56 protein-coding genes and 1 pseudogene (1 of these 57 running past the window's edge) are annotated in these 56,549 nt (G+C 68.3%); 37 read left to right on the top strand and 20 right to left on the bottom strand.

Annotated elements, in window-relative coordinates:
* The 10 genes from ACJH6J_RS15480 to ACJH6J_RS15435 all read right to left on the bottom strand — a co-directional run.
* Window positions 1–289, bottom strand: the beginning of a protein-coding gene (locus ACJH6J_RS15480) for an SDR family NAD(P)-dependent oxidoreductase (protein WP_406804171.1). The gene continues 656 nt to the left of window position 1, outside the view; the window shows 289 of its 945 coding nt (coding positions 1–289); the start codon lies at window positions 287–289; its stop codon lies beyond the left edge, outside the window.
* Window positions 289–1,035, bottom strand: a complete 747-nt coding sequence (locus tag ACJH6J_RS15475) for an anti-sigma factor domain-containing protein (protein WP_406801398.1) — start codon at window positions 1,033–1,035, stop codon at window positions 289–291. The genes ACJH6J_RS15480 and ACJH6J_RS15475 overlap by 1 nt, the downstream gene beginning before the upstream one ends.
* Window positions 1,028–1,666, bottom strand: coding sequence for an ECF RNA polymerase sigma factor SigK (gene sigK / locus ACJH6J_RS15470; RefSeq protein ID WP_318986427.1), 639 nt, complete (start codon window positions 1,664–1,666; stop codon window positions 1,028–1,030). Before sigK ends, ACJH6J_RS15475 begins: the two co-directional genes overlap by 8 nt.
* Window positions 1,663–2,955, bottom strand: coding sequence for a cyclopropane-fatty-acyl-phospholipid synthase family protein (locus ACJH6J_RS15465; protein WP_318986428.1), 1,293 nt, complete (start codon window positions 2,953–2,955; stop codon window positions 1,663–1,665). Before ACJH6J_RS15465 ends, sigK begins: the two co-directional genes overlap by 4 nt.
* Window positions 2,952–3,674: a DUF1365 domain-containing protein gene (locus tag ACJH6J_RS15460; protein WP_318986429.1), complete on the bottom strand. Its 723-nt coding sequence runs from the start codon at window positions 3,672–3,674 to the stop codon at window positions 2,952–2,954. The genes ACJH6J_RS15465 and ACJH6J_RS15460 overlap by 4 nt, the downstream gene beginning before the upstream one ends.
* Window positions 3,671–4,975 carry an FAD-dependent oxidoreductase gene (locus ACJH6J_RS15455; RefSeq protein WP_318986451.1) on the bottom strand — a complete coding sequence of 435 codons (1,305 nt, stop codon included), beginning with the start codon at window positions 4,973–4,975 and terminating at the stop codon, window positions 3,671–3,673. The genes ACJH6J_RS15460 and ACJH6J_RS15455 overlap by 4 nt, the downstream gene beginning before the upstream one ends.
* A gap of 83 nt (window positions 4,976–5,058) precedes the next feature.
* The gene (locus tag ACJH6J_RS15450) at window positions 5,059–5,697 is read right to left on the bottom strand and encodes a Maf family protein (RefSeq protein WP_406801399.1); all 639 of its coding nucleotides are present in this window, start codon (window positions 5,695–5,697) and stop codon (window positions 5,059–5,061) included.
* Entirely contained in the window at window positions 5,694–5,948 is a 255-nt protein-coding gene (locus tag ACJH6J_RS15445) for an acyl-CoA carboxylase subunit epsilon (RefSeq protein WP_318986431.1), read from the bottom strand. The genes ACJH6J_RS15450 and ACJH6J_RS15445 overlap by 4 nt, the downstream gene beginning before the upstream one ends.
* Window positions 5,945–7,573 (bottom strand): acyl-CoA carboxylase subunit beta, encoded by a 1,629-nt coding sequence (locus ACJH6J_RS15440; RefSeq protein WP_318986432.1) that lies wholly within the window; start codon window positions 7,571–7,573, stop codon window positions 5,945–5,947. The genes ACJH6J_RS15445 and ACJH6J_RS15440 overlap by 4 nt, the downstream gene beginning before the upstream one ends.
* 59 nt (window positions 7,574–7,632) lie before the next feature.
* The gene (locus ACJH6J_RS15435; RefSeq protein WP_406804170.1) at window positions 7,633–8,361 is read right to left on the bottom strand and encodes a class I SAM-dependent methyltransferase; all 729 of its coding nucleotides are present in this window, start codon (window positions 8,359–8,361) and stop codon (window positions 7,633–7,635) included.
* 444 nt (window positions 8,362–8,805) lie between these two features.
* Between ACJH6J_RS15435 and ACJH6J_RS15430 the strand changes: the two genes are divergently transcribed.
* Genes ACJH6J_RS15430 through ACJH6J_RS15405 form a run of 6 tightly spaced genes read left to right on the top strand, consistent with a single transcriptional unit; the run spans window position 8,806 to window position 15,265 of the window.
* On the top strand, window positions 8,806–9,954 hold the full coding sequence (locus tag ACJH6J_RS15430) for a glycosyltransferase (RefSeq protein WP_244872810.1): 1,149 nt from the start codon (window positions 8,806–8,808) through the stop codon (window positions 9,952–9,954).
* Window positions 9,954–11,099, top strand: coding sequence for a glycosyltransferase family 4 protein (locus tag ACJH6J_RS15425; protein WP_212806619.1), 1,146 nt, complete (start codon window positions 9,954–9,956; stop codon window positions 11,097–11,099). Before ACJH6J_RS15430 ends, ACJH6J_RS15425 begins: the two co-directional genes overlap by 1 nt.
* A 54-nt stretch (window positions 11,100–11,153) precedes the next feature.
* On the top strand, window positions 11,154–11,831 hold the full coding sequence (locus ACJH6J_RS15420) for an acyltransferase (protein ID WP_318986434.1): 678 nt from the start codon (window positions 11,154–11,156) through the stop codon (window positions 11,829–11,831).
* On the top strand, window positions 11,831–12,958 hold the full coding sequence (locus ACJH6J_RS15415; RefSeq protein ID WP_406801400.1) for a glycosyltransferase family 4 protein: 1,128 nt from the start codon (window positions 11,831–11,833) through the stop codon (window positions 12,956–12,958). Before ACJH6J_RS15420 ends, ACJH6J_RS15415 begins: the two co-directional genes overlap by 1 nt.
* 31 nt (window positions 12,959–12,989) lie before the next feature.
* Complete coding sequence (locus ACJH6J_RS15410) at window positions 12,990–14,126, top strand: hypothetical protein (protein ID WP_212806617.1); 1,137 nt, start codon at window positions 12,990–12,992, stop codon at window positions 14,124–14,126.
* Window positions 14,123–15,265 (top strand): glycosyltransferase family 4 protein, encoded by a 1,143-nt coding sequence (locus ACJH6J_RS15405; RefSeq protein WP_212806616.1) that lies wholly within the window; start codon window positions 14,123–14,125, stop codon window positions 15,263–15,265. The genes ACJH6J_RS15410 and ACJH6J_RS15405 overlap by 4 nt, the downstream gene beginning before the upstream one ends.
* Here ACJH6J_RS15405 and ACJH6J_RS15400 read toward each other — a convergent pair.
* Entirely contained in the window at window positions 15,256–16,752 is a 1,497-nt protein-coding gene (locus tag ACJH6J_RS15400) for a cellulase family glycosylhydrolase (RefSeq protein ID WP_346416995.1), read from the bottom strand. The genes ACJH6J_RS15405 and ACJH6J_RS15400 overlap by 10 nt on opposite strands.
* Window positions 16,753–16,848: 96 nt before the next feature.
* Window positions 16,849–18,264: an O-antigen ligase family protein gene (locus ACJH6J_RS15395; RefSeq protein WP_406804169.1), complete on the bottom strand. Its 1,416-nt coding sequence runs from the start codon at window positions 18,262–18,264 to the stop codon at window positions 16,849–16,851.
* Between the two features lie 132 nt (window positions 18,265–18,396).
* Here ACJH6J_RS15395 and ACJH6J_RS15390 point away from each other — a divergent pair, with 132 nt between their 5' ends.
* The 12 genes from ACJH6J_RS15390 (at window position 18,397) to ACJH6J_RS15335 (ending at window position 31,201) form a co-directional block, all read left to right on the top strand.
* Complete coding sequence (locus ACJH6J_RS15390) at window positions 18,397–19,872, top strand: polysaccharide biosynthesis tyrosine autokinase (protein WP_212806614.1); 1,476 nt, start codon at window positions 18,397–18,399, stop codon at window positions 19,870–19,872.
* Window positions 19,872–21,155 (top strand): lipase family protein, encoded by a 1,284-nt coding sequence (locus ACJH6J_RS15385; protein ID WP_212806613.1) that lies wholly within the window; start codon window positions 19,872–19,874, stop codon window positions 21,153–21,155. The genes ACJH6J_RS15390 and ACJH6J_RS15385 overlap by 1 nt, the downstream gene beginning before the upstream one ends.
* On the top strand, window positions 21,152–21,820 hold the full coding sequence (locus tag ACJH6J_RS15380; RefSeq protein WP_406804168.1) for a YveK family protein: 669 nt from the start codon (window positions 21,152–21,154) through the stop codon (window positions 21,818–21,820). The genes ACJH6J_RS15385 and ACJH6J_RS15380 overlap by 4 nt, the downstream gene beginning before the upstream one ends.
* Complete coding sequence (locus tag ACJH6J_RS15375) at window positions 21,817–23,070, top strand: alpha/beta fold hydrolase (RefSeq protein WP_406801402.1); 1,254 nt, start codon at window positions 21,817–21,819, stop codon at window positions 23,068–23,070. The genes ACJH6J_RS15380 and ACJH6J_RS15375 overlap by 4 nt, the downstream gene beginning before the upstream one ends.
* A complete protein-coding gene (locus tag ACJH6J_RS15370; protein ID WP_212806610.1) occupies window positions 23,067–24,296 on the top strand; it encodes an acyltransferase in 1,230 nt (409 codons plus the stop codon). Before ACJH6J_RS15375 ends, ACJH6J_RS15370 begins: the two co-directional genes overlap by 4 nt.
* Window positions 24,297–25,535 carry a lipase family protein gene (locus ACJH6J_RS15365; RefSeq protein ID WP_212806609.1) on the top strand — a complete coding sequence of 413 codons (1,239 nt, stop codon included), beginning with the start codon at window positions 24,297–24,299 and terminating at the stop codon, window positions 25,533–25,535.
* Window positions 25,507–26,403, top strand: coding sequence for a sialate O-acetylesterase (locus ACJH6J_RS15360; RefSeq protein ID WP_212806608.1), 897 nt, complete (start codon window positions 25,507–25,509; stop codon window positions 26,401–26,403). The genes ACJH6J_RS15365 and ACJH6J_RS15360 overlap by 29 nt, the downstream gene beginning before the upstream one ends.
* The gene (locus tag ACJH6J_RS15355) at window positions 26,390–26,965 is read left to right on the top strand and encodes a YdcF family protein (protein WP_406804167.1); all 576 of its coding nucleotides are present in this window, start codon (window positions 26,390–26,392) and stop codon (window positions 26,963–26,965) included. The genes ACJH6J_RS15360 and ACJH6J_RS15355 overlap by 14 nt, the downstream gene beginning before the upstream one ends.
* Window positions 26,966–27,078: 113 nt before the next feature.
* A complete protein-coding gene (locus ACJH6J_RS15350) occupies window positions 27,079–28,602 on the top strand; it encodes a sugar transferase (RefSeq protein ID WP_406804166.1) in 1,524 nt (507 codons plus the stop codon).
* 37 nt (window positions 28,603–28,639) lie between these two features.
* Window positions 28,640–29,869, top strand: a complete 1,230-nt coding sequence (locus ACJH6J_RS15345) for a lipase family protein (RefSeq protein ID WP_406804165.1) — start codon at window positions 28,640–28,642, stop codon at window positions 29,867–29,869.
* Window positions 29,859–30,662: a biotin--[acetyl-CoA-carboxylase] ligase gene (locus ACJH6J_RS15340; protein ID WP_406804164.1), complete on the top strand. Its 804-nt coding sequence runs from the start codon at window positions 29,859–29,861 to the stop codon at window positions 30,660–30,662. Before ACJH6J_RS15345 ends, ACJH6J_RS15340 begins: the two co-directional genes overlap by 11 nt.
* Before the next feature lie 20 nt (window positions 30,663–30,682).
* Complete coding sequence (locus tag ACJH6J_RS15335; RefSeq protein ID WP_406804163.1) at window positions 30,683–31,201, top strand: PH domain-containing protein; 519 nt, start codon at window positions 30,683–30,685, stop codon at window positions 31,199–31,201.
* Here the strand turns inward: ACJH6J_RS15335 and ACJH6J_RS15330 are convergent.
* The gene (locus tag ACJH6J_RS15330; protein ID WP_020102898.1) at window positions 31,156–31,770 is read right to left on the bottom strand and encodes a GtrA family protein; all 615 of its coding nucleotides are present in this window, start codon (window positions 31,768–31,770) and stop codon (window positions 31,156–31,158) included. The two genes, ACJH6J_RS15335 and ACJH6J_RS15330, sit on opposite strands and share 46 nt — an antisense overlap.
* Before the next feature lie 117 nt (window positions 31,771–31,887).
* Between ACJH6J_RS15330 and ACJH6J_RS15325 the strand changes: the two genes are divergently transcribed.
* The 4 genes from ACJH6J_RS15325 to ACJH6J_RS15310 are packed head-to-tail and all read left to right on the top strand — an operon-like array spanning window position 31,888 to window position 35,666.
* Window positions 31,888–33,105, top strand: coding sequence for a 5-(carboxyamino)imidazole ribonucleotide synthase (locus ACJH6J_RS15325; RefSeq protein ID WP_406804162.1), 1,218 nt, complete (start codon window positions 31,888–31,890; stop codon window positions 33,103–33,105).
* Entirely contained in the window at window positions 33,098–33,613 is a 516-nt protein-coding gene (gene purE / locus ACJH6J_RS15320) for a 5-(carboxyamino)imidazole ribonucleotide mutase (protein WP_346416986.1), read from the top strand. Before ACJH6J_RS15325 ends, purE begins: the two co-directional genes overlap by 8 nt.
* Before the next feature lie 11 nt (window positions 33,614–33,624).
* Window positions 33,625–34,449 (top strand): class I SAM-dependent methyltransferase, encoded by an 825-nt coding sequence (locus ACJH6J_RS15315; RefSeq protein ID WP_346416985.1) that lies wholly within the window; start codon window positions 33,625–33,627, stop codon window positions 34,447–34,449.
* Between the two features lie 56 nt (window positions 34,450–34,505).
* Window positions 34,506–35,666, top strand: a complete 1,161-nt coding sequence (locus ACJH6J_RS15310; protein WP_406804161.1) for an acyl-CoA dehydrogenase — start codon at window positions 34,506–34,508, stop codon at window positions 35,664–35,666.
* 9 nt (window positions 35,667–35,675) lie between these two features.
* Here ACJH6J_RS15310 and ACJH6J_RS15305 read toward each other — a convergent pair whose 3' ends face one another.
* Window positions 35,676–36,392, bottom strand: coding sequence for a TIGR03089 family protein (locus ACJH6J_RS15305; protein ID WP_406804160.1), 717 nt, complete (start codon window positions 36,390–36,392; stop codon window positions 35,676–35,678).
* 2 nt (window positions 36,393–36,394) lie between these two features.
* Window positions 36,395–37,831 (bottom strand): LCP family protein, encoded by a 1,437-nt coding sequence (locus tag ACJH6J_RS15300; protein WP_406804198.1) that lies wholly within the window; start codon window positions 37,829–37,831, stop codon window positions 36,395–36,397.
* Window positions 37,832–37,966: 135 nt separating this feature from the next.
* On the opposite strand from ACJH6J_RS15300, the gene ACJH6J_RS15295 reads away from it, so the two are divergent.
* Entirely contained in the window at window positions 37,967–38,884 is a 918-nt protein-coding gene (locus ACJH6J_RS15295; protein WP_346416981.1) for a glycosyltransferase family 2 protein, read from the top strand.
* A gap of 50 nt (window positions 38,885–38,934) precedes the next feature.
* A complete protein-coding gene (locus tag ACJH6J_RS15290) occupies window positions 38,935–40,011 on the top strand; it encodes a sugar phosphate nucleotidyltransferase (RefSeq protein ID WP_061000748.1) in 1,077 nt (358 codons plus the stop codon).
* On the opposite strand, the gene ACJH6J_RS15285 is transcribed toward ACJH6J_RS15290, so the two are convergent.
* Genes ACJH6J_RS15285 through cofD form a run of 3 tightly spaced genes read right to left on the bottom strand, consistent with a single transcriptional unit; the run spans window position 39,993 to window position 42,873 of the window.
* Window positions 39,993–40,538, bottom strand: a complete 546-nt coding sequence (locus ACJH6J_RS15285; protein WP_212806602.1) for an NUDIX hydrolase — start codon at window positions 40,536–40,538, stop codon at window positions 39,993–39,995. The genes ACJH6J_RS15290 and ACJH6J_RS15285 overlap by 19 nt on opposite strands.
* Window positions 40,535–41,884, bottom strand: coding sequence for a coenzyme F420-0:L-glutamate ligase (locus ACJH6J_RS15280; RefSeq protein ID WP_212806601.1), 1,350 nt, complete (start codon window positions 41,882–41,884; stop codon window positions 40,535–40,537). Before ACJH6J_RS15280 ends, ACJH6J_RS15285 begins: the two co-directional genes overlap by 4 nt.
* Complete coding sequence (cofD, locus tag ACJH6J_RS15275; RefSeq protein ID WP_212806600.1) at window positions 41,881–42,873, bottom strand: 2-phospho-L-lactate transferase; 993 nt, start codon at window positions 42,871–42,873, stop codon at window positions 41,881–41,883. Before cofD ends, ACJH6J_RS15280 begins: the two co-directional genes overlap by 4 nt.
* Window positions 42,874–43,409: 536 nt before the next feature.
* Between cofD and ACJH6J_RS15270 the strand changes: the two genes are divergently transcribed.
* Window positions 43,410–43,673 (top strand): WhiB family transcriptional regulator, encoded by a 264-nt coding sequence (locus ACJH6J_RS15270; RefSeq protein ID WP_205848855.1) that lies wholly within the window; start codon window positions 43,410–43,412, stop codon window positions 43,671–43,673.
* A 23-nt stretch (window positions 43,674–43,696) separates the two neighbouring features.
* Here ACJH6J_RS15270 and ACJH6J_RS15265 read toward each other — a convergent pair whose 3' ends face one another.
* Window positions 43,697–44,119 (bottom strand): metallopeptidase family protein, encoded by a 423-nt coding sequence (locus ACJH6J_RS15265; protein ID WP_029105556.1) that lies wholly within the window; start codon window positions 44,117–44,119, stop codon window positions 43,697–43,699.
* 119 nt (window positions 44,120–44,238) lie between these two features.
* Between ACJH6J_RS15265 and ACJH6J_RS15260 the strand changes: the two genes are divergently transcribed.
* The 12 genes and pseudogenes from ACJH6J_RS15260 (at window position 44,239) to ACJH6J_RS15205 (ending at window position 56,087) form a co-directional block, all read left to right on the top strand.
* Window positions 44,239–44,658, top strand: coding sequence for a DUF3499 domain-containing protein (locus ACJH6J_RS15260; protein WP_406804159.1), 420 nt, complete (start codon window positions 44,239–44,241; stop codon window positions 44,656–44,658).
* Window positions 44,659–44,776: 118 nt separating this feature from the next.
* Complete coding sequence (locus ACJH6J_RS15255) at window positions 44,777–46,177, top strand: phosphomannomutase/phosphoglucomutase (RefSeq protein WP_406804158.1); 1,401 nt, start codon at window positions 44,777–44,779, stop codon at window positions 46,175–46,177.
* Complete coding sequence (locus tag ACJH6J_RS15250) at window positions 46,174–47,265, top strand: TobH protein (RefSeq protein WP_406804157.1); 1,092 nt, start codon at window positions 46,174–46,176, stop codon at window positions 47,263–47,265. The genes ACJH6J_RS15255 and ACJH6J_RS15250 overlap by 4 nt, the downstream gene beginning before the upstream one ends.
* A 5-nt stretch (window positions 47,266–47,270) precedes the next feature.
* Entirely contained in the window at window positions 47,271–48,497 is a 1,227-nt protein-coding gene (gene manA, locus ACJH6J_RS15245; protein WP_406804156.1) for a mannose-6-phosphate isomerase, class I, read from the top strand.
* 24 nt (window positions 48,498–48,521) lie between these two features.
* Window positions 48,522–49,433 carry a cation diffusion facilitator family transporter gene (locus ACJH6J_RS15240; protein ID WP_212806596.1) on the top strand — a complete coding sequence of 304 codons (912 nt, stop codon included), beginning with the start codon at window positions 48,522–48,524 and terminating at the stop codon, window positions 49,431–49,433.
* A gap of 142 nt (window positions 49,434–49,575) precedes the next feature.
* Entirely contained in the window at window positions 49,576–50,802 is a 1,227-nt protein-coding gene (locus tag ACJH6J_RS15235) for an alkane 1-monooxygenase (protein ID WP_212806595.1), read from the top strand.
* A 2-nt stretch (window positions 50,803–50,804) separates the two neighbouring features.
* Window positions 50,805–50,966: pseudogene (locus tag ACJH6J_RS15230) on the top strand (rubredoxin); the annotation flags it as partial.
* Window positions 50,967–51,037: 71 nt separating this feature from the next.
* Window positions 51,038–51,223 carry a rubredoxin gene (locus ACJH6J_RS15225; RefSeq protein WP_020102918.1) on the top strand — a complete coding sequence of 62 codons (186 nt, stop codon included), beginning with the start codon at window positions 51,038–51,040 and terminating at the stop codon, window positions 51,221–51,223.
* A complete protein-coding gene (locus tag ACJH6J_RS15220) occupies window positions 51,220–51,876 on the top strand; it encodes a TetR family transcriptional regulator (protein WP_212806593.1) in 657 nt (218 codons plus the stop codon). The genes ACJH6J_RS15225 and ACJH6J_RS15220 overlap by 4 nt, the downstream gene beginning before the upstream one ends.
* Window positions 51,877–51,974: 98 nt before the next feature.
* Window positions 51,975–53,435 carry an adenosylhomocysteinase gene (gene ahcY, locus ACJH6J_RS15215; RefSeq protein WP_346416976.1) on the top strand — a complete coding sequence of 487 codons (1,461 nt, stop codon included), beginning with the start codon at window positions 51,975–51,977 and terminating at the stop codon, window positions 53,433–53,435.
* A 268-nt stretch (window positions 53,436–53,703) separates the two neighbouring features.
* Window positions 53,704–54,225 (top strand): hypothetical protein, encoded by a 522-nt coding sequence (locus ACJH6J_RS15210; protein WP_406801408.1) that lies wholly within the window; start codon window positions 53,704–53,706, stop codon window positions 54,223–54,225.
* A 17-nt stretch (window positions 54,226–54,242) separates the two neighbouring features.
* Window positions 54,243–56,087 carry a CocE/NonD family hydrolase gene (locus tag ACJH6J_RS15205; RefSeq protein ID WP_212806590.1) on the top strand — a complete coding sequence of 615 codons (1,845 nt, stop codon included), beginning with the start codon at window positions 54,243–54,245 and terminating at the stop codon, window positions 56,085–56,087.
* A 6-nt stretch (window positions 56,088–56,093) separates the two neighbouring features.
* On the opposite strand, the gene ACJH6J_RS15200 is transcribed toward ACJH6J_RS15205, so the two are convergent.
* Window positions 56,094–56,393 carry a hypothetical protein gene (locus tag ACJH6J_RS15200; RefSeq protein ID WP_212806589.1) on the bottom strand — a complete coding sequence of 100 codons (300 nt, stop codon included), beginning with the start codon at window positions 56,391–56,393 and terminating at the stop codon, window positions 56,094–56,096.
* Between the last annotated feature and the right edge of the window lie 156 nt (window positions 56,394–56,549).

Raw genomic sequence — 56,549 nt, 5'->3', positions numbered from 1 at the left:
CGTCGGCGGCCGGCGCGACGGTGAGCACATGGTGTCGCGCGGCTTCGCCGCGGGCCCGGTCGCGCACCGTCATCAACACCGTCGCCCCGAGCATCGCGAGTTCGGTGGCGATGGCCTTGCCGATACCCGAATTCGCGCCGGTGACCAGCACGGTGCGGCCGGCGAGTGCCTCGGCCGGCAGCGCGGGCGTCTGCCAGAACTGTTGCCGCACAGCCAGACCCACGCGGGAGTAGCCGAGCACGACGGTGCTGTCCAGCAGATCGTCGAAGAAGGCGCCGACCATGGTCATCAGGTCAGGGAGACGACGACGACCGGATTGCTCGTCGGCTGGCTGGACCCGGAGCCCGGCTCGACCGTCACGGCCACCTTGGCGGCCGCGTCCAGTGCCGGTATCACCTCGCCGCCGGGCGGTGGCATGGTGTCCGCGCTCATGGTGCCGGCGGACCGCGGCGCACCCGACGCCGGGATGAACCACATCTGGTAGACGTGGCCCGCCGGTGGCGCAGGCACATTCGCCATGGCCACCACCACGGCATTCGCCTGCTGCGACGCACTGAGCGTGATGGTGCCCCCGGCGACCGGCGCGGAATACGTGCGGATGTCCGGGTTGGCCAGCACCTGCGACACCGTCGGCTGTCCCGGGTGCTCGGTGAAGCGGTTGGCGACCACCGTCGTGCCGATGACGATCGCGCAGATCACCGCGGCCGCCGCCGCGAGCCGGACGATCATTCGGCGTCGCCGGGTTCGCCTGAGCGCCAACTCATCCGAAGTGCGCTCGGCCGACTGGATGCCGATGGCCTGCAGGATGCGCGCGCGCAGTTCGGCCGGCGGCGTCAGGGTGTCTCCCGCGGTCAGCAGTGCCATGGTCTCCTGGGTGTCGCCGACGATCCGGGCGAATGCCTGCGCGGTGTGCGGCGCGGCGACGCCGAGGCGGCCGGCGATGTCCGAGCGTTCGGCCTCGGACACCGCATCGAGTGCGTATACGTACGCCAGGTCGAGCAGTTGCTGTTCGTCGTCGGTGTAGCTGTCAGGCATCGGTGCCCACCCCCAAGCAGTTCTTCAGGCGGATCAGGCCGTCCCGGATACGGGCCTTGATGGTGGGGAGGGTGACGGCGAGGTGCTCGGCGACCTCCCGATAGGTGTGGCCGCTGTAGTACGCCAGGCCGATGGCTTCGCGCTGGACGGCGGTCAGTCCGTCGAGGCAGTCGGTGACCTCCTGCTCGTCGAGTCGCTGTCCCACCTCGTCGGCGACGGTGTCGTGCTCGCGGCCGAGGTTCGAGGCGCCGTACGCGTGGTTGCGGTCGGCCGCGGACTGTTCGGAGCGGACCCGGTCGATACTGCGGCGGTGGGTCAATGTCATGAGCCAGCCGATCGGACTGGCCAGCGCCGGGTCGTATTGCCGTGCCGCCGAGGACCACACCTGGAGGAACACCTCCTGCACGACGTCCTCGGCCAGGGTCCGGTCCCGCACGACGCGATAGGCGAGGCCGAACACCCGTGGCGAGGTCAGATCGTAGAACTCGGCGAACGCCGCCCTGTCGCCGTCGGCGATCGCGGTGAGCAGAGCTGCGCGGTCCGGCTCGCCCTCCATGCGGGAATCGTCGCACGGCGGCGCGGGAACCGGGGCGATCTGGCGCAACCCGTCGGGTCCGGGCGGCGTGCTCACGATCGAGCCTTCGGACGCAGGACCAGTTGGTGCAGGTCCAGGTAGCCCGAGGCGAAGCCCGCCTCGGAGTAAGCGAGGTAGAAGCGCCACATCCGCCGGAAGATGCGGTCGAATCCCAGGGCATCGGCGCCGGCGCTGTTCGCGGTGAAGCGTTGCAGCCACAGTCGCAGGGTGTGGGCGTAATGCGGTCCGAACGAATGCCGGTCGGTGATACGCAGTGCGGTGTGCGCGCTGATCGACTTCTCGACGAGCTTGACCGACGGCAGGAATCCGCCCGGGAAGATGTACTTGTGCACCCAGGTGTAGGTGTCGCGGGACGCCAGCATGCGCTTGTGCGGCATGGTGATCAGCTGCAGTCCGACCCGGCCGTCGACATCGAGGAGGCGCTCCAGCGTGCGTAGATAGGCCGGCAGGTAGCGATACCCGACGGCCTCGATCATCTCGACGGAGATGATCGCGTCGTACTTCCCGGTGATGTCGCGGTAGTCGCACAGCTCGACGGTGATGCGGTCGGCCAGCCCGGCGGCGGCGATGCGCTCGCGCGCCAGCAGCTGCTGCTCGCGCGACAGGGTGACGGTGTGGACGTGCGCGCCGCGCTGCGCGGCACGGATGGCCAATTCGCCCCAGCCGGTGCCGATTTCGAGCAGCCGCGTGCCGGCGCCGACGCCGGTGGCATCCAGCAGCCGGTCGATCTTGCGGTGCTGCGCGGCCGCCAGGTCGCGCCATGACGGCGGCGGATCGAGCGTGTCGAACAGCGCGCACGAATAGGTCAGCGTCGGATCGAGGAACATGCTGAAGAACTCGTTCGACAGGTCGTAGTGATGGGCGATGTTCGCACGCGTATCCGCTTGCGCCCCATGGTGGTTGCGTGGTGTGCGCGGCAGGAGCACGGAACGCAGTCCCTGGAAGGCCGCCGGCACGATCGTGTCGATGCGCGATGCCAGCGCGGTCAGCACGGCGGTGAGCTCGGGCGCGGACCAGTCACCGACCATGTACGCCTCCCCGAAGCCGATCAGGCCACTGTTCGCGACGCGGCCGAAGAAATCGTCGGGGCGGTGCAACAACATTCGCGGTGCGGCCGGATCATCGGCGCCGGCCGCGCCCTGGACGGTGCCGTCCGGATACTCCACCCGCACCGGCAGGTCCCGTACCGCGGCCCGGAACAAGGCCCGCGTGACGGGCGTACCCAGCCGGGTACGCAGACTGCTTGGCACCTGCGCGATTTCGGTCCACCTGGCCGGCAGGAACGGATCGTACGCGGCGGCACCGTCATGGAGTTGATTCGTCATAGGGCGGCCTCCTGGGGGCGGGGGTGCAGTTGCAGGCCGCGCGCCCAGAGGCGCACGCCCTGCCAGCGGATGCGTGCGAGAACCAGCAGCGGCGCCAGCGGCGCTGCCAGTGCGGTGGTCAAAACGGTTGCGGGACGGGCGGGGTGGACGGATCCGGTCCAGGTGGCGGTCATGACCACCCCGCCGGACGCGTCGAGCAGGGTGACCGCCACGTTGAGCCGGCCCCGCGCCGGTTCCGGGATGCGCAGCACGTATCGGCCACTGACCGGGTTGAACGGCGAGACGTAGAACACCTTCGGCACGACCACCGTGCCGCGATGATCGGTGTGCAGCAGGTAGCGGTGGCGTCCGCCGTAGGTGTTGTGCACCTCGGCGATGGCACAGACCAGTGCGCCGGCGGCGTCATGGCACCAGTAGACGGTCAAGGGGTTGAACACGAAGCCGAAGACCCTGGCATTGGCCAGCATTCGGATGGCACCGCCACCGAGGTCGATGCCGTGTTCGCCGAGATAGGCGTCGATGTTCTCGCGCAGCGTGCGCCGCGGATCGCCGGCATGGTCGGCGGCGTGGAAGCCGGCCAGCGGCCGCAGCAGGCGGGGAAACTCGGGCACGGCGTCGAGGTCGACCAGCCAGCTGTAGCTGCGGTAGGTGAACGCGTGCGGCACCGGAACGGTCCGCCTGTGGTGGATGCTGGTTCGCACGATCTGTGGTGGGCTCATGCCACGTTCCCCGCCGGGCGCAGCAGGGGCGGCACGGGACCGCTCCAGCTGCCACCGAGACGTTCCGCCGCGGCGACGCCGGACACCGCACCGTCTTCGTGAAAGCCCCAGCCGTGATACGCGCCGGCGAACGCCAACCGGTGATCGCCGAGCGTGTGCAGCCGCTGTTGCGCGGCGCGGAACTCGGGGGAGTACTGCGGATGGTCGTAGAGCATGGTCGCGATGACCTGGCCCGGGTCGACCCGACCGCCGCCGCCCAGCGTCACCACGAACCGCCGGTCGGTGCTCGCGTCGAGTCGCTGTAGCCGGTTGAGGTCGTAACTGACCAGGACGTCGCCGGCTTGGACGGTGCACGACGGCATCCGGTAGTTCCACGATGCACGGGCGCCCCGGCGACGCGGCAGCAGCGACGTATCGGTGTGCAGCACAGTGTGATTGATCGAGTACCGCAGGGCGCCGAGGATGTCGACCTCGTCGGCCGACGGCCGGTCCAGGATCGAGAGGGCCTGATTCGGATGCGTCGCGATGACCGCCGCGTCGAACGGTTCGACCCGGTCCGCGTCGTCACGCACCAGCACCCCGTCGGTGGTCCGGGTGACGGTGCGGACGGGTACGCCGGCGCGTACCGACGGCAGGCGCGTGGTGATCGCCTCGACGTACCGTGCCGAGCCCCCGGTCACCGTCCGCCACGTCGGTGACCCGAACACCGTCAGCATCCCGTGGTGGTCGAGGAACGCCAGCAGGTAGCCGACGGGGTAGTCGAGCGCGACGTCCGGCGGGCACGACCAGACCGCAGCGACCAGCGGGACCATGAAATGCGCGACGAAGTAGCGGGAAAACCCTGCGGCCCCGAGGAATTCGCCGAGGGTTCGGCCGTCTGCCACGTCGCGCGCCAGTTCGGCGCGGGCGAGCCGGTGGAAGCGCGTCACCTCGGCGAGCAGGCGCAGATAGCGCGGTGAGAGCACCGCGCCCGGCGTGGCGAACAGGCCTGTCAGCCCCTTCGCGCCGGCGTACTCCAGGCCGCACCCTTCGCAGCAGACCGACATCGACATGTCGGATTCCTGGGTCCGGACACCGAGTTCGGCGAACAGCCGCAGCAGCGTGGGATAGGTGCGGTCGTTGTGCACGATGAAGCCGGAGTCGACGCCGACGACATCGGTGCTGCCGCGACGGGCCGCCAGTTCATGGGTGTGGGCGTGGCCACCGCATCGCGGTTGCGCCTCGAAGAGGGTGACTTCCGCGTCGCGGGCGAGCACCCACGCCGCGGTGAGCCCCGATATGCCGCTGCCGACCACTGCTATCCGCCGCACCGTGCCGTCCTTCCTGGTTTGTCACCAGGAGTTCGGTGCGGGATGCGGTGCGGATAGGTGGATTCGGGAAAAACCTACTGGGGCCGGTTGGCGGCCCACAGGTCCGCGACGGACACGCCGAGGCGGGCCAGCATACGGCGGAGCAGGGGCAGGCTCAGGCCGATGACGTTGGAGGGGTCGCCCTCGATGCCGTCGATGAACCAGCTGCCCAGGCCGTCGAGGGTGAAAGCGCCTGCCACCCAGAGGGGTTCGCCGGTGCCGATGTAGGCATCCAGGTCGGTGGTGCCGGGCTCGCCGAAACGCACTGTGGTGGAGCCGAGTTCGCTGACCTGAGCGGTGACGGCGCCGTCGCTCAGGCGCAGGACGCTGTGGCCGGTGTGCAGGACGGCGCTGCGGCCGGCCATCGAGAGCCATTGCCGCCGGGCCACCTCGGGGGCGCCCGGCTTGCCGGTCAGCCGGCCGTCGAACTCGAGCATCGAATCACAGCCGATGACAACGCAATCCGATGACAGGGTCGCGTCGAGTGATTCGGCGACCCGCTGCGCCTTGGCTGTCGCCAGGGCACGTACGACGTCGCCGGGGCCGGCGTCGCCGAGAGACGCGATGATCGCGTCCTCGTCGACGTCGGATACCAGCACGACCGGTTCCACACCGGCCTTGCGCAGCACACTGAGCCGGCCCGCGGAGGCCGAGCCCAGGACCACCCGGGTCATCGCCGGATGAAGGTGCGCTCCACCAGGGTCACCAGCTGCCAGCTGGTGTACGCGTACCGCAGCTTGGAGACGGGGTGGCCCCAGTCGTTGCGGTCACCGGCCTCGGGGGCACCGCCGCCGCCCGAGGCGCCGGCCAGCACCGTCACCAGCGCAGCGAGCTCCTCGTCGGACGGGTTGCCTTTGACGACCTGGAACAGCGGAGCCACCGGGGCCTGCGTCTCGGTCTCGTCGACCACAGATTCGGCGCTCACAGGGGGATGTTCCCGTGCTTCTTCGGCGGCGTCTGGACGATCTTGCGCTCCAGCAGCCGCAGCGAGTTGGCGATGTAGCCGCGGGTGTGCGACGGCGGGATGACGGCGTCGACGTAACCGCGCTCGGCGGCGACGTACGGGTTCACCAGGGTGTCCTCGTACTCCTGCTGCAGCTGCAGGCGCAGGGCGTCGACGTCCTCGCCCTTGGCCTCGGCGGCCTTGAGCTCCTGGCGGTAGACGAAGCCGACCGCACCCGAGGCACCCATGACGGCGATCTGGGCCGTCGGCCAGGCCAGGTTGACGTCGCAACCCATGTCCTTGGAGCCCATGACGCAGTAGGCGCCGCCGTAGGCCTTGCGGGTGATGACGGTGATCTTGGCGACGGTGGCCTCACCGTAGGCGTACAGCAGCTTGGCGCCGCGGCGGATGATGCCGTTGTACTCCTGCTCGGTGCCCGGCAGGAAGCCCGGGACGTCCACCAGCATGATGATCGGGATGTTGAAGGCGTCGCAGGTGCGGACGAACCGCGCGGCCTTCTCCGAGGCGTTGATGTCCAGGCAGCCGGCGAACTGCGTCGGCTGGTTGGCCACGACGCCGACGGGGCGACCGTCGATGCGGCCGAAGCCGATCACGATGTTCTGCGCGTAGCCGGGCTGGATCTCTAGGAACTCGTCGTCGTCGAGGATGCGCGAGATGACCTCGTGCATGTCGTACGGCTGGTTCGGCGAATCCGGGATCAGCGTGTCGAGCTCGAGGTCCTCTTCGGTGAGGTTGTCCTCGACGGCGCCCGGGTGCGGCGGCGCCGGGTAGCGCGGCGGCTCGGCGTAGTTGTTCGGGGGCAGGTAGCTCAGCAGGTCGCGGACGTAGTCCAGGGCGTCCTGCTCGCCCGAGGCGACGTAGTGCACGGTGCCGGACTTGGCCTCATGGGTGTGGGCGCCGCCCAGTTCCTCCATGGTGACCTCTTCACCGGTGACGGTCTTGATGACGTCCGGACCGGTGATGAACATCTGGCTGGTCTGGTCGACCATGATGATGAAGTCGGTGAGCGCGGGCGAGTACACGTGGCCACCGGCCGCGGCACCCATGATGAGCGAAATCTGGGGGATGACACCCGACGCCAGGATGTTGTTGCGGAAGATGCGGCTGTACAGGCCGAGCGAGACCACACCCTCCTGGATGCGGGCGCCGGCGCCGTCGTTGATGCCGATCAGCGGGCGGCCGGTCTTGATGGCCAGCTCCTGGACCTTGACGATCTTCTCGCCGTAGACCTCACCAAGGCTGCCGCCGAAGACGGTGGCGTCCTGGCTGAAGATGCAGACCTCGCGGCCGTCGATGGTGCCGTAGCCGGTCACCACACCGTCGCCGAGCGGGTGCTTGTCGGCCAGGCCGAAGTTGGTGCTGCGGTGTTTGGCCAGCGCGTCGAGTTCGACGAACGAGCCCTCGTCCAGCAGCGCCAGGATGCGCTCGCGGGCGGTGAGCTTGCCCTTCTGGTGGACCTTCTCCACAGCGGCCTCGCCGACGGGGTGCAGGGTCTCTTCGGTACGCCTACGCAGGTCTTCCAGCTTGCCCGCGGTGGTGTGGATGTCGATCGCCTTGTCCACCGGTGGCTCGGTCACGCTCGTCATGGCGACGATGTTAACGGTTCTCTAAGAAAGTTGTGAAGGTGGGGTGCCCACTCGGCGGGTCACGCCGGTTTGCGCAGGACCACAGCCGCGAAACTCGTGAGCGCCGGCACCGGGTGCTTAAGAAGGAAACGGCTCTTCGCGCGCTCGAGGGCGTCGAGCGGGGGGAGCACACGGTAGTAGCCGTGGCCGTAGGAGCCCGACCAGGATTCGACCTGGAAACCCACGCTCTCGTAGCGCTTGATGGCCTTCTTGGTGGGTCCGGTGGTCCAGCGGTAGTAGGCCGGGAACTTCTCGTGGTGCGGGTTCTGCAACCGGCCGGGCTGCAGCTTGCTGATGACGGTGCGCGCCGCCTGCTCCGGGATGAGCAGGTTCACCACGAACGGGAACGCGAACAGCGTCGGGAAGAAGTGCACCGAAAGTCCGCCCGGGCGAAGGAGTTTGAAGCAGTTCTCGTGGAACGTGCGGGCGTCGGGCAGGTGCTCGCAGAGCATCTTGGAGAACACCAGGTCGTATGCATTGAGCTCGGTGTCGATCGGCTTGCACAGATCGGCGACGCGGGTGTGCACGCGGCTGTTGGCCTTGGCCAGTTCGGTGGCCGAGATGTCGATGACGACGCGCTCGTCGGCGAAGCTCCAGTCGTCACCGCCGATGATCGGGTTGGCGCCGCCCCCGAGTTCGGCGACGGCCTTGACGCCTTCGCGCTCGGCCAAGCTGCGGACAGACTCGTCGTAGCCCTGCCAGAGGGTGTCGAGGTCCTTGTAATGGACGTCCACGTGTGTACCGCTCATTTGCGCACCGTTCATAGATTCTTCCGCCCCCGCGGCTTGCACGTCCTGCGTCAGCAGTTTGCTGGTAAGTCAATATACACTTCCCGCGCTGGTCCCGCCCATGACTCGCGTTGAACACCGTTCAGGCTGGGGGATTTGCTGAGCGGGCATTGAGCGCGACGGCGCCGGGTCTCGCGGGCGCAGGGGTGAATTGCCTGGTCGCAATGGCGCAGACCAGGCGTTACGGCCCGGTCGTGCGACCGTCGCGGCCAGATCTCCGGTGGTGAAATCCACTTAGCTGAGCCGGTGCGTGCGCACTGCCGCGGGCGCGTCCTGCGCAGGCGCGATGCATTTAGCTTGTCAATTGCGTAAGTTTGCGGTTCGATATGCGTGCCCGGCATTTGCGGGCAGCTGACTTCACGGCCGCGAGACGATCACCAGATCGGCGCAGGGGGATACTCAACAGTGCATTCGACGCGCAAGTACGACGGAGTGGACGGGCCCAAGGTGGCCATCGCCCACGACTATCTGACCCAGTTCGGCGGCGCGGAAAAGGTTGTCCTCTCGATGACGAAGGCGTTCCCGGACGCCCCGCTGTACACGATGCTGTACGACCCCGAGCTGACCTACCCGGAGTTTGCCGACCTCGACATCCGGGTGTCCGCGCTCAACAAGGTGGGTCTGGCCCGCAAGTACCACCGGGCCGCCCTGCCGATCTATCCGCGCGTGGCCGAGTCCATGTTCGTCGACGCCGACATCGTGCTGGCGAGCTGCAGTGGCTGGTCGCACGGCTTCCGGACCAACGGCAAGAAGCTCATCTACTGCTACAACCCGGCGCGCTGGCTCTACCAGACCGAGGCCTACCTCGGGGACCACGCGAACCCGATCAAGCGCCTGGGCCTCAAGCTCACCAAGAAGCGCCTGCTCGACTGGGACCGCCGGCAGGCGCTCGCGGCCGACAAGTACCTCGCGATCTCGACCATGATCAGCGGATACGTCAAGAAGGCCTACGACATCGACGCCGAGGTGATGTTCGCGCCGGTGGCGATGTCGCGGTCGTACGCCGTCGAACCCGTCGAGGAACTCGAGGACAAGGTCGATCTGAGCGATCCGGACGGCAGCTTCTACCTCGTCGTGTGCCGGCTGCTGCCGTACAAGAACGTCGACGTCATCGTGCGGGCGTTCGCGGGTAGTGACCGGCAGCTCGTGGTGGTCGGCAACGGGCCCGAAGCCGAGCGCCTGCGGTCGATGAAGACCGACAATGTCACCATGCTGCACAACCTCACCGACGGGCAGATGGCCTGGCTCTACAAGAACTGCCGGGCGCTGATGTCGTCGAGTTTCGAGGACTACGGTCTGACCCCGATCGAAGCGGGCGTGTGGGGCCGGCCGAGCGTCGCGCTGCGGTTCGGCGGCTTCCTCGACACCATCGACGAGGGCACCACCGGCCTGTATTTCGATGAACCGCAACCGGATTCGGTGCGCGAGGCGCTGGACCGATTCGAGTCGGCGACGTGGGACCAGGAGAAGATCAAACACCACGTCTCCCAGTTCACCGAGGACGCGTTCAGCGCTCGGCTGCATGAGGCAGTCGACAAGCTGGCCGGGTACTGATGGCGCCAGAAGCGGCGCCGGTCGCCACGCTGAAGGACTACCGCCTGGTGTACGTCGGTCCGGCGGACCACGAGACGGCGGTGGGTGACTACGCCGAGAACCTCACGCGGGCGCTGCGGCCCCATGTCGGCGAACTGGTCGAGCACCGCACGCTGGGACCGGGTTCCGACAGCGCGCGGGAAATCCTGGGGCACCGGCGCGCGGTCGCCGAGCTGGTGGCCGGCGGGAAGCCGGGCCGGGTGCTGGTGCATGCGGAGCTGGCGGCCGGTGCGGTGTCGGCGTTCTGGTCCATCGCGGGGTTGCGCGGCGTGCCGGTGACGGCGACGGTGCACGATCCGCCGCAGGGCATCTGGTGGCCGGGGCGCACGAAGTTCGTGGCGCGGCACAAGCTGGTGATGCACGGCCTGCACTACCCGCTGCGTCCGGTGTCGCGGATGCTCGAGGGCATGGTCAACGGGGACCGGACGTTGTTCGCCCTCAGCCAGATCGGCGCGCAGTCCATTCGCGATGTGTACCCGAACACCGATGTGGCGTATGCCCCTTACCTCGTGTGCGAGCGGCCCCGGGTGCGCCCGGTGATCGAGCGGCCGAAGGCCGTGGGTTTCTTCGGGCATGTGTACCGGGGCAAGGGATTCGAGCAGATCGCGCGCATTCGCCGGGAGCTGCCCGACGACATCGTGATCCGGGTGGCGGGCCGGGGGACCGAAGCGCTGCCCGGTGGCCCGGGGGTGGAGATCGTGGGCGCCGTCGACGGTGATGCCGAGGATGCGTTCTTCGATTCGGTGCGCGCCGTGGTGATTCCGTACGGCAAGCGCCACTTCTACGCCGAGACCTATCCCGCCTCGTCGGTCGCGGCCCACGCCATGGCCTACCGCACCCCGGTGGTGTGCACCGACTACGGCTCTCTGGCCGAGTTCGGCACCGAGACCGGCGCGGTCGTCGTGCCCATGGACTCCGACGACCCCAAGGCACTGCCGGCCGGGTTCTCGGCGGCCATCGCGGCCTTGCTCAACGACGAGACGCGGCTCAAGGAACTCGAGGCGAATGCCGACCGGACGCGCCAGGAGCGGTCGCCGGAGAACGTCGCCGCCGCCTACGCCGCAAAGTGGTCGGAGATGCTGACGCGCCAGGGCCGGCTGCACTGACGAGGCCGAAACACTGTGGTTAACTCGGAATCCGGGACGACGGGAGCGAAGAACGTGATTGGCGAGCCGGCAACGGCAGACCCGGCAGATGTGGCACGCAAGAAGGCGGCCGCACCGACTTTGAAATTGCCGCCGGATCCGGAATGGAAACTCGGCGAGGACGGCCGCGTCACCTACTACAAGATGCAGAGCATGGGCGTCGCCCGCAAGGCGCGCAACCGAATTGGCGAACTGCTGTTCAACATGTTCATCACGCACATCCCGTCGCACACCATCCGCCAGGGCTTCCTGCGGCTGTTCGGCGCGACCATCGGTGAGTGGTCGACCATCATGCGCGGCACCACGATCCTGGACATCGAATTCCTGACGATCGGCAACGGCACCACCATCGGCTTCCGCTGCCTGCTCGATGCGCGCGCCGGCCTGTGGATCGGCGACAACGTGACCATCGCCAGCGACGTCCACCTGCTCGGCGGTGGGCACGACATCAACCACCCGGACTTCCTGCCGATCCCGATCCCGACGGTGATCGAGGACTACGTCTGGATCGCGAGCCGGGCCATGGTGTTGCCCGCCCTGATCGGCCGCGGCGCCGTCGTCGCCGCGCAGGCGCTCGTGGTCAAGGACGTGGCCCCGCTCGACGTGGTCGGTGGCAACCCCGCCAAAGTGTTCGCCAAGCGTAATCCGGATGCATTGGGCTACAGCGCAAAGTACCGGCCGTTGTTCTGCTGATGCCGGTCGATCTACGCGAATACCGGTTGGTCTACATCGGTCCGGCCGAAGGCCAGACCGCGGTGGGCGACTACGCCGAGAACTTCGTCAACGCCGTGCGGCCGCTGTTCGGTGAGGTCGTGCAACGCCGCACCCTCGGCCCGGGGGCCGAGACGGTGGCCCAGGTACGAGGCCACCGGCGCGCGGTCGCCGAGCTGGTGGCCTCCGGCAAGCCGGGCCGGGTCTTGGTGCATGCCGAGCTGGCGGCCGGTGCGGTGTCGGCGTTCTGGTCCATCGCGGGGTTGCGCGGCGTGCCGGTGACGGCGACGGTGCACGATCCGCCGCAGGGCATCTGGTGGCCGGCGCGGACCCGGTTCGTGGCGCAGCACCGGCTCGTCATGCACGGCCTGCACTACCCGCTGCGCCCGCTGTCGCGGCGAATCGAGGGCATCGTCAACGGAGACCGGACGATGGTCGCGCTGAGCCGGATCGGCGCGGACTCCATCAAGGCCATCTACCCCGGCACCACGGTCGCCGCCGTGCCGCACATCATCTCCGAACGACCGCGGCTGCGCCCGCTCACCGAGCGGCCCAAGGCCGTCGGTTTCTTCGGACATGTATACCGCGGCAAGGGTTTCGAGCAGATCGCCCGCATTCGCCGGGAGCTGCCCGACGACATCGTCATCCGGGTGGCGGGCCGGGGAACCGAGGCACTGACCGGTGGCCCGGGCGTGGAGATCGTCGGCCCCGTCGACGGGCCGGCCGAGGACGCGTTCTTCGATTCGGTACGGGCCGTGGTGATTCCGTACGGCAAGCGCCACTTCTACGCCGAGACCTACCCGGCGTCCGGTTCGGTCGCCCACGCGATGGCGTACCGCACCCCCGTCGTCTGCACCGACTACGGCGCCCTGGCCGAACTGGACGAGCGCGCCGGCGCACTCGTCGTCCGCATCGGCGACCAGAACCCCGAACAGGTGGCGTCGTCGTTGGCGAAGGCCATCGTGTCCCTCGTCGACGACGATGAGCGACTGGCCGAGTTCGGCCGGCACGTCGAGGCCTACCGCGAGGCCTGCTCCGGGCCGCGGACGGCCGAGGCGTTCGGCCGCGTGTGGACCGACATGTTGGCCCGAGCATCTGTGAGCGTGTGACCTGACTGCCCCCGAAGCGCCCACCCGCAATGTGGCGAAGACGCTCATCTCGCTGATCTGGATCTACGGCGGTCGCGGGGTCGGCCTGCTGTGGACGCTGATCCTCGTGCAGCGCCTCGGCGTCTCCGAATACGGCCTGTACGCCATGGCGACGGTGCTCAACGGCATCGTCGGCAACACCGTCGACAACTCCTTCGCGGTCCGGGCCATCCGGGAATCCGAGGAGCACTTCCTGCGTGAGCGCACCATGCGCTATCTCGTCGCAGTGGGGCTGGTCGCCACCGGCGCGGTCACGTTCGACGTCAACTACGTCATCGGCTTCGGTCTGATGGTGGCCGGCGGCGAGATCGCCCTCAACGTCGTCAAGAGTCAGTCCGCGCGAGATGGCCACCCGGACAAGGTGTATCGGCTCGACACCGCGCGGCAGTTCTCCAGCGCCGGCATCGGCGCGGTGTACCTGTACACCTCGGCGCACCCGACGCTCACCCACGCCTCGCTGCTGTACTGCACGCCCTACGTGCTGATCCTGCTGGTCGGGGCCAAGCTGGCCATCGGCCACCGGCCCGCACCACCCGGGCCGCCGCGGTTGATCGCGGCGCTGACCGGCGAAATGCTCGGCACCACGCTGTATCTCGGCGGTGACGTGCTGCTGCTCGGCACCCTGGTGGACACCACGGCAGCGGGCTACTACCAGCTCGCGTGGGTCGTCGCGGCCGCGGTGGCGGCCGCCGGCCAGTCCTTCGGCATGACCTATCACGAGCCGCTGCGGGAGAGCGGCGGTGACCTGTCCGCCGCCCCACCGCTGCGCAACATCCTGCGGATGGCGGCACTCGGCGGCTCGCTGCTGCTGATCATCGGTGGCTGCCTGTTCGCCTTCGGGGCACCGACCCAGCTCGCCACGACCATGATGATCATGGGCGGCTTCGCCGCGCTGCGTATCTGCATCTTCGTGCTGCAGGTGATCCTCTACACCCAGCGGCGCGACGTCTTCCGGCTCACCATCGCCGTCGGCCTGGTGCCGGTGAAACTCGGCATGGTCGCCGCCCTCGCGACACTGACACCGCTCGGCGCGGTGGGCGCGGCCATCGCGGCCACCGTCGCCGACGCGATCATGCTCGCCGGGTTCACGTGGGCGGTCTACCGGCCGCGCGAGGTGGTGGAGTCATGACCACACCGAAGACCGCGTTCATCCTGTCGAAAGACCCGGTGCTCGAACACACCGGTGACGTCGCACTGGCCCGCATGCTCATGCAGCTGGCCGCCGACTCGTCCGAGGTGTCGGCCATCGCGCTGTCGCCCCAACCGGGCACCGTCACCGCCGACCTGATCCCCGGTGGCCTGCCGCTGGAGCGGGTCCACAAGCCGGCCGTGCGTCCGCACCGGCTGCTCATCGACTCCCTGCGGCGCCGGCGCAGCCTGGTGCATGTCCGATTCGACACCGACGAACTGGTCCGTGCCATCGACCGCAGCGACGCCGACGTGTTCGTCGCCGAACACAGCTACATGGCCGAATCGTTCTTCCGCAGCAAGCATTTCGGGAAGAAGCGGTTCGTCGTCAACACGAACGTGAGCGAGTCGCTGGTCTGGCGGGCGTCGCGCGGCGCGCTCGGCCGCGTCGAGGAACCGCGGCTGGTCCGCGACGAGCTGCGCGTCGCGCGCGCGGCCGACGCCGTCAGTACCTACGACGCCGAGGAAGCCGAGTACTACCGCGACAACGGTGTCCGGGACGCCCGGTTCATGGACATCACGATGCCGCCCGGTACCCAGGTCGACGTCGCGGCCTCCCCGCCGCGGCTGGTGTTCATGGGTACCCGCGACTGGCCACCCAACCAGGAGGGGTTCCTGCGGGCCCTCGAACTGTGGCCGCGGATCTCCGCCGGGATCGCCGGCGCCGAACTGTGCATCATCGGGGCCAAGAAACCCGGTGCGGCCGACCCGGTCTATCCCGACGGGGTCCGCGACCTCGGATTCGTCGACGACCTCGGGGCGTTCCTGGCCACGTGCCGGGCCCTGATCGCGCCGATCCGCACCGGCGGAGGAGTCCGGGTCAAGCTGCTCGACACCATCCGGATCGGGCTGCCTGCCGTCGCCACCACGGCGGCCATCGGATCACTCGGGCCGATCTTCGGGCTGCGTGCCCTGGACGAGGACGCGGCGTTCATCGCCGAGTGCCGGCGGCTGCTCACCGACGTGCCGGCCGCCGTCGATCTGGGCAACCAGCTGTACGAGATCAACCGGCAGCGGTGGCAGGACCGGTTGCCGCACAAGGCGGTTGCCGACCTGCTGCGCGGCGATGGTCAGGTGTAGTAGACCTTCACGCCGACCCACGGTGCCCAGACCATGTAACCGTGCTGGAAGTCGACGCGGTTGGAGCCGTTGACGTAGCGCTCGTCGCTGGTGGCCAACCCCAGCTGCGGTTTCCAGGCCTGCGCGAAAGCGCTCGAGGCCCAGTGGGCGCCGGTCTCGGGTGACCACCACACCCGGAACGCCTGGCCACCCGTGAAGTCCTGTTGGCCGTTGGCGAACACGCTCGCGGGCACCGAGTTCCGCTGCATCGCGATGTCGGCCACCGGGCGCGGCGACGACACGTAGCCGCTCGGCAGCTCGTAGATGGTGTTGACCGTGCGGACCTGCGCCCACACCGTCTTGGTGGCCTTGAACACCGGGCTCAGGACCGAGCCGTGCGCCGGGTCGGTGATCTGCGAAAAGCGTAGGAACTCCGGCGATTTCGGTACCCCGGCGGCGATGGTCGCCGCCAGTTCGGCGGCCGCGGGCTTCGGTGTCCAGTCGCTGCGGTAGAGCCCGACGGTGGCGTCGGCCTGGTTGCTTCCGGTCTTGCGGTCACGCGTGGTGTAGACCATGAGCGGGCCGGTGTACGGCATCTCCTGCCACTTGGTGTAGATGTCCTTGAGGTACGCGGCCTGCGTGGTCTCGTTGACCACCGAGGTGGGCTCGCCGTACTCGGTGGCCCAGATCCGCTTGCCCTCGTCGCCGTTGTCGATCATCACCTGGCGCATCTGAACCAGTTGCAGGACAGGCGAATTCGCGATCAGCATGCCGTCGGAGAACTTCAGGTTGTAGTTGTACGGGTGGAACGACAGCGCGTCGAAGTTCCCCTTGGCGCCGGCGGCGTACATCCCGGCGATGAAGCGCACCGGGTTGATCGACCACGAACCGAAGTCCACCACGGCGCCGACGACGCCGCCGATCACCGTCGCGTCCGGGTCGACGGCCTTGATGCGCGGATAGGCCGACTTCAGCAGATCGGTATAGCCCGCGGGATCCGGTGCGGGACTGTAGAAGAACACCGCGTTCGGCTCGTTCCAGATCTCGTATGCGGAGATCTTCCCCTTGTAGCGGGTGGCCACCTTCGTCATGAAATTGCCGTAGGCGTCCGGATCCGACGGCCGGCTGCTCAGCGGCAGGCCGCCCTGCGACATGGCCCAGGGAGGGGTGGCATTGACGAATGCGATGATCGACATGTTCATGGCGGCCGCGGCATTCACCGTCTTGTCGACCAGGCTCCAGTCGAGCTGGCCGAGGATCGGCTCGACGCCGGCCCACGGGATCATCAACCTGATGGTGTTCACGCGGTTGTTGGCCATCAATGCCAGCGTCCGGTTCACGTCATCGGGCGACAGTCCGTAGATGTCGGAGTCGGCGAAGCCGATGGTGGTCGGCAGGTTGACGACATTGGCCCGCTCGGCGATCCTGACCCGCTCAGGGGTGTCCCCTGGGATGCCGGTCAAGACGATGAGGGCGCAGACCATGCTGCCGGCGATCGCCGATGCCACGCTCGAGAAACGGCGGGCGGATCGTCGGGGGCGCTTCCCGGGCATCGTGCAACCGCCCTTCACCTATGAAGTGCGTCGCGAGGCGCAAACGCGCACTCAGTGTGCAGCAGCAATGGGCATTTGCTGTGAATCTGCTTGGGCGTGTCGCCGTATCTGATCTCGGCGTTCTCGGTCTATATGCACCAGGAATGCCAGCAAAATGGAGAATTTGAGCGTGGCCGGCGGGATACCGACCACCGGGTGATCGAGTTGCAGCGCGACAACGCAGAATCCGATGAAGATGCCGCCGTACACCGCCCACGGAAATGAATTGGAACGGATGGCGCGGTAGCTCATGACGCAACCGATCAGCATGATCGCAAAGAACGCCAGACCGGTGAAGATGCCGCCGCGGTAAATCGTCAGCAATGGCGCGTTCGACACGTGGTTGAGCACGAACGCATAGTTGCCGTCCCGGAATTCGAGCCGGTTCCAGCCCTTTCCGAACAGCCAGTAACCGGCCATGGTGTCGGGGAATTCGCGGATGGCATCAATTCGTGACGTGGAACCGACGTCGTCACTGCTGAACGAGTGCGCGAATCTGGTGCGCACCTCGGGTATCGCGGCCGCGAGGCCAACGGCGGCGATCATGGCGGCGATGGCCAGCCCACGGTCCCGCGCCCGCATGGTGTGGAAGGCCAGCACCAGCAGCGCCCCGGCGACGACGGTGAACATGCCGGCCCGACTCAGCGTGAGCAGCAGCGCGACCGCGAAGATGCCGGTCACCACGATGCGCTGCCAACCGGCCAGGACGACCAGGGCGACGGCGATCGAGACCACCAGCGCGATGCCTTCGGCGTTGGGGTCGACCGAGGTGCCGCCGAGGCGCATGGAACGCGCCATGCCGCCGTCGGTGAAGGCGAAGCGGGTGGCGGTGTACTCCGCGGCATAACCGAAGACCCGCAGGTATTTGAACGACGTCTGGTTGGGGTCGAAAGCCACGATGTACAAGCCGAATACGGCGTTGAACAACGTCGCGTAGACGAATATGCGGCCGAATTTCTCCAGATGCTCGGACGTCAGGCTGCTCAGTGCGATCGCGACGAGCGTCACGACCGACCACCGGACGATCTGGATGATGTCGCCCATGCCGACGCCGGTTACCGCGACCGACGCGATCGAGGTGATCACGAGCGCGATGATCGACCATTCCATCGGATGAATCGGGCGGGCCAGTCGCGGATGTACGAACAACGCGACCACCGCACCGAATGCGAACGGCAGATATAAGGGGACGTGAACACCCGGGAAATATCCGAAAGGCAGGGCGCCGGTGACGACCGCCAATCCGTACAAGAACCACAGCGGATGCCGTAATCCGACATAGATGCCGACAACCAGTGCGGCAATAGCGACAATGCCCAACAAAGTGAGCTGGCCGAAAGACGTCGCCAACCAGACCAAGCCCACGATCCCGGCCAGAATCCCGGCCGATGATTTAAGATTGCCGAGTTGACCCAAACGGGCGTTCATGCCGACTATGTTCTCAGCTCGACCAGCTAAGCTCAAGCAGGTTGCCCGGACCCGTGGCGCGTCTGAATGGTCGGTCCGGTTCCCAGCCGTTAATCTGTGAGCCGTCGCATTGCTGAAATAAGGGGCACGACCTTGGAGATCAAAGAGTACCTGCGGATATTCGGCCGGTACTGGTGGGCGATCGTGGCGCTGGCGGTTGTCGGGGGTGTCGCGGGCTGGGCGTGGTGGGAATTCGGTGATCGCGAATACCAGTCCAGCGCGACGCTTTTCGTGGCGACCCAGAACGGCACCTCGGTCACCGAGGCCTACCAGAACAACCTGTTCTCCCAGGACCGCGTGAACTCCTACGCCACCCTCGCCATGAGCGAGCAGGTGGCCGCCCGCGCGGTGGACCAGCTGAAGGCGACCATCTCGGCGGGCGAACTGCGGTCCAAGGTCACTGCCGTCCCGCTGCCCAAGACCGTGTTGCTGCAGGTCTCGGTCACCGACAAGGACCCGGGCCAGGCGCAGACCTACGCCAGCGCGGTGGCCGATCAGCTCGCCGGCCTGGTGGGGGAGCTGGAGACGTCCCGCCGTGGCGGCAGCCCCGCCGCGGGCGCCATCGTGGTGGACGAGGCCGGCTATCCGACCAAGCCCCTGGGCTATTCGATGGTCACCCGCATCGGGATGGGACTGGCCGGTGGCCTCGTTCTCGGCCTGCTGGCGGCCATCGTGCTCGGCATCATCGACCGCCGCGTGCGCGGCCGCGACCGCGTGGCCGACGCCAGTGGTTCGCTGCTCATGGGTGCGCTGCCCGCGGACTCGGCCCGGAGCCATGCGCCGGTGGTCGACCTGACCGCCGAAGGTGCCTATCCGGAGGCGCTGCGCGAGCTCCGCAACAATTTGCGGTTCACCGTGCCGGCAAATCGCAATGAGGCCGCTCGCGTGATCGCGGTGGCCAGTCCGTCGCCGTCCGACGGGCGGACGACGGTGGCCATCGATCTGGCCACCGTGCTGGCCGAGACCGGCCGAAGTGTGGTGCTGGTGGACGGTGACCTGCGCAACCCGGCGGTGGCACAGCGCCTGGACCTGACCCCGGCGGCCCGTCAAGGGGCAGCCGACCGCGGCCTGAGCACCGTGCTGGTCGGCGAGAACACCGTCGCCGAGAGCCTGATCCCCGAGGTCTCCGTCGGTCAGCACCGGATCGCGGTGTTGCCCGCGGGCCCCGCCACCACACGTCCCGGCGAGTTGTGGGCCGGCGACCACACCGAGAGCCTGTTCGCCGACCTGTCCGGCCAGTTCGACTACGTCGTCGTGGACACGCCGCCGCTGGGTAAGTACAACGACGGTGCCGTCGCCGCCGCGCTGTCGGACGGGGCGCTGCTGGTCGGCCGCATCCGGCACACCACGAGCAATGCGCTCACCCGTGCCGTGCAGACCCTGAAGTCCGCCAACGCGGTGCTGATCGGTTCGGTCGCCACCGACGAACCGGTCGAGTTCAAGCTCCACATCGGCGGGTCCGACGGCCCCAAGTCCGGTGGCGACAAGAGCAAGAAGGCGGCGTCGAAGGCCGCCCCCAAGGCTGCACCGCAGCCCGAGGCCAAGACGGCGGCGCACCAGAAGCCGTGATGCGTCAGGTTGAGTTGCGGCGCACGGTACTGGCACTGGCTGCAGTGCTGGTCACCGTGGCTGCGTGCGGCCAGTCGGGCCCGGTGCCGCCGCGACCGGGTGACGACGTGCGTCCCACCCGGGACCTCACCCCGATGTTCCCGGGGGCCGAGGCGTTGCCGCCGCCCGATCTCACCGACGACGGCCCGGGTTCCCTTGTCGAGCTGAAGCCCGTCAAAGGCGACCGCAGCTTCGACGAGGCCGGCGCCACCGCGGCGCGCATCGTGTACCGGTCCACCAGCGGCGTGGACGGCCGTCCCATCCAGGTCAGCGCGCTGATCGCGGTGCCCCCGGGCCCCGCGCCCAAGGGCGGCTGGCCCATCATCTCGTTCGGGCACGACACCACCGGGCTGCTGCCGAAGTGCGCGCCGACCCTCGCGCCGCAGTTCTGGGGCTACTCGACCGGCATGACGGTGTATCTGCGGCGCGGCTTCGCCATCGCCCTGTCCGACTACCAGGGGCTGGGCATCGACCCCGGTTCCAGCGCCCGGCAGCACTCCATCCTGGACGCGAACAGCCTGGGCAACAGCATCATCGACGCCGCTCGCGCGATCCATCGTGCCGCTCCGTCGACCAGCACCAACTGGGGTGCGCTGGGCGCCGGTGAAGGCGGCCTGGCCGCGTGGGCCGCGGCCGAACGCAACGGCACCTACGGCGCCGGCATGAACATGGTCGGCGCGGTGGCGGTCAACCCGATCGCCGATCTGGCGCCGCTCGCCGACCCGGACCGCACCGCCGCGCTGGCGACCGCCGATCAGTACCGGCTGCAGATCCGGGCGCTGCAGAGCCTGGAAACCATGCAGCCCGACTTCGACCTCGACGCGCACCGCTCGGCGAAACTCAAGGACCAGTGGGACCTGTTGGTCGACTGTGCGCCGCGCGACGTCGCGGCCGCCCAGCTGGCGCTGAATCAGTTGACTCCCAACGACTTCCAGGCCAAGGACGCGGCCGCCGCCGCTGACCTCAAGCGGCGCCTCGGTGCCGTCGCGCTGCCCAGTCCCGTTGCGGGCCCGAACGATCCGCCGGTGTTGGTGGCGTTCGGTACGGCCGACACCGTCAACCCGGCGGCCGGCGTGCTGACGGCCACCGCGGCCGCGTGTGCCCGCGGCCAGCAGATCGTGCTGATGCGCGGCGTCGGCGACACCGGCGTGATCAACGACCAGACGATGCAGAACGCGCTGGCGTGGCTGCAGGCGCGGTTCGACGGCGAGCGCGTGGCCGACGTCTGTGTGGGGGCGACGTGATCACCCCGGCCGGAGTGCCGCGGGTGCGCGACTACGTGCTGTTCGTCAAGAACAGCTGGGTGCTGGTGCTCGTCACCACCATCGCGAGCGCGCTGATGGGCTGGGTGGGCTGGGAGTACGCCAAGCCGGAGTACCGGTCGACCGCATCGGTTTTCGTCCGGACCGAGGGCAGCGCATCGCCGCTCGACGCCTACTACGGCGACGCCGGCATGCTCGGCCTGATGGAGACCTACCGGAACCTGGCCACCAGCTCCCAGATCACCGCACCCATCATCCAGAAGCTGGGCCTCATCGAGTCCGACAAGGAACTCGCGGCCCGGATCGTCATATTGCCCAGTGCCACAGCGATGTTGAACGTCACGGTCACCGGCGGTGATGCCGACCAGACCACGCAGATCGCGCACGAGGTCGTCAACGACCTCGTCGCGGTGGGCAACCGGCTGGCTCTGGTCGCCGGTACCAGCGCGACGCTCGTCGTCATCGACGACGCCAGTCCCGCCCAGCGGGTGGGCGGCGTGTGGTCCTACGTGATGACCGGGACGGTCCTGGGTTTCGCACTGTGCGTCATCGCGGTCATCGCGCGGGCGCTGATCTTCGACCGGGTACAGAGTCGCCGCCACCTCGAGCGGGTGATCGGTGACGCGAGCGCCGGGACCTCGGGATGAACTCGCCGTGGCTGCGGCGCGTCGCCGCGGCGGCGCTGCTGGCCGCGGTGTGCCTGACCGCGCCGGCCTGCCAGAGTGACTCGGCACCGAAAAAGGCCGGGCCACCAACGGCTCCGGGGATCGATCTCAAACCTGACACCACCGGCGCCGGCGAGGTGCCCGGGGCGCTGGTGTCGGCCTCGACGTTCCCCACGCTGGACCTGCGGCTGAAATCGGCGGTCTCGCTGGCCGCGCGCATCGCCTACACGTCGACGTCGGGGATCACCGGCGAGCACACCGAGGTATCGGGTTCGGTGTTCGTGCCGAACGGGACACCGCCGCCGGGCGGCTGGCCGGTCATCGTCTTCGGCCACGCGACGTCCGGCATGCAACGCGACTGCGGACCGTCGGGCTCGTCGACGTTGCAGGGGCTGTCCCAGCCGATCACCACGCTGGTCAAGGCCGGCTACGTGGTGAGCCTGCCGGACTATCAGGGCCTCGGTCCGGGGACCGTCGGCCATCCGTACGCCGATGCCACGACGGTGGGCTACAACGTCATCGACTCCGTGCGCGCGGCGCACAAGCTGGTGCCGCAGTCGTCGGACCGGTGGCTGGCCGTCGGGGTGTCCCAGGGTGGCCAAGCCGCTTGGGCCGCAAACGAACTCGCCGCCCGATACGGCACCGGGCTCAACCTCGTCGGCACCGTCAGCCTCTCACCGGCCACCGATCTCACCGGTCTGGCCGCCGGAGCGGCGGCCGGCAGCCTGTCGAAGGAGCAGGGCGCCATCCTGCAGCTGATCCTGGCGTCCCTGGCGACGGAGAACCCGTCGCTGAACCTCGCGGACTATCGCCACGGCGAGATCGTCGAGCACTGGGACATCCTGGCCTCGTGCCGCACGGGGGACGCCGCGGCGCGGACCGCGGCGATCGACAAGATCACGCCCGACGACCTACGGCCGGCGAACCCGCAGGCCGAAGCGACGCTGCAGGACCTGCTGGCCAAGCGGAGCCTGCCCAAGGAGCCGGCGTCCGCGCCGATGCTCGTGCTGTACGGCGGCCAGGACACGCTGCTGCCGCCGGACTGGACGAACAAGGCGCTCGCCGCCGCGTGCCGCCTCGGCGACGTCATCGACATCATGTTCCAGCCGACCAAGGGGCACGCCGACATCGACGTGGCCGTGTCCTACGACTGGATCAAGGACCGCTTCGACGGCGTCCCCGCCCCGAACAGTTGTCCGTCATTCAATTCCACGCAGGGAGCAGGACAGTGAACGCGCCGACCTCGGCACCGGTCCGGACCCGGGCCCGCATCATCGGGCTGGACGGCGCCCGCGGGCTGTCGTGCCTCGGCGTCGCCGTCATGCACGTCACCGGGCACTACTCGCCGCAGACGGCCTACCACTGGAAGACGAACCTGGTCGGGCTGTCGCTGATCTTCTTCTACGCGCTCAGCGGGTTCCTGCTGTTCCTGCCCTACGTGCGCAACCTGATCGAGCAGCGCGAACTGCCCAGCACCGCGAACTTCGCCGTCCACCGCATCGCCCGCATCCTGCCCGGCTACCTGGTCATCTTCCTGCTGTGCAACTACCTGCTGCAGATCGTCTACATCGAGAACGCGTCACTGCAGCCGACGCGCACCGAAGACGGCACCGGCATGATCACCGACCCGTGGCAGCTGATCGCCAACCTGACCCTGATGCAGTCGTACATCCCGAAGTACTTCCAGACCGGCCTGAACCCGTCGTGGTCGCTGACGCTGGAATACGCCTTCTACCTTTCGATCCCGCTGCTGGGCATGCTGCTGTTCGCCCTCGCCCGGCGATCGAACCTGCGGCCGTGGGTCATCGTGTCCCTCGGCCCGGCACTGCTGATCGCGCTGGGCTTCATCGGCCGGGCCTTCGTGCCGTGGATGATCTCGGCACTGCACCTGACCGATCCGACGGAGATCAACTGGGGCGCCAACTGGGTCGCGGTCTACACCAAGACCTTCCTGACCAACTCCGACACCTTCGCGTTCGGCATGGCCGCCGCGGTGCTGGTCGTGGCCATGGAGCACAACGCGATTCGCGAGAAGCTCAGCCGGCGCGTCCGGCTGTACAGCTTCCTGGCGATGTTCCCGGCGGGCATCGTCATGCTCGGGTTGATCGCCCTGGCCAACCCGTACGCGACATCGGCCCTGGCGGTGCTGTGCGCGCTGGGCATCCTCGTCATCGTCGCGCCGCTGTTCCGCGGGGAGCGGTCCGGGCTGGCCGAGCTGCTGGACACCGCGCCCTTCCGGTTCGTCGGGAAGGTCTCGTTGTCGGCCTACCTCTGGCATTTCCCCCTCATGCTGTTGCTGGGACGCTGGGGCCTGATGGCCGGCGACACCGTGCCCGGCATGCTGCGCAACGTGGCGCTCGTCCTGGCGGTGACACTCGTGGTCTCGGCCGTCACGTACTACGCAGTGGAAGAACCCGTCATGAAATTCGCCAAGCGGTACCGCACCAGGTGGTCCTGAATGCGTCGTGCGATCCAGTGGGGCGCCGCGCTCGCGGCAGTGCTCCTGATCGCGGCGTCGTTGCCGGTGATGTGGCAGGTCGGTAGCTGGGCCCTGGACAAGCTGCGGCACGGCGACGCCGGTGACCCGGTGCCGATCCGCACCGCCGACCTCACCGGCTCGGGGCCAGGCAGCCTGATCAGCGCCATGACGATGCCGGCGCTGACCAACTCGGTGGAAGGCAAGGATCTGCAGGCCGCCCGCGTGGTCTACCGATCCACCTCGGGTGACACCGATGCGCCGACGGTGGTGTCGGGATCGGTGTTCACGCCCCGCGGCCAGGCGCCCGACGGCGGCTGGCCGGTGATCGCGCTGGCCCACGGCACCACCGGCATCGACCAGCCCTGTGCGCCGTCGCTGTCGGCGAATCTCCTCGGCAACGTGGTGTTCGTGCAGGGCTTCGTCAACCTCGGTTTCGCCGTGGCCCTCGCCGATTACCAGGGGCTGGGTGCCCCCGGTGTCCATCCGTACACCGACAGCCGCACCGCGGGCCGCAACGTCATCGACTCCGTCCGCGCCCTGCGCCACACCTTCCGCGACATCTCGAACCGCTGGGCCGTGTTCGGCGGCTCGCAGGGCGGCGGCGCGGCGTGGGCCGCAGACGAACAGGCGCGCACCTACGCGCCCGAACTCGACCTGATCGGGGCGGCCGCCAGCGTGCCGTCGGCCGACGTGGCGGGCATCGTCGACAAAGCCGTCGCGGGCACCATGACCAAAGATCAGGAAGCGGCGTTCCAGGCGATCGTCGAGTCGCTGGCCCGGCTGCATCCGGACCTGAACCGCGACGACTACCGCAGGGGCGCGGCGGCCCGGTACTGGAAGGTGCTGTCGGCGTGCTCGGGGCCCGACGTCGCCTACCGCGCCACCGCCATCGACGCGATCGGACCGACCGACCTGGCGCCCGTCGACGCGGCGGCCGCCGACCGGCTCCGTCGCCTGCTGCAGGACTGGGCGCTGCCGCAGCAGCCGCTGTCGGCTCCCATGTCGGTGGTCTACGGCGGCAAGGACACCTTCCTCGACCCGGAATGGACGAAGGCCGCCATCGCCCGCGCATGTTCGCTGGGCGGTACGGTGGTCTGGAATTTCCAGCCGGACGGTGGGCATGCCGATATTGACGGACCGGGTCAATTGCGGTGGCTGGCAGAACGATTCAGGGGAGGCGAGGCGGTCAATGACTGTCCTGCGCAGGGGACCACGTAATCCCGACGGCGACAGCCCGATTCATCAACAGTTGCTGATCGAGGCGAAATGCATCGTGAAGCGACTCATCGCGCCCCGCGGCACCCCCGTCGGCGAGCCCGAGCGGCCATACCTGATCCTGCCGATCCTGGGGCAGTCCAACGCGTTCGGCATGGGGCTGCCCGTCGAGCCCGACGGCTTGGACCGGCCCCATCCGCTGGTGCACCAGTGGGCCATGTGCGGGCCGTCCAAAGGCACCGCGGTGCTGGCGACGCAGCCGCTGCTGCACGAAATACCTTGCAAATACGTCGGTTTCGGTCCGACCTTCGCCAAGCAACTCGCCGAGGACACCGGACGTCCGGTGCTGCTGATCCCCGGTGCCCGCGGCGACACCTCGTTCACCCCGAAGAACGGGCACACCTGGGATCCGGCCGACCGCAAGACCCGCGTGAACCTGTACCGCCGGGCCGTGAAGGCCATCGACGCGGCGCTCGCGCGGTATCCCGGCAGTGAGATCGCCACCGTGCTCTGGCATCAGGGGGAGACCGACGTGCCACTGATCTCCGGCGCGCAGTACCAGGAGAAGCTCGACTCGCTGATCGGGGACATGCGCGCGCGGTACGGGGAGCGCCTGCCGTTCGTGCTGGGCCAGATGGTGCCCGAGGAGATGGAGCTGAGCGGCAAGCCCTACGCCGCGATCGACGCCGTCCACGCCGACACCCCGAACCGGTGGCCACTGACCACCTTCGTGCCGGGCCCGCGTGATTCGTACAACAGTCCCGACGATCGGCACTACAGCGCCGCCGGGCAGCGCGAGTTGGGTCGCCGCATGTGGCAGCAGTACCGCGAGATGTGCGCCGAACAACTGGCGGACTATGGCACGCGGTGACCTCGGCCGAATCGTTCGTCGCGTCATCGGCGTGGTCACGATCGTCCTGCTCGTCGATGTCGGGCTGGCCGGGGTGGTGCTGTTCGCCAACGCCAAGTCCGATCAGCTGCAGCGGGCCGACGCGATCATCGTGCTGGCCGGCGAGCACGACGGCCGCGAACAGTACGGGCTGAGCCTGGCTCGCCAGGGCTGGGCGCGCACCGTCGTGCTGTCCAACCCGTACCTACCGGGCGACCCGCAGATGAAGAGCGCCTGCGCGCCGGCGGCGGACATCGAGGTGATCTGCCGCAAGCCGGAGATCCTGACCACCCGCGGCGAGGCCATGATGATGCGCCGGCTCTCCGAGGGCCGGTCCTGGCACCGGATCATCGTGGTCAGCTGGCGGTATCACCTGCCGCGCGCCCGCCTGGTCTTCCGGCAGTGCTATTCCACGGACCACGGTTCGGTTGTTGCGGTGGCTTTGCCCAGGGACTACGACTTCTCGCCGATCGGGTGGGAGCTGACGTTCTTCTATCAGTTTGCCGGGTTCGCTAAGGCCGCGCTGCAGGGACGCTGTACTTGACCTGCCTATTTTTCTGATCGGTGGTATTTTCGAGCAAACGATGCGATAGTAGTCGCAGTTCGCTGAGCGGGGGCTATGGCGAACGGCCAGCAAATGGGAGGGAGTAGGCGTCAGTGTCCGTGGCAGAAGAACTCTTCGTTCCCGAGGCTTCTCCCGCGCGTCCCGTGCGGGCCGTCGCGCCTTTAGCTGACCGGGCCTGGCAGACCCGCTACCGCTGGTGCCTGATCGCATTCGATCTGGTCGTGGTCGTGTTGGCCCTGGCGAGCGCCCAGTTCGTCAAGCTCGGTACACCGGACGCTTCCCTGGAATTCACTTCGACGTACCTGCACGTCTTCTCGTACTACTCGGTGCTGTCGGCGTTCGTCGCCGTCATCTGGCTGGCGATGCTGGCCGCGTACCGCACCCGGTCGCCGCGCATCGTCGGCGCCGGCGTCGAGGAGTACCGCCGGGTGTTCTCCGCGACCCTGGCCACCGTCGGCATCATCGCCGTCGCCCTCATGATCTTCCGCCCTGAATACGCTCGCGGCTACTTGGCCGTCGCGCTGCCGCTCGGCCTCGTCGGCCTCGTCGTCGGCCGGACCATCTGCCGCCGCGTGCTGGCCCGGCTGCGCCGGCGCAACAAGTGTGTCGCCTCGGTGCTGGCGGTCGGCGACCCGCGCGCCGTGAGCAACCTGGTGCAGTCCCTGCACCGCGAGTGGTGGTACGGCTACTCCGTCCGCGGCGTCTGTCTCACCGGTCGTCCCGCCGGCGGCACGTTCGATGTCGCCGGGGTCGGCGAGCTGCCGGTGCTCGGCAACGAGTCCCAGGTCTCCGACGCCATTTCCCAGGCCGGCTTCGACGCCGTCGCCCTGACCACGACCGATCACCTCGGGCCCGAAGGCGTGCGTGAGCTGTCCTGGGAGCTCGACAAGCTCGGCATCGACATGGTGGTGTCGCCGAGCGTCATCGACGTCGCCGGTCCCCGGCTCACCATGCGTCCCGTCGCCGGTCTGCCGCTGATCCACGTCGAGCGTCCGCAGTACAGCGGGACCAAGAAACTCCAGAAGCGCGCCTTCGACGTCTTCGTCGCGCTGTTCGCGCTCACGGTCACCGCGCCGCTGATGGTGCTGTCGGCCATCGCCATCAAGCTGACCAGCCGCGGCCCGGTCTTCTACCGCTCCGAGCGAATCGGCTTGGACGGCAAGCCGTTCCAGATGACGAAGTTCCGCACCATGGTGCAGGGCGCCGACCGCATGGTCGACGACCTGATCAGCCTCGACCTCAACGAGAGCGGCAGCGGCGTGCTGTTCAAGATCCACGACGACCCGCGCGTCACACTGGTCGGAAAGTACCTGCGGCGCTACAGCATCGACGAACTGCCGCAGTTCTTCAACGTGCTGCGCCGCGACATGAGCGTCGTCGGGCCGCGCCCGCCGCTGCGCCGCGAGTTCGACACGTACAACGAGCAGGTGCGCCGCCGGCTGCTGGTGCTGCCCGGGATCACCGGGCTGTGGCAGGTCAGCGGCCGCGCCGACCTGTCGTGGGAGGACTCGGTGCGACTCGACCTGTCGTACGTCGAGAACTGGTCGATCACCAACGACCTGCTGATCGCGGCCAAGACCTTCCGCACCATCATCGGCGGTTCTGGCGCCTACTGAGCCCGGGCGGGCGACCGCCGGTGAATAATCCCCATTGATGCGTAAAGCCCTGCCGTGGATAGTGGTGGCCGTCCTGGTCGTCGGTGGTCTCACCGCCGCGACCTACCTCCGGCCGCTGGCCCTGATCGCGGCCTCCAAGACCCTGGACATGTTCATTCCGCTGTCCGGCGCGCCGGAGCCGATCGGTTCGGCCGATCTCGCCGGCTCGGGCCCGGGCACCCTGCTGTCGGCGACGACCATGCCGGGGGTCACCAGCACCTTCACCGGCCAGGGGATTCGCGCCGCACGCGTGGTGTACCGCTCGACCTCGGGTGACACCGGCGCGCAGACCGTCGTCTCGGGCGCGGTGCTCACCCCGCTGGGCCGGGCGCCCAAGGACGGCTGGCCCGTGGTGGCCCTCGGGCACGGCACCCTGGGCATCGACAACAACTGCGGGCCGTCGCTGTCGCCGACCCTGATGAACCTGTTGCCCATCGCGAAAGTGGTGATCAACCTCGGGTACGCCGTCGCGCTGGCCGACTACCAGGGACTGGGCGTCAAGGGTGTGCACCCGTACTCCGACGCCCGCACCGCCGGTCTCAACATGATCGACGCGGTCCGCGCGGCCCGGCATGTGTTCGGCGACATCGGGGCGACGTGGGCGGCGTTCGGCGACTCGCAGGGTGGCGCCGCGGCCTGGGCCGCCGACGAGCAGGCCGAGCCCTACGCCCCGGAACTCAAGTTGGTCGGTGCGGTCGCCGTGGCGCCCGCCGCCGATATCAGCGGCCTGGTGGCGAAATCGCAGACGGGCACGTTGACCAGCGAGCAGCGACCGGTGCTGCAGGCGCTGATCGAATCACTGGCCCGGCTGCACCCCGACCTGAACCGCGACGACTACCGGCACGGCGGTGCGTCCCGCTACTGGAACGTGCTGACGGACTGCAGCGCCGGCGCGGCCTACAAGCGTGCCGTGGCCGCCGGTCAACTCGGGCCGCGTGACTTCCTGCCGGTTTCGCCGGATGCCGCCCAGCGGCTGCAGGATCTCTTGCAGGCGTGGGCAATTCCACAGCGCCGGCTGACCGCGCCGCTGTACGTCTGGTACGGCGGTCAGGACCCCTTCATCGATTCCGTGTGGACGAAGGCGGCCATCGGGCGCGCCTGTTCGCTCGGGGGCACGGTCACGACAGAGTTCGACCCGCGCGGCGGCCACAACCCGCCCGCGGCGCAGGAGATGCTCGACTGGATGGCGGATCGGTTCGCCGGGAAGAAGGTAACCAATGACTGCTGAGCTGCTGCCGCTGGACGCCGCGGCGATCCAGGCGTCCGTCGGCGACGGCTGGCGCGTCGAGGTGGTGGCCCAAACCGGTTCCACCAACGCCGATCTCGCGGCGCGGGCACAGTCCGGTGAGAACGTCGGGGGCGTCGCCCTGTTCACCGAGGACCAGACGGAGGGACGCGGGCGTCAGGGCCGCACCTGGACGGCGGTGCCGCGGTCGCAGATTCTGGTGTCGATCGGCGTGGACACCACCGACGTGCCGAGCGAAACCTGGGGCCTGTTGTCACTGGCCGCCGGCGTGGCTGTCGTCGAGGCCGTTGCCGAGGTGGCCGGCGTGCAGGCCGCACTCAAGTGGCCCAACGACGTGCTGGTGGGCACCGGCAAGCTGGCCGGGATTCTCGCGGAGGTCGCGGCGCCGGCCGGCGGCTCGCCCGTCATCGTCGTGGGTATCGGGCTGAACGTGTCGCTCGCCGCGGACGAACTGCCCGACCCGGTGGCCGTCTCGCTGTTGAGTCTCGGTGCGGCACAAGCGGATCGGCAGCAGCTGGCCGTGGCGCTGTTGAACCGTCTGCACGCGCGGATCGCCGAATGGCGCGCGGGTGGCAACGTCGAGCTGCTGGCCATCTACCGCAAGCACAGCGCCACGCTCGGGCAGTCGGTGCGGGCCGAGTTGCCCGGTGGGCGTGAGGTGGTCGGGCAGGCCACCGAAATCGACGCCGGTGGTGCGCTGGTGATCGATTCGGCCGACGGCCCGGTGGCCGTCTCGGCGGGTGACGTCGTGCATTTGCGGCCCGCCACGGATTGAGCACGGCCTAGAGTCTGGGTATGGGTTACCCGGACAACGTGCTGGCGGCCGACGAACATGTTGTGCTGCATCGGCACCCGCACTGGAAGCGACTGATCGGGCCGGTGCTGGTGCTGCTGGCCGGGACGGCGCTGGCGGCGTTCGTCGCGGCGGTGGTCAATCACACCAACTGGGATTCGAACGCCAAGAACATCATCTTCGCGGTGATCGGTGTGGTCTGGCTGGTGGTGACCGGCTGGCTCACCGTCTGGCCGTTCCTGAACTGGCGCTCAACGCATTTCGTGATCACGGACCGGCGGGTGATGTTCCGGCGCGGTGTGCTGACGCGGTCGGGTATCGACATCCCGCTGGCGCGCATCAACAGTGTGGAGTTCCGGCACCAGCTACTGGACCGGATACTGCGCACCGGCACGCTGATCATCGAGTCGGCGTCGCAGGATCCCCTGGAATTCCATGACATTCCGCGGGTGGAGCAGGTCCACTCGCTGCTGTATCACGAAGTCTTCGACACCTTGGGTTCCGAGGAGTCGCCCAGCTGAGGGTCGTCGCCGAGTTCGTCGTAGGCCTCGGCGAAACCGCCGGCGGTGATCGTCGCCTCGAGCGTCATGTCGGGGGCGTGCTTGGCCATCTCGTCGGGGAACACCCAGCGGCGGAACGCCCAGAACCGGAACGCCATCTGCAGCAGGTTGCCGATGATGTACGCCGACAGGAAGTCGGCGATGTTCTCGATGGTCAGCGAGACGTTGGGCTGGCGCAGTTGCAGCACATAGCTGGACACCCACAGCGGGGCCATGCTCAGCAGCACGCCGACGCCGCTGACGGCGAAGAACAGCAGCGCCTCGTGGTGGCGCAGGCGGCCACCGCGGTTCTGGAAGCTCCATTCGCGGTTCAGCACGTACGACGCGATGACCGCGACGATGCCGGCGATGATCTTGGCGGTCACCGGCTTGGGCTCGAGCACCGTGAGCTTGAGGGTGTAGAAGATGCCCGAGTCGATGACGAACGTCGTGGCGCCGACGATGGCGAACTTGATGAGCTCGTGATGCCGCTCGGCAAACGGCCGGATCACTCGCGGGAGCCGCGCGATGGTGGCCTCGGTGAACGACATAAGCGGCCAGTTTACGGAAACTACCTGCATTTCACGTACCCGTGCAGGTAGCGGGCGGTAGCTAGTCGGCATAGGCAGATTCGGGGGACACCGTCGGTGCGTGACAAACTAGGCGCCGTGACGCAACCCCCCGTCGTGGCAATGATCGGTGGCGGCCAGCTGGCCCGCATGACCCACCAGGCCGCCATCGCGCTCGGCCAGACCCTGCGAGTGCTGGCCGTTTCCGCCGACGAGCCGGCCGCCCAGGTGAGCCCGGCGGTGGTGCTGGGCTCGCACACCGACCTCGAGGCGTTGCGCCAGGTCGCGGCCGGTGCGTCGGCCCTGACGTTCGATCACGAGCACGTGCCGACCGAGCTGCTGCAGACCCTCGTCGCGGACGGCGTCAACGTGGCCCCGCCGCCGGCGGCGCTGGTGCACGCCCAGGACAAGCTGGTCATGCGCCGCCGGCTGGCCGAGCTCGGCGCGCCGGTCCCGCGCTACCGGGAAGTGGCCTCGACCGCTGATCTCGATGCCATCGACGAGCTCGCCGCGGAGGTGGGCGGCGGCCTCGTGGTGAAGGCCAGCCGCGGTGGCTATGACGGCAAGGGCGTCACCCTGACCGACGACGTGGCGCAGGCCCGCGCCGCCGCCGAGGGCTATCTGGCCGCCGGCGTCGCGGTGCTGGTGGAGGAGAAGGTCGCCATGCGCCGCGAGCTGGCCGCGCTGGTCGCGCGCTCGCCGTTCGGGCAGGGCGCGGCGTGGCCCGTCGTGCACACCGTGCAGGAGGACGGCATCTGCGTCGAGGTGATCGCACCGGCGCCGCAGCTGGACCCCGCGGTGGCGACGGCGGCCGAACAGCTCGCGCTGCGGATCGCCGATGAACTCGGTGTCGTCGGCGTGCTGGCGGTCGAGCTCTTCGAGACGGTCGACGGCGCGCTGGTGGTCAACGAGCTGGCCATGCGGCCGCACAACTCCGGGCACTGGAGCATGGACGGCGCGACGACCAGCCAGTTCGAGCAGCACCTGCGCGCGGTGCTGGACTACCCGCTGGGTTCGACGGCGCCGCTGGCTCCCGTGACGGTGATGGCCAACGTGCTGGGCGCCCCGACGCAGCCGGAGATGTCGATGGACGAGCGGCTGCACCACCTGTTCGGCCGGCTGCCCGAGGCCCGGGTGCACCTGTACGGCAAGGGGGAGCGGCCCGGCCGGAAGATCGGTCACGTCAACATCGTCGGCGCGCCGGGCGGCTCGCTCGACGACGCGGACTACGTGGCCGACGTACGCGAGCGCGCCGTGCGGGCCGCGCATTGGTTGTCACACGCTGAGTGGACCGACGGATGGAGTGGACATGAGTGAGCGCGCGGGCGGACCCCGGGTCGGCCTGATCATGGGCAGTGACAGCGACTGGTCGGTGATGGAGGACGCGGCCACCGCACTCGCCGAGTTCGAGGTGCCGTTCGAGGTCGGCGTGGTGTCGGCGCACCGCACCCCACAGCGCATGCTCGACTACGCCAAGACCGCCGCGGACCGCGGTGTCGAGGTGATCATCGCCGGCGCCGGTGGCGCCGCGCACCTGCCCGGCATGGTGGCGTCGGCCACGCCGCTGCCGGTGATCGGTGTGCCCGTGCCGCTGGCCCGTCTCGACGGCATGGACTCGTTGCTGTCGATCGTGCAGATGCCGGCCGGCGTGCCGGTCGCCACGGTGTCGATCGGCGGCGCGCGTAACGCGGGCCTGCTGGCGGTACGCATTCTGGGGTCGGCAGATGCCGGATTGCGGGCCCGGATGCAGCGGTTCCAGGCGGACCTGGAGCAGATGGTGCTCGACAAGGATGAGGCGCTGCGTAATCGGTTGCTGGGCAAGTAAGCTCACGATCGATGAAATCTTCATTCGCGCGGTACCGCAGCGTCGGCCACAAGCTCGTCACGGGATTCATGGAGCCTGAGGTGCTCCTGGTCGCCGGTGCGCTGGACGAGGCCCAGCGGGCCAGGTCCGTCGGCGGTGCGGTCGCTGAGATCGGTGTGCACCACGGCAAGCTGTTCATCGGCCTGAACCTGTTGCAGCGGGACGGCGAGAAGTCCGTCGCCATCGACATTTTCGGTGACCAGGACCTCAACATCGACGGCTCCGGCGCCGGTGACCTGGCGAAGTTCACCAGCAACGTCGACGTCTGGTCGTCGATGGACGGCGTGGTGATCCACCAGGGCGACTCGACGAAGCTGACGCCCGAGGTGCTGCTGGAGGAGGCCGGCGGGCCCATCCGGTTCTTCAGTGTCGACGGTGGGCACACCGAGGAGATCGTCTACAGCGACATGCAGCTCGCCGAGGCCACGCTGGCCGACGGCGGCATCGTCATCGCCGACGACGTATTCAACGAGTTCTGGCCCGGCGTCGCGGTCGGCACGCTCAAGTACCTCGATGACGGCGCCGGCCTGGCCCCGTTCGCGATCGGCTTCAACAAGGTGTTCTTCACCCAGCCCGAGTTCTGCGACTACTACCAGGCCGAACTGGAGTCGGCGGCGCACCGCTCGGCGCGAATCCAGCACACCACCTCGGTTTTCGCCGGGCATCCGGTGCTGCTGCTTGGCCCGGTGACGGCCGTCGACGTCCTGCGCCGCAGCGAGACGTTGCGCACCGTCTATCACCGCACCTACCGCGAGTTGGTCCGTGGGCTGCAGAAGGTGTCGGGTCAGGGGCGGTAAAGTTACCGGCGAGTAGCAACCCGCATCTCGCCACATGGGCAGGCAAGGAGCCATCAATGTCTATCGGTAACCCGTCATTCGATCTGTTTCAGCTGCCGGAAGAGCATCAGGAGCTCCGGGCCGCCATTCGGGCCCTCGCCGAGAAGGAGATCGCTCCGTACGCCGCCGAGGTCGACGAGCAGGCCCGGTTCCCCCAGGAGGCCAGTGACGCGCTGACGGCATCCGGTTTCAACGCCGTGCACGTGCCCGAGGAGTTCGGCGGCCAGGGCGCGGACTCGGTGGCCGCCTGCATCGTCATCGAGGAGGTGGCCCGGGTCGACGTGTCGGCGTCGCTGATCCCCGCGGTCAACAAGCTGGGCACCATGGGCCTGATCCTGAGCGGCTCCGACGAGCTCAAGCGCAAGGTGCTGCCGGACCTGGTCGACGGCAAGCTCGCGTCGTACGCGCTGTCCGAGCGCGAGGCCGGCAGTGACGCCGCCGCCATGCGCACGCGCGCCAAGGCCGACGGCGACGACTGGATCCTCAACGGCGCCAAGGCCTGGATCACCAACGGCGGCAAGTCGACGTGGTACACCGTGATGGCGGTGACCGACCCCGACAAGGGTGCCAACGGCATCTCGGCGTTCATGGTGCACATCGACGACGAGGGCTTCAGCATCGGCCCGAAGGAGCGCAAGCTCGGCATCAAGGGTTCGCCGACCGTTGAGCTGTACTTCGAGAACTGCCGCATCCCGGGTGATCGCATCATCGGCGAGCCGGGCACCGGTTTCAAGACCGCGCTGGCGACGCTCGACCACACCCGCCCCACCATCGGCGCGCAGGCCGTCGGTGTGGCGCAGGGCGCGCTGGACGCCGCGATCGCGTACACCAAGGACCGCAAGCAGTTCGGCAAGTCGATCAGCCAGTTCCAGGGCGTCGAGTTCATGCTCGCCGACATGGCGATGAAGACCGAGGCCGCCCGCCTCATGGTCTACAACGCGGCGGCGCGCGCCGAGCGCGGCGAAGGCAACCTGGGCTTCATCTCCGCGGCGTCGAAGTGTTTCGCCTCGGACGTGGCCATGGAGGTGACCACCAACGCCGTGCAGTTGTTCGGCGGCGCCGGTTACACCGTCGACTTCCCGGTGGAGCGCATGATGCGCGACGCCAAGATCACCCAGATCTACGAGGGCACCAACCAGATTCAGCGGGTCGTGATGTCCCGCGCCCTGCTGCGCTGACGCCGGCCGCTAGAGGTCGGCGGTGACCTTCTCCGTCGCGCGGCGCCGCTCCAGCGCGCCCGCGTCGGGGTTGGCCACCTGCACCAGGGAGGCGCCGCCGGCGAACACCGCCAGCAGATTGGCGACCAGTTCGTCGGGGGTGTCCCACGGTGCCGTCGACAGCAGCCGGGTGCCGGCGGTGAATCCCTTTGCCGCCGCACCGTTTCGGGCCGCGGCGAGGACGTCGTCGACGGAGCGGCCCGCGAGTGCCGGCCCCGGGGTGCGTTCGGGCACGATCTGGTCGCCGTGCACCCGCACGGACGTGGCGTAGTCGGTGACACCGATCGGGAGGTCGGGGACGGGCTTGCCGAACGGATCGAGCGACAGCACGACGACCTCGCTGGCGCCGGTCTCGTCGGCCGCGTCGATGCGGTCGGCCGTGCACAGCGCGATATCGCACTGCGTCGGAAGTGGTTCTCCGACAACTACTTCCGCGCCGATGTACCAGATACCGAACAACACGCCCGCCGTCTGCCAGTGCGCGGGCAGCAGCACCGCGACCCGGCTGCCCGGACCGGCGCCGAGCTCGTCCCGCAGCAGGTTGGCGGTCTTGGCGGCCCAGTTGCCCAGCGTCACCGCCGACAGCTCGATGCGCTCGCCGGTGGCGTCGTCGTAGTAGGTGATGCGCGGCCCGGCCGGGTCGTCGCGCAGCAGCGGGTCGAGGATCGCGCCGGCCAGGTTGGTCATCGTCAGTCCACGCACTTGGGGTCGGCTGCGCCCGCGGTGATGATCGGCGACGGCGGGACCGGCGTGCTGGAGCCGGAATCGCCGGTGTCGGAAGCGGATTGCGTCACGGTGTGGCTGCCGCCGTCCAAACCGGAGCCGGGGCCCGCGTAGTCGTGCGCGAGCACCACCCGGACCGCGCCGCTGGGCACCGAGGCGTTCTCGACCACCGGCAGATTGCCCAGCTGCTCGGCGATGGCGTGCGCGCCGAGATCGTCGGACTTCGCGGCCTGGATCTGGCTCGACGGCACATGGTCGGCCTCGTTGTTGCCGATCTTGCCTGCGACGAAGCCCTTTTCGGTGAGCACCTCCGACACCGCCGCGGCCAGCCCGTTGATGTCGCTGTCGTTGACGACGTCGACGGTGGTGTTTCCGGGGGTGTACGCGAGCTTTTCGGTCTTGCCCTCGGCCTGGTCCTGCAGCAGACCGGCGACCCACTGCTGCACCTGCGCCGGGTCGACGCGCACGACGCTCTGGGTGCCGTCGTCGCTCCAGCCGTCCTCGGCGAGCACCGGGATGGTGGCGAACGCGACGTTGCCGCCGGCCAGCTTCTGCATCTGCTGGACGAAATCCATGATGTCCCAACCATCGGACAGCACGACCGACCGCTGCACGGCGCTGCGGAGCCGGCTCAGCGTGCTGGGGCTGGACAGCGTCTGCCCGGAGATGATGTCGTGCGCCAGCGACGCCATGAACACCTGCTGGCGGGTCACCCGGTCCAGGTCGCCGCGGGGCAGATCGTGGCGCTGCCGCACGAAGCTCAGGGCCTGCGGGCCGTTGAGCTTCTGCCAGCCGGCCGGGAAGTTGGCGCCCGACAACGGTTCGTCGACGGGGTTCTTCAGACACACGTTGACGCCGCCGAGGGCGTCGGTGATCAACGCGAAGCCCAGCAACCCGACTTCGGCGTAGTGATCGACGGTCACGCCTGTGAGCTTTGCCACGGTTTTGATGAGCGCTTCCCGGCCGGCCTCGACGGCTTTCGGCTCGGCGGTCGCGGCGTCCTCGCCCTGCTCCTCGACGAGTTCCTTCATCTTCTCGAGCTTCACCTGACCGAAGACACCGTTGATCTTGGTCTTGCCCAGACCCGGCGCCTGCACATAGGAGTCGCGCGGGATCGAGATGGCGGTGGCCGAGCGCCCGTTGTTGGGGATACGCACGAGGATGATGGTGTCGGTGTTGGTGGACACGTCGTCACCGGCCCGCAGCGTCGCGAGTTCTTCCTCTGACAAGGGGTTTCCGTGTGCGTCGGTACGGCTGTCCATACCCACCAGGAGGATGTCGACGGCACCGTCGTCGCCCCCGCCGCCGAGGGCCGCGGTGCTGATGCGGTTGATGCCCGATTCCAGCGAACGCAGGCTGCTCCAGGCCACGCCGGTGCCCACCATCACGAGCACCGTCGTCATGACGGCGAGGATGCGGAACAGTCGACCTGGCACCAGGACAGGCTACTGGTGAGGGCTTGCCGTGGCCGGTAGCCCGGGGTTCGGCGGGTCACACCCCGGTGCGGGTACGGCCGTCGGCCCGCTAACCTCTAGGCCGTGATCGAGCAGCCATCCGGACCGAAATCGGACCGCCCGCTGCTCGTGGTGACGGTGACGTATTCACCCGGCGCGCATCTGGACCGTTTCCTGAAGACGCTGGCCCACGCGACGGAACGCCGCCTGCTGGTGGTGATGGCCGACAACGGATCGACCGACGGCGCGCCCGAGGCGGCGCTGGAGCGCTACGCCGACGTCGAGTTGTTCCGCACCGGTGGCAACCTCGGCTACGGCACCGCGGTGAACCGTGCCGTGTCGGCCTACCTCGACACGCCCGACAGTGTGGTGGACCAGGAGTTCTTCGTCGTGGTCAACCCGGACGTGCAGTGGGGGCCCAACAGCATCGACGAGTTGTTCGCCGGGGCGGCGCGGTGGCCGGCAGCAGGCGCGGTCGGTCCGCTGATCCGCGATCCCGACGGCTCGGTCTATCCGTCGGCGCGGCATCAGCCGAGCCTGATCCGCGGCGGCATGCACGCCGTGGTGGGTCCGTTCTGGAAATCCAATCCGTGGACGGCGGCCTACCGCCAGGACCGGTTGGAGCCCAGCGAACGTGCCGTCGGCTGGTTGTCGGGTTCGTGTCTGTTGTTGCGCACCAAGGCGTTCCGGCAGATCGGCGGATTCGACGAGAACTACTTCATGTACATGGAGGACGTCGACCTCGGGGACCGGCTGGCGCGCGGCGGCTGGCAGAACGTGTACGTCCCGGCCGCCGAAATCCTGCACGACAAGGGGCATTCCACCGGACGGGACCCGGCCCGCAATCTGGCCGCGCACCACCGCAGTACCTATACCTTCCTCGCCGACCGGCATCCGCACTGGTGGCAGGCGCCGCTGCGGTGGACCATCAAGTCGGCGCTGGGCGCGCGCGAACGCGCGGTGGTGGGCAATTCCAGGCGTAAGCGCCGCCGGGCGAACTAGGCTACCGGCGATGACCTCGAGGCTTGAAAGGACGCGAGTTGAGTGACGCGGTGAATCCGGTTGACGTCGACGCGGTCATCCTGGTGGGTGGGCAGGGCACCCGGCTGCGCCCGCTGACCCTCTCGGCGCCCAAACCGATGCTGCCGACGGCCGGCGTGCCGTTCCTGTCCCACCTGCTCGCCCGGATCGCCGCCGCGGGCATCCGCCATGTGGTGCTGGGCACCTCGTACAAGGCCGAGGTCTTCGAGGCGGAATTCGGCGACGGCTCCAAGCTGGGTCTGGAGATCGAGTACGTGGTCGAAGAGGAAGCCCGGGGCACCGGTGGCGGTATCGCCAACGTGGCGCCCAAGCTGCGCCACCCGACCGCCATGGTGTTCAACGGTGACGTGCTGTCCGGGCTGGATCTCGGCGCCATGGTCGCCAGCCACCGCGAGCGGCAGGCCGATGTCACGCTGCACCTCGTGCGGGTGAGCGACCCCCGCGCGTTCGGTTGTGTGCCAACCGATTCCGACGGTGTGGTGACGGCCTTCCTGGAGAAGACGCAGGATCCGCCGACCGACCAGATCAACGCCGGTTGCTACCTGTTCCAGCGCGCGGTGATCGACGAGATCCCCACGGGCCGTGAGGTATCGGTCGAACGTGAGGTGTTCCCGAAGCTGCTGTCCGACGGTTTCAAGGTGTGCGGCTACGTCGATGCCAGCTACTGGCGGGACATGGGCACGCCCGACGACTTCGTCCGTGGCTCAGCGGATCTGGTGCGCGGTATCGCACCGTCGCCGGTACTCGACGGGCATCGCGGCGAGAGCCTGGTGCACGAGGGTGCCGCGGTGGCGCCCGGTGCGCTGCTGATCGGCGGGACCGTGGTGGGCCGCGGCGCCGAGATCGGTGCCGGCGCCCGGCTGGACGGCGCGGTGATCTTCGACGGCGTCAAGATCGAGGCCGGGTCGGTGATCGAGCGGTCGATCGTCGGTTTCGGCGCCCGGATCGGTCCGCGGGCCCTGATCCGTGACGGCGTGATCGGTGACGGCGCCAACATCGGGGCCCGGTGCGAGCTGCTGCGCGGCGCGCGGGTGTGGCCCGGTGTCACCATCCCGGACGGCGGTATTCGTTACTCGACGGACGTCTGAGCGGCCCGCGCGAGCCGCTCCAGTCCCGGGTCCGGGCCCGGTAGCGCGTCCAGGGGCCACCACTGCAGATCCAGCGATTCGTCGCTGCGGTGAATTTCGGCGTCCGCCGGCGCGACGGCGAGGTATTGCACGTCGAGATGCCGCGTCGGGACGCCCAATGAGCACGTCAGCGCGTGCACGTGCAGCGCGGCGGGCATCTCGGCGATCTCCAGCCCGGTGATGCCGGATTCCTCGGTGGCCTCGCGCAGTGCCGCCGCGCGGATGTCGGTGTCGACGTCCTCGCAGTGACCGCCGAGCTGAACCCAGCGGCCCAACCGCGGGTGCAGCGTGAGCAGGGCCTTGGTGCGGCTGTGGTCGAGCACCAGCGCCGACGCGGTGATGTGCCCGGGTACGCAGGCGCGCCGGCAGGCGTCGGGCCGGGCGTCGACGAAGGCCGCGACGGCGTGCCGCAGGGTGTCCTGATCGGCGTCGGGGGCCGCCCAGTCGCGCAACGCGGCGACGACCGAGGCGTGCAACGACTCGCTCATCGGCGGATCAGCAGTTCGTCCGTCGGCACGGGCGGCCGCGGCCGGCGGGGCTCGTCGCTCTCCGGGAAGTGGCCGATCGCGATGGCGCCCAATGGTTCCCAGTCGCCCGGCAGCTCGAGTTCGGCACGCACGATGTCGCCGGCGAAGATCGTCGAGCCGATCCAGCAGCTGCCGACATCCCGGGCCGCCAGGGCCACCAGGAGCCCCTGTACGGCCGCGCCCACCGCGACGGTGAACATGGTGTGCTCGGCCTCGGTCCGAGCCGCGTCCGGATAGCTGTGTGCGCCATCGGGAACCAGGAACGGGATGACGAGTTCCGGTGCGTCGTAGAGAATCTGGCCGCGGCCCACGCGCCGGTCGACAGAGTCGGCCGGGCGCCCGTCACCGGTCAGGTCGGTGCGCCACTTCTCTTTCATGCGGTCCAGCAACCGGATTCGCGTGTCGTGGTCCTGTACCCAGACGAACCGCACCGGGCGGGTGTGGTGCGGCGCGGGCGCGGTGAGCGCCTCGGCGACGGACTCCTCGATGAGCTCCGGCGCCACGGGCTCGGAACTGAACGTGCGCACCGAGCGGCGCATCAACTGAGCCTGCCTGCGGCCCAGGGCCAGTGCTTCCTCGGTGCCCAGCCAGAACAGATCCTCCTGACCGGCGCGCACCAGGGTCCGGCCGTTCGAGCCGTCGTCGCGCGGCGACAGGCCCCGCACCACGGCGACGGGAATGCCGGTCAGCTTGCCCTTGACGAGGTCGGCGGCGGCCGCGATCTCGTCGGCGATGGCGACCTCCGTCACCAGCAGCTCGTTGCCGTGCGTGTCCTGGACACCGGAATAACCGTGCAACACCGCCAGTCCGGCCGCGCCGATGGCGGCGTCGATCTGGCCGTTGCGCCAGGCCCGGCCCATGGTGTCGGTGATGACGACGGCGACGGTCACGCCGAGCCGCTCGGCCAGGCCGGCGCGCAGCCGCGCCGCGCTGCCGTCCGGGTCGACCGGCAGGAGGGCCAATTCGGTTGTGCTGACGTTGGATCCGTCGACGCCGGCGGCGGCCTGGACCAGCCCGTTGGCGTTCTCGGTGATCAGGGTGCGGCCTTTGCGGGCCAGCACCCGCACGGCCTCCTCGTCGATGAGCCTGCGCCGCAGGGCGTCCCGCTCGTCGGGGTCGGTCGGCGCGGCGACGATGCGGCCCTCGGATTTGGAGAGCACCTTGCTGGTGACCACCAGCACGTCGTCGTCGCGCAGCCAGGGGGCGGCGGCGGCGATGGCGGCGGCCACGTCGTCGCCGGGGCGGAACTCGGGAAGCCCGGGCACCGGGAGGATTTCGATGGCGGCCGCGGCGCCATGCTCGGTCACAGCTGAAGTCCGGCCAGTTCGAGTCCGGCCCGGACCATCTCGGCCGTGGCCGCCGGATCGGTCATCAACAGCGGCACGGCCTTGACGTTGACCCCTTCGATCTCGGCGTGGTCGCCCGCGTCGATCAGCCAGCCGTCGAGGATGCCGGTCGTGCTGCGGGCGCCGTAGTGCGCACCCACGGCCTCCGAGGTGCTGTCGACGCCGATCACCTTGAGGCAGTCATCGGCCATCCCGCGCAACGGCTTTCCGGCGACGATCGGGGAGTAGCCGATCACCGGTGCCGGGGTCGACCGCAGCGCGCTGCGCAGGCCGGGCACCGCCAGGATCGCGCCGATGCTGACGACCGGATTGGACGGGGCCAACAGCACGACGTCGGCGCCGGCGATGGCGTCGGCGACACCCGGTGCGGCCTTTGCCTTCTCGGTGCCGATGAACGCGAAGCTGTGGGTGGGGATCTGGGCGCGGTAGCGCACCCACCATTCCTGGAAGTGGATGGCCCGCTGATTGCCCGATTCGGGATCGGTTACCACGACGTGGGTTTCACTGCGTTCGTCGCTGGCGGGCAGCAGCCGGGCGCCGGGCTGCCAGCGGTCGCACAACGCCTCGGTGACCTGGGACAGCGGATAGCCGGCCCGCAGCATCTGGCTGCGCACCAGGTGGGTGGCCAGGTCGCGGTCGCCGAGGCCGAACCAGTCCGGCTGCACGCCGTACGCGGCGAGCTCTTCCTTGGCGTGCCAGGTTTCGCCCCGGTGGCCCCAGCCGCGTTCCGGATCGATGCCGCCGCCGAGGGTGTACATGCAGGTGTCGAGGTCGGGGCAGATGCGGACGCCGAACATCCAGGCGTCGTCGCCGACATTGACGACCGCGGTGAGCTCGTGCGGGGAGGGCTCCGCACCGGGTTCGGCGAATTGACCCAACCCCAGCAGTTTCTGGACGCCGAGCAGAAACCGAGCGCCACCGACGCCACCGACCAGAACCGTCACCTTCACGTCGACTCACCCTAGGCGATGGCGCGCGGGTGGAATGACGCGCCCGGAAGGCAATTCGGCGCGCAGCAAACTTAAAACCTCATTATTCACTTGAGCAACAGCCGCATCAGTTATCGGCATTCTCAACTACGTTGTGCGGCAGCGTGTTATTGGTCACTATCGCGACACGCCGCGGTAACGACGCGCCGTAAACAGGTCACAAGATGGTAGGAAATGCGCTTCATCCGCTTGACCGTGGCAGCTAACCCGTGTGTAATCACAACAGTGTCATTCCCGGTTTGTTTACCGGTTCCGGTGCAGCAGACCGAGATTCGACCGTTTGTTCGAATTTTGATCGCCACTCACGGCACGCAGGGTAAGTAGTTGGACTCCGTTTTGAGAACTACGTAAAGCAGGGGAGGAGGCGGCAAATGTCTTACGAACACGCAGATTTCGATCACGTGGTGCAGTTCGACGGGCGGATGCTCGGCTCTGTTGGGACCGCACCGCACACGAACACCGGACCCGTTCAGCACGTCGTCGCCGGACGGCCGCAGCTGAGTCTGGTGCCTGATCACATCGACACCGAACCCGAGCTCACGGAAGACCAGTGGCAGGAGCGCGCCCTGTGCGCGCAAACCGACCCCGAGGCGTTCTTCCCCGAGAAGGGTGGCTCGACCCGCGAAGCCAAGCGCATCTGCCAGGGCTGCGAGGTGCGCGACGCGTGCCTCGAGTACGCCCTGGCGCATGATGAGCGCTTCGGCATCTGGGGTGGTCTGTCGGAGCGTGAGCGCCGGCGGATCAAGCGCGGCGTCATCTGACACACCGCGGGTAGGTCGACCGGCTAGTCGTCGAGGATGGTCGGGTCGATCACCGACGGTTCAACGCCGAGATACGTGGCTACCTGCGCCACGAGAATTTCGTGCAACAGGTCGGCGAGGTCAACGGAGTCCTTCGCCCGCCGTTCAATGGGCTTGCGGAACAAGACGATTCGCGCCCGTGTCGAATTACCCCGAACATCCACCCCGGCTGGGATGAGCCGCGCCAGCGCCACCGGCCCGTCGGCGATCACCTCGGGCGGCCACTGGATGGCATCGGGATCTTTGGGGGAGATCCGGGGGATCTCGTCGACCGCGACGTCAAGTCCGGACACCCGATTGCTCCAGCGGCGCTCGATGGGTTCGTAGGCCTCGAGCACCGCCATGTCGAATCGCTCGGCGCGACTGCGCCATCCGGGAACGGTCGGGGGGAGGAGCGGGCCGCGCATGCCGCGACGGCGGCGCACACGCGAGTGGGCCATCGGCCGATAGTAACGGTTGGAGATCGACGCGGCCGCGACGCGCGTGTCCGGCGGTGGGCGCGTCGGCGGCGCGATAATCTCGCCGAGTGAATGTTCCCCGTCGCTGCTGCCGGCCAGGTTGCCCGCACTACGCCGTGGCGACGCTGACGTTTGTCTATTCGGATTCCACGGCAGTCGTAGGTCCGTTGGCCACCGCGTCGGAGCCGCATTCGTGGGACCTGTGTGTGTCGCACGCCAGTCGCATCACCGCGCCTCGCGGGTGGGAGTTGGTCCGCCACGCCGGTCCGCTGCCCACGCCCTCCGAGGACGACGACCTCGTCGCGCTCGCCGACGCGGTGCGCGAGGGTCGCGACGCGCCCGCTCGCGGTGGCATCCCAACAGGTTTCACCGATCCGCTGCCCGGCAGTCACGCCGGCACGGTCATGGCCCCGCCCGCACCGCGCACGCAGCACAACGGGCGGCGCCGCGGCCATCTGCGGGTGTTGCCGGATCCGCCTGAGAGTTAGCGACACAAGTCCTACCGAACCCCACCGACCGTCCGCGGGCCGATGGGTCAGCCGATAGGCTGACTGTCACAGACCCTCGGTAATGCAGTGGTCTGCGAACGATGAGATCGGGAGGGCTATGTCTCGGCCTGCTGCCTCTGTACAGCGCGTCATCAAGGCATATGACGTGCGTGGGCTGGTCGGCGAGGAGATCGACGAGTCGTTCGTCGCCGATGTCGGTGGAGCATTTGCCCGGTTGATGCGCGCCGAGGGCGCCACCCGGGTGGCCGTCGGCTACGACATGCGGCCCAGCTCACCGTCATTGGCCACGGCGTTCGCCGATGGGGTCACCGCGCAGGGTCTGGACGTGGTCCGGATCGGGCTGGCGTCGACCGATCAGCTCTACTTCGCCTCCGGTCTGCTCGACTGCCCGGGCGCCATGTTCACGGCCAGCCACAACCCGGCTGCCTACAACGGCATCAAGTTGTGCCGGGCGGGCGCGAAGCCCGTCGGCAAGGAGACCGGTCTGACCGACATCAGCAATGAGGTCATCGACGGCGTGCCGGGTCACGACGGAGCGGCCGGCACGGTCGAGGAGCGCGACGTGCTCGCCGAGTACGGCACCTTCCTGCGTTCGCTGGTCGATGTGTCGGCGCTGCGTCCGCTGCGGGTCTCGGTCGACGCCGGCAACGGCATGGGCGGGCACACCACGCCGGCCGTGCTGGGCACCGTCGGGTCGATCACCTTGCTGCCGTTGTACTTCGAACTCGACGGCACGTTCCCCAACCACGAGGCCAACCCGCTGGATCCGGCCAACCTGGTGGACCTGCAGAAGCACGTCGTCGAGAACGGCGCCGATATCGGCCTGGCGTTCGACGGCGACGCCGACCGCTGCTTCGTCGTCGACGAGAAGGGCGACCCCGTGTCGCCGTCGGCCGTGACGGCGCTCGTCGCCGATCGCGAGCTGGCCCGCGAGTCCGGCGCGACCGTCATCCACAACCTGATCACCTCACGCGCGGTGCCCGAGTTGATCGAGGAGCGCGGCGGCACGGCCGTGCGCTCCCGCGTCGGCCATTCGTACATCAAGGCGCTGATGGCCGAGACCAACGCGATCTTCGGTGGCGAGCATTCGGCGCATTACTACTTCCGCGATTTCTGGGGTGCCGACTCCGGCATGCTCGCGGCGCTGCACGTGCTGGCGGCGCTCGGGGAACAGGACCGTCCGCTGTCCGAGCTGATGGCGAAGTACCAGCGGTACGAGGCGTCGGGCGAGATCAACTTCACCGTCGCCGACGCACCGGCCTGCGTGCAGGCGGTCCTCACGTCGTACGGCAGCGAGATCGTGTCGACCGACGAACTCGACGGCGTTACCGTCGACCTCGGCGACGGGCGCTGGTTCAACCTGCGCACCTCCAACACCGAACCGCTGTTGCGGCTCAACGTCGAATCCCGCACGCGTGTGGAGGTCGACCAGATCGTGGCGCACATCGCGGCGCAGATCAAGGCGGTCAGCGGGCGCACTGGTGGGTCACTGCCATGAGTGCCGCCCCGGCGACCCTGGACCTCGACGATGTCGACGGTCTGATCGCGGCCGACCGCGACGGCCTGCTGCGAGCGGCGTCGATGGCAGGTGCGCAGACCCGCGCGGTCGCCGCGGCGCTCACTGAAGGCGAACTCGACGAACTGCGCTCGGATCAACGGCCGCGAACCGTGACCTGGGTGTGCGGGCGCGGGGCATCGGGCGCGTCCGGTGCGGCCGGGACGGTGCTGGCCGCGGCACTCGGCGCGACGTCGCCGATCCCGCTCGTGGTCACCCCGGACATTCCGCCGTGGATCGGCGCACTCGACGTCGTGGTGGTGGCCGGTGACGACGCGGCCGATCCGGCGCTGGTGACGGCAGTGGCGACCGGGGTGCGCCGCGGTGCGCGCGTGATCGTGGTGGCGCCCAACGACGGTCCGCTGCGCGATGCCGCCGCGGGCCGCGCCGTGGTGCTGCCGCCGCGGCTGTCGGTGCCCGACGACTTCGGCCTCACCCGCTATCTGGCCGCGGGCCTGGCGACGATGATGGTCGTCGACCCGGCGCTGCGCATCGACCTGGAGGCCCTGGCCGACGAGTTGGACGCCGAGGCCCTGCGCAACAGCGCGACTCGCGAGATTTTCACCAACCCGGCCAAGAACCTGGCCGAGCGGATGTCCGGCCGGCAGGTGGTGCTGGCCGGTGAGGGCGCGGCCATGCTGGCGCTGGTCCGCCATGCGGCGACGGTGCTGCTGCGGGTGGCCCATCAGCTCGTGACCGCGACCGGCGGCTCCGACGCTCTGGTGGCGCTGCACGGTGGGCTCGGCCGCGAGACGGTCGAAATGTCTTACGAGGACGCGCTTTTCCACGATCCCGAGATCGACGGGCCGGTGCCGGCCCGGGTCCGCACCGTCGTCCTGTGTGCCGACGAGGAGCGTCCCGGCGTGATCGCCCGGATGGACGCGCTCGGTGGCGATGTCGATGTGCTCAGTGCCGATGACGTGCCCGATGCGGGGCTGCAGGTGCCGGGAAGTCGCTTGGAACAACAGATCGCGATGCTGGCGGTCCGGCTGGAGATGACGGCCGTGTACCTGAAACTGGTTCGAGGTTAGACATAGTGCATCTGCTACGAGGCGCGGTCAGGAACTACGCCTGGGGGTCGCGTACCGCCTTGGCCGATTTCGCCGGAAGACCCAGTCCCTCAGCGCATCCCGAGGCTGAGCTGTGGTTGGGTGCGAACCCCGGGGACCCGGCGCGACTGGAGACGGCCGACGGCGAGGTGTCGCTGCTGGACGTCATCCGGGCCGATCCCGCGGGCGAACTGGGGCCCGAGGTCGTGGCCCGGTTCGGTGAGTCGCTGCCGTTCCTGGCGAAGGTGCTCGCCGCTGACGAACCGCTGTCGCTGCAGGCCCATCCCAGTGCCGAGCAGGCTGCCGAAGGCTTCAATCGTGAAGAGCGCCAAGGCATTGCCCTCAACGCGCGCAACCGCAATTACCGGGACCGCAGCCACAAGCCCGAGTTGATCGTGGCCCTCGGCCCGTTCGAGGCGCTCGCCGGGTTCCGGCCCGTGGCTCGCACCGTCGAGTTGATGCGGGCGCTGGCGGTGTCCGACCTCGATCCGTACATCAACCTGCTGGCCGGCCAGTCGGACGCGGCCGGGCTGCGAGCCGTCTTCACCACCTGGATCACCCTGCCGCAGCCCGATCTCGACGTCCTGGTGCCGGCCGTTCTCGACGGTGCGGTGAACTACATCCGTTCGGGGGCAACAGAATTCGCGCCCGAGGCCAAGACGGTGCTCGAGCTCGGCGAGCGGTACCCGGGTGATGCCGGCGTGCTGGCCGCCATGCTGCTCAACCGCATCAGCCTGGTCGAGGGGGAGGGCATCTACCTGCCCGCCGGCAATCTGCACGCCTACCTGCACGGCATGGGGTTCGAGGTCATGGCCAACTCCGACAACGTGTTACGCGGTGGTCTGACGCCCAAGCACGTGGATGTGCCGGAGCTTCTCCGGGTTCTCGACTTCACCCCGACCGATGGTCGGCCCATCCATCCGCGGCCGGCCGAGGACGGTGTCGAGCAGGTTTTCGACACGCCCGCACCGGAATTCGCGGTGTCGATCCTGCGGATCGGCGACGAGCGGGTGGGCTCTGCGGTCGAGCTGCCGCGGGGGCACGCCGGCCCACAGATTCTGCTGGGCACGCAGGGCCGCGTGCGGGTGCAGTCCGCGGGCGGTGAGCTGACCCTGAACAAGGGGGCCGCGGCCTGGGTCGCCGCCGGGGAGGGCCCCGTGCAGCTGGTGGCGCAAGAGCCGTCGACGGTGTTCCGTGCGACGGTGGGGATCTAGAACAAACCTACGAAAGGGCAGGTCATGTCGGCCTCGGGGAGTGCGCGCGCGATCATCGCAGCGCTGTTGGCCAATGCCGGGATCGCGGCGGCGAAGTTCGTCGGCTTCCTGATCACGGGCAGTTCGTCGATGCTCGCGGAGTCGGTGCACTCGCTGGCGGACACATCCAACCAGGGTCTGCTGCTGTGGGGGCAGCGGCAGGCGCGCAAGGACGCCGACCATCTGCATCCGTTCGGCTACGGCCGCAGCCGCTACTTCTACTCGTTCGTGGTGGCGCTGGTCCTGTTCAGCCTGGGCGCGATGTTCGCGCTGTACGAGGGCTATCACAAGATCACCCACCCCGAGCCGCTGTCGTCGCCCGTCGTCGCCGTCGCGATCCTCGTCGTGGCGATCGGCCTGGAGGGTTACAGCTTCTACACCGCGGTGAAGGAATCGCGTCCGCTCAAGGGAGCCGGCAGCTGGTGGCGCTTCATCCGGACCTCGCGTAACCCGGAGCTGCCGGTGGTGCTGCTGGAGGATTCCGGCGCCCTGGTCGGTCTGGTGCTCGCCCTGTTCGGCGTGGGGCTGTCGATGCTGACGGGCGACCCGGTGTGGGACGGCGTCGGCACCGCGGCGATCGGTGTGCTGCTCGGCGTCATCGCGGTGGTGCTGATGGTGGAGATGAAGAGCCTGCTCATCGGCGAGGGTGCGACGGTCGACGAGACCAGCGCCATCCGCAACGCGCTGGAGCAGACGCCGCACATCGACCGCGTCATCCATCTGCGGACGCAGTACCTGGGGCCGGAGGAGATGCTCGTCGGCGTGAAGATCGCGCTGGCTCCGAACACCGACCTGGCGACGGTCGCCGCCACGATCGATGCCGCCGAGGTCACGATCCGGGCCGCGGTGCCCAACGCCCGCATCATCTACATCGAGCCTGATCTCTACCGCGGCTGAACGCCGAAACCCGCAGTCACCTGCTGCGGTGACGGCTGCCACAAGGCGTTTTACAAAAATGCCTCCATTGTCTAGACCAGCGACAAAATGCCCTCTATAGTCAAGAGCGCAAGTTGTCGGCCCAACCAATGGAGGTGGACCCGTGTCAGTCGAGGTATCCGACGTCAACACCGAGCAGTGGCGCGATCGCAAGCGTCATCTGTGGCTCATGGGCCTGATCGCGCCCACCGCGCTGTTCGTGATGCTCCCGCTGATCTGGGCACTGAACCAGGCCGGCTGGCACACGCTCGCGCAGGTGCCGCTGTGGATCGGCCCCGGCCTGCTCTACGTGCTGCTGCCGATCCTCGACCTGAAGTTCGGGCCCGACGGGGAGAACCCGCCCGAGGAGATGATGGAGCAGCTGGCGAACGACAAGTACTACCGCTACTGCACCTACGTCTACATCCCGTTCCAGTACGCCAGCGTCATCCTCGGCGCGTACCTGTTCACCGCCAAGGACCTCAGCTGGCTGGGCTTCGACGGCGGCCTCGCCTGGTGGGCCAAGCTCGGTGTCGCGCTGTCGGTCGGTGTCCTCGGTGGCGTCGGCATCAACACCGCGCACGAGATGGGGCACAAGAAGGAGAACCTGGAGCGCTGGCTGGCCAAGATCACTCTGGCGCAGACGTTCTACGGCCACTTCTACATCGAGCACAACCGCGGTCACCACGTCCGCGTCGCCACGCCGGAGGATCCCGCCTCGGCGCGCTTCGGTGAGAACTTCTGGGAGTTCCTGCCGCGTACCGTGTGGGGTGCCCTGAAGTCGTCGGTCGAACTCGAGGCCCAGCGCATCCGCCGTCTCGGCCGCAGCCCGTGGGACCCGCGCACCTACCTCAAGAACGACGTCCTCAATGCGTGGCTCATGTCGGTGGTGTTCTTCGGCATCCTGATCGCGGTGTTCGGCCCGGCGCTCATCCCGTTCGTCCTGATCCAGGGCATCTACGGATTCAGCCTGCTGGAGTCGGTCAACTACCTGGAGCACTACGGCCTGCTGCGGCAGAAGACCGAGAGCGGCCGCTACGAGCGCTGCGCCCCGGTGCACAGCTGGAACTCCGACCACATCGTCACCAACCTGTTCCTGTACCACCTGCAGCGGCACAGTGACCACCACGCCAACCCGACGCGCCGCTACCAGACGCTGCGCAGCATCGACGGCGCACCGAACCTGCCCAGCGGCTACGCGACGCTGATCGGGCTGACCTACATCCCGCCGCTGTGGCGCCGGATGATGGACCACCGGGTCATCGAGCACTACGACGGCGACATCACCAAGGTCAACGTCCACCCCCGGGTGCGGGACAAGGTGCTGGCCAAGTACGGGGCGGTGGCCTGACCATGAGTGCTTACCAATGCCCGGGCTGTGGTTATGTCTATGACGAGGCCAAAGGCGCTCCGCGTGAAGGTTTCCCGGCGGGCACGGCGTGGGACGATGTCCCCGACGACTGGTGCTGCCCGGACTGCGCGGTGCGCGAGAAGATCGATTTCGAGCCCTTCGGGGCGAGCGCAGCGACGGGAAACAGCCCCGGGGCGAGCGCAGCGACGGGAAACGACGGAGTAGGAGTGAGTTCATGAGCGAGCCGTTCAAGAAGTTCGTCTGCCTGCAGTGCGGCTTCGAGTACGACGAGGAGAAGGGCTGGCCGGAGGACGGCATCGCCCCGGGCACCCGCTGGGCCGACATCCCCGAGGACTGGAGCTGCCCGGACTGCGGCGCCGCCAAATCCGACTTCGACATGGTGGAGGTCGTGGCGTCGTGACCGCCGCGGCCGCAGTACCGGACGGACCCGAGGGGCCGCGCCCTGCGGCACCTCGGGTGCCGTACGCCGAGGCGTCACGGGTCCTGCTGCGGCACTCGATCCTGGACGGCATGCGAGAACTGTTGCTGGCCAAGGACTGGTCGTCGATCACGCTGTCCGACGTCGCGCGCGCCGCCGGCATCAGCCGGCAGACGATCTACAACGAATTCGGCTCGCGCCAGGGCCTGGCCGAGGGGTACGCGATGCGCCTCGCCGACCGCCTGGTCGACGCCGTCGAGCACGCCATCTACGCCAACGTCGGCGACATCGAGTCCGCGTTCCTGCAGGGCTTCCGGATGTTCTTCACCGAGTCGGCGTCCGATCCGCTCGTCATCTCGTTGCTGACCGGTGTCGCCAAACCCGATCTGCTGCAGATCATCACCACCGACAGCGCGCCGATCATCTCGCACTGTTCGAAGCGTCTCACCGAGGCGTTCCGCGGCAGCTGGGTGCAGATTTCCGACGACGACGCCGGAGTGCTGGCGCGGGCGATCGTCCGGCTGGCGATCAGTTACGTGTCAATGCCGCCGGAAGCGGACCACGATGTGGCCGCTGACCTGGCCCGGCTCATGACGCCGTTCGCCGACCGTTACGGTAGTGGGGATACCCCGTAGCCGTCAGCGCGCCATTCGAGTTGTTTCCTGGCGCCTGTCCCGCGAGCCCGCAGGCCATGGGGTCACTCCAGTGGAACGAATGAATGGGGCTCTAATCCATGACGGAATTGAAGGCAGATGTCCGTAACGGCATCGACTACAAGGTCGCCGATTTGTCCGAGGCCGAGTTCGGCCGCAAGGAGATTCGCCTCGCCGAGCACGAGATGCCCGGCCTGATGGCGCTTCGCCGCGAATACCACGACGTGCAGCCGCTCAAGGGCGCGCGCATCTCCGGCTCGCTGCACATGACCGTGCAGACCGCCGTGCTGATCGAGACGCTGACCGCGCTGGGCGCCGAGGTGCGCTGGGCGTCGTGCAACATCTTCTCCACCCAGGACCACGCGGCCGCGGCCGTCGTCGTCGGCCCGCACGGCACCGTCGAGGAGCCCAAGGGCACCCCGGTCTTCGCCTGGAAGGGCGAGACGCTGGAGGAGTACTGGTGGTGCGCCGAGCAGATGCTCACCTGGGACGGCGAGCCGGCCAACATGATCCTGGACGACGGCGGCGACGCCACCATGCTGGTGCTGCGCGGTGCGCAGTGGGAGAAGGCGGGCGTCGTGCCCCCGGCCGAGGAAGACGACTCGGCCGAGTGGAAGGTCTTCCTGGAGCTCGTGCGCAAGGGCTTCGAGAACGACAAGACCAAGTGGACCAAGATCGCCGAGTCGGTCAAGGGTGTCACCGAGGAGACCACCACCGGCGTGCTGCGGCTGTACCAGTTCGCCGCTGCGGGTGAGCTGGCGTTCCCGGCCATCAACGTCAACGACTCGGTCACCAAGAGCAAGTTCGACAACAAGTACGGCACCCGCCACTCGCTGATCGACGGCATCAACCGCGGCACCGACGTGCTGATCGGTGGCAAGAAGGTGCTGATCTGTGGCTACGGCGACGTCGGCAAGGGTTGTGCCGAGTCGATGGCCGGCCAGGGCGCGCGCGTCGCGGTCACCGAGATCGACCCGATCAACGCGCTGCAGGCGCTGATGGACGGCTTCGACGTCGTCACCGTCGAGCAGGGCATCCCCGAGGCCGACATCGTCATCACCGCGACCGGCAACTTCGACATCATCCTGCTCGAGCACATGAAGGCCATGAAGAACCAGGCCATCCTGGGCAACATCGGCCACTTCGACAACGAGATCGACATGGCGGCCCTCGAGAAGTCGGGTGCCACCAAGCTGAACATCAAGCCGCAGGTCGACCTGTGGACCTTCGGTGACACCGGCAAGTCGATCATCGTGCTGTCCGAGGGCCGTCTGCTCAACCTGGGCAACGCGACCGGCCACCCGTCGTTCGTGATGTCGAACTCGTTCTCCAACCAGGTCATCGCCCAGATCGAGCTGTGGACCAAGAACGACGAGTACGACAACGAGGTCTACCGCCTGGCCAAGCACCTCGACGAGAAGGTCGCGCGTATCCACGTCGAGGCTCTCGGCGGCACGCTGACCAAGCTCAGCAAGGAGCAGGCCGAGTACATCGGCGTCGACGTCGACGGCCCGTATAAGCCGGAGCACTACCGCTACTGAGGCTGTTCGCGGTCAGTTTGCGCTGTCCGCGTGAGCACACTCGAAAGCCCCCAATTCCCACGGGAATTGGGGGCTTTCGCAGTTTTCGGGCTCGGCACACATCGACGAATTAGCTGACCGCAGGCACGAGCGGCGCCGATATATTGCGCTGAGCGATAATTTTTGTGTTCGGCGCCACACTCAGATGTTTGCTGAAGATCTGCTGGTTAGCGGATCTCGGCGTTAGAATTTCCGCACACCAGGGCACCCTCGTGAAGGGACGTCGGCCATGCGGAAGAACCGATGGGAAAGACGCATCGCGTTGCTGGCTGTGGTCGGCGTCACGTTGACCGGCTGCGACGGCGTCAACCTCGGCAGCCTGGACATCTTCGGCTCCGCGTCGCCTGCGGTGAAGGGCCCGCCGATACCGCCCGAGATGGTCCGGCATGACGTGCAGCAACTGGTCTGGCAGTTCCCGCAGTTGCGCAAGCCCGACGAGGCGGTGTGGGTCACCTGGAACAACAGTGGCGATCCCAGCCTGGCCGGCAAGGTCAACTGGATCGACGCGGTGATCAAGCTGCCCCCGGCGGAGACCACTCGATTGATCGCCGAATACCACCCGGCCGACACCGATCGGCGGCCGACGGTGCAGAAGATTCTGCAGCCGGAACTGCCCGGCGGTCCGTACCTGTCGGGGCCCGAACTCAACAACCACTTCTCCGGTTCGGGCATGACCACGCAGGCGTTCCTCGACCGCGACGCGAACGTCCTGGTGCTGACGACGAAGTCGGGCGGACCCGCGCCGTCGTAACCGTCTAGCGTGGTGGCGTGCGCGCTCTGATCCGCGTGACGGCGTTCGTGGTGGTGCTGGCTCTGCTGGCTGCCTGTGGCGCGGACCGTCCGCCCGCTTCTCCATTCCCTGCTGCGACGGGCCGGGGCTCGTGCGCCGTCGATACCGAACGCGATGTCGGCGCCACCATGCGCGACGGCGTCGTCCTGCGCGCCGACGTCTACCGCCCTCGAACCGCTGACCCGGTGCCGGTATTGCTGATGCGGACGCAGTACGGCAAGTCCGGGGCGCAGACGTCGCCGGAGCGCTACGAACCGCCGGATTGGTTCGCCTCGCACTGCTATCTCGTTGTCGTGCAGGACGTTCGGGGCCAGGGGAGCTCCGGCGGGGTGTTCAGTGAGTTCACCAATGACATGGCCGACGGCTACGACACCGTCGAATGGGCCGCCGGTCTGCCCGGCGCGAACGGCAAGGTGGCGATGTACGGATCGTCGTACGTCGGTGCGACGCAATGGCTTGCAGCGGTGACGGCGCCGCCGCATCTGGTGACGATCGCGCCCGCCAACACCGCGTCCGACTACTACGACGGCTGGACCTACGAGGGCGGCGAGTTCCGGTTGGCGTTCGTGCAGCCGTGGGCCATCGAGTCGATTGCGCTCGGTGCCGCGCAGAACCGCCGGGACGCCGAAGCCGAACGGCTGTTGCGGGACGCCGGCGCCGATCCGACGCGATGGCTGAATTTCCGCCCGCAGCAGGACCTTCCGCCGATGCAGCCCCACAATCCGGCGGTGGCGCCGTGGTACTTCGACTGGGTCCGGCACAACACGCGCGACGCCTTCTGGCAGCAGGTCAGCATTCGCGACCGGTATCCGGCGGTGCGAATTCCGGTGCTGCACTTCGAGGGCTGGTACGACGCGTTCCTGGCCGGCGGTGTGGAGAACTTCGCCGGGATGGTGGCCCACGGTGGCAACGACTTCGCGCGTACGAACCAGCGTCTGGTCATCGGGCCGTGGGACCACGTCGCGTGGGGTCGAGCTGATTCCGAGCCCGCACCGATGCTCAAAGACATTGGAGCGGTGGGCAACAGCCCGATCAACGAGCTGATGCTGGCGTGGTTCGACCACTTCTTGAAGGGCGTCGACAACGGTGTGGCGGGCAAGCCGCGCGTCGATTACTTCACCATGGGTGCCAACGCCTGGAAGACGGCCGCCAATTGGCCACTGCCGCAGACGCAATGGATCAACTACTACCTCTCGGGCTCCGGCGGCATCGCGGACCGCGACGGCAAGCTGTTGCCGGTGCTGCCCGGACCACAACCGCCCGACACCTACACCTACGACCCGCTCAATCCGGCACCGAGCCTGGGTGGGCACTCCTGCTGTGGTGCGAAGTCCGGTCCGCAAGGGCCGTACGACCAGACGCCGGTCGAACAGCGATCCGATGTGCTGGTGTACACCGGCGACCCGGTGACCCGGGACACCGAGATCACCGGGGCGGCCACCGTCTCGCTGTGGGCCCAATCTTCAGCTGTGGACACCGATTTCACGGCCAAGCTGGTGGTGGTCAAGCCCGATGGGACGGCCGTCAACCTGAACAACGGCATCATCCGGGCGTCGTTCCGGGACTCGTTGTCGGCGCCGACGCCGATCGTCCCCGGCCAGCCGTACCAGTACCGCATCCAAATCTGGCCCACCAGTTACCAACTCAAGCCGGGGGACCGGGTGCGGGTCGAGATTTCCAGCAGCGACTACCCGCAGTTCGCGCCGAATCCCAACACCGGTGCGCCGTTCGGGCGGGATGCGGCGACCGTCGTTGCGACGCAGACCATCCTGCACGACGCCGCCCATCCGTCGTCGATCACGTTGCCGGTGATCGCGAACTGAGTCCGGCTAGCGACTGCAGTCCAGCGACACTGTGATGGTCCGTCGTACCACCACGCGGATGATCTGGTCCCGGTTGCCGGGGCCGTCCACCCGGATGAGCCGGGTCTGCTCCTGCGGGTTGCGGACGCTGGTCACCACGCACTGATCGAGCGGCGCGGTACCGACCCGGTCGACATTCACGTGGAATCCCTCGGCTTCCAGCTGGCCGATGGTGACTATCGCCGACTCGGCGGCTGCCGGCGCGGCGGGGGCCAGTACGGCAGCAGTGGTGGTGAGAGCTATGAGAGTTATTAGTGCAGTACGCATCTCAGGGTCCTTCCGGTCCTATACCCAATGACACGTAGGAGCGATGGAAAACGTTCGATTGTGTCCTGAAGGGGTTATCGGGCTCTTCACAGATGAGGGTGTAGAGGTGGTTGGCGCGTCGTTGCCGGGATAGAGGTCGAGGTCTCTCGAAAATGA

Origin of the sequence: Mycobacterium sp. SMC-18, from assembly GCF_045310895.1 — a bacterium.
Lineage (GTDB): Bacteria > Actinomycetota > Actinomycetes > Mycobacteriales > Mycobacteriaceae > Mycobacterium.
Note: the sequence above shows the minus strand (reverse complement) of the source record. Positions and strands in the feature narration are given on the sequence as shown.

Bases quoted from the DNA above. Each gene is read 5' to 3' on its own strand.
- ACJH6J_RS15465 (WP_318986428.1), bottom strand. From the start codon at position 2,955: ATGACGAATCAACTCCATGACGGTGCCGCCGCGTACGATCCGTTCCTG.
- ACJH6J_RS15440 (WP_318986432.1), bottom strand. From the start codon at position 7,573: ATGACGAGCGTGACCGAGCCACCGGTGGACAAGGCGATCGACATCCAC.
- ACJH6J_RS15460 (WP_318986429.1), bottom strand. From the start codon at position 3,674: ATGAGCCCACCACAGATCGTGCGAACCAGCATCCACCACAGGCGGACC.
- ACJH6J_RS15365 (WP_212806609.1), top strand. From the start codon at position 24,297: ATGCGTCGTGCGATCCAGTGGGGCGCCGCGCTCGCGGCAGTGCTCCTG.
- ACJH6J_RS15425 (WP_212806619.1), top strand. From the start codon at position 9,954: ATGGCGCCAGAAGCGGCGCCGGTCGCCACGCTGAAGGACTACCGCCTG.
- ACJH6J_RS15385 (WP_212806613.1), top strand. From the start codon at position 19,872: ATGCGTCAGGTTGAGTTGCGGCGCACGGTACTGGCACTGGCTGCAGTG.
- ACJH6J_RS15315 (WP_346416985.1), top strand. From the start codon at position 33,625: ATGAAATCTTCATTCGCGCGGTACCGCAGCGTCGGCCACAAGCTCGTC.
- ACJH6J_RS15375 (WP_406801402.1), top strand. From the start codon at position 21,817: ATGAACTCGCCGTGGCTGCGGCGCGTCGCCGCGGCGGCGCTGCTGGCC.
- ACJH6J_RS15240 (WP_212806596.1), top strand. From the start codon at position 48,522: ATGTCGGCCTCGGGGAGTGCGCGCGCGATCATCGCAGCGCTGTTGGCC.
- ACJH6J_RS15200 (WP_212806589.1), bottom strand. From the start codon at position 56,393: ATGCGTACTGCACTAATAACTCTCATAGCTCTCACCACCACTGCTGCC.
- ACJH6J_RS15345 (WP_406804165.1), top strand. From the start codon at position 28,640: ATGCGTAAAGCCCTGCCGTGGATAGTGGTGGCCGTCCTGGTCGTCGGT.
- ACJH6J_RS15255 (WP_406804158.1), top strand. From the start codon at position 44,777: ATGTCTCGGCCTGCTGCCTCTGTACAGCGCGTCATCAAGGCATATGAC.
- ACJH6J_RS15225 (WP_020102918.1), top strand. From the start codon at position 51,038: ATGAGCGAGCCGTTCAAGAAGTTCGTCTGCCTGCAGTGCGGCTTCGAG.
- ACJH6J_RS15305 (WP_406804160.1), bottom strand. From the start codon at position 36,392: ATGACCAACCTGGCCGGCGCGATCCTCGACCCGCTGCTGCGCGACGAC.
- ACJH6J_RS15435 (WP_406804170.1), bottom strand. From the start codon at position 8,361: ATGAGCGGTACACACGTGGACGTCCATTACAAGGACCTCGACACCCTC.
- ACJH6J_RS15450 (WP_406801399.1), bottom strand. From the start codon at position 5,697: ATGACCCGGGTGGTCCTGGGCTCGGCCTCCGCGGGCCGGCTCAGTGTG.
- ACJH6J_RS15310 (WP_406804161.1), top strand. From the start codon at position 34,506: ATGTCTATCGGTAACCCGTCATTCGATCTGTTTCAGCTGCCGGAAGAG.
- ACJH6J_RS15415 (WP_406801400.1), top strand. From the start codon at position 11,831: ATGCCGGTCGATCTACGCGAATACCGGTTGGTCTACATCGGTCCGGCC.
- ACJH6J_RS15355 (WP_406804167.1), top strand. From the start codon at position 26,390: ATGGCACGCGGTGACCTCGGCCGAATCGTTCGTCGCGTCATCGGCGTG.
- ACJH6J_RS15360 (WP_212806608.1), top strand. From the start codon at position 25,507: ATGACTGTCCTGCGCAGGGGACCACGTAATCCCGACGGCGACAGCCCG.
- ACJH6J_RS15265 (WP_029105556.1), bottom strand. From the start codon at position 44,119: ATGCGCGGCCCGCTCCTCCCCCCGACCGTTCCCGGATGGCGCAGTCGC.
- ACJH6J_RS15475 (WP_406801398.1), bottom strand. From the start codon at position 1,035: ATGCCTGACAGCTACACCGACGACGAACAGCAACTGCTCGACCTGGCG.
- ACJH6J_RS15340 (WP_406804164.1), top strand. From the start codon at position 29,859: ATGACTGCTGAGCTGCTGCCGCTGGACGCCGCGGCGATCCAGGCGTCC.
- purE (WP_346416986.1), top strand. From the start codon at position 33,098: ATGAGTGAGCGCGCGGGCGGACCCCGGGTCGGCCTGATCATGGGCAGT.
- ACJH6J_RS15285 (WP_212806602.1), bottom strand. From the start codon at position 40,538: ATGAGCGAGTCGTTGCACGCCTCGGTCGTCGCCGCGTTGCGCGACTGG.
- ACJH6J_RS15395 (WP_406804169.1), bottom strand. From the start codon at position 18,264: ATGAACGCCCGTTTGGGTCAACTCGGCAATCTTAAATCATCGGCCGGG.
- ACJH6J_RS15250 (WP_406804157.1), top strand. From the start codon at position 46,174: ATGAGTGCCGCCCCGGCGACCCTGGACCTCGACGATGTCGACGGTCTG.
- ACJH6J_RS15335 (WP_406804163.1), top strand. From the start codon at position 30,683: ATGGGTTACCCGGACAACGTGCTGGCGGCCGACGAACATGTTGTGCTG.
- ahcY (WP_346416976.1), top strand. From the start codon at position 51,975: ATGACGGAATTGAAGGCAGATGTCCGTAACGGCATCGACTACAAGGTC.
- ACJH6J_RS15300 (WP_406804198.1), bottom strand. From the start codon at position 37,831: ATGACGACGGTGCTCGTGATGGTGGGCACCGGCGTGGCCTGGAGCAGC.
- ACJH6J_RS15210 (WP_406801408.1), top strand. From the start codon at position 53,704: ATGCGGAAGAACCGATGGGAAAGACGCATCGCGTTGCTGGCTGTGGTC.
- ACJH6J_RS15405 (WP_212806616.1), top strand. From the start codon at position 14,123: ATGACCACACCGAAGACCGCGTTCATCCTGTCGAAAGACCCGGTGCTC.
- ACJH6J_RS15330 (WP_020102898.1), bottom strand. From the start codon at position 31,770: ATGTCGTTCACCGAGGCCACCATCGCGCGGCTCCCGCGAGTGATCCGG.